Origin of the sequence: Streptosporangium sp. NPDC020145 (genome assembly GCF_040631275.1) — a bacterium.
Lineage (GTDB): Bacteria > Actinomycetota > Actinomycetes > Streptosporangiales > Streptosporangiaceae > Streptosporangium.
Map to the genome: position 1 here is coordinate 340,301 of NZ_JBEXZT010000004.1, position 53,408 is coordinate 393,708.

The window sequence follows — 53,408 nt, forward strand, 5'->3', positions numbered from 1 at the left end:
CGGCGAAGTCGGCCGGGATCGAGGTCTTGGGAGCCCTCGGCTGAGCCGATTTTTTCGTGTCGGGGGAGGCCCGCCGCGGAGCGGCGGCTTCTCTTAGAAAGAGACCGTCGTCGGCTGATTCATAAAGATCATCACCGACATCTCTACTCCCATATCTATTGGTGGCCGGGATAGGCGGACCCTTTCGGGCCTCTTGTGGTCCGCCTATCCGGACCTCATCGCCTTCGTTAGGTGCCTGCAGATCGGACCCAAAGATTGTTCTGGTCCGGCTGTCCGGACCCTTTCTTTCGGTCCGCTTGTCCGGACCCTTTCCGGGGTCGGGCTCCTCCTGGATAAGGTCCGGACAGGCGGACCCTTTCAGAGCGGCGGCGTAGACCGCCGTGCTCTTCTTCCTCCCGGCCGCCAGACGGACCAGGAACCCTTGGGCGACAGCTTCGGTGAGCCGTTCCGTGATGCGCGTCTTGCCCCGCCCGATCCGGACCGCCAGTTCTTCGCGAGGAACGGAGAACCGCCCAGCCGCGTCCATCTCCTCGATCGCGACGGAGAACAGGAGCACCTTGACGGACTCTGTGAGCTGGCTGCTTCGCAGAAGCTCACGGAGCCAGTGGGCGCGGAACGTGCCGTCGCTCAGCGCCCCGAGGGGTTCGTCGTTCACCTGGGCGGCTCTCCTTGTGCTGGTGGTGCTCTTACTTGGGCTGCGCAGTGGGGGCGGGGTGGCGCTTCAGCCACGTGGTGACCGCGCGCCGTACGGCCGGGCTGCAGTCGCCGTTCCGGAGCCGGGTGATCTGGGTGAACGAGACGTCCATCTGGACTGCGACCCGCCACCACGGCAGGCGGGGCGAGCACTCGCGGCGGCGGGTGTCGATCTCGGCCCACAGTCGCTCTGGCGTCACGACGATCTCCAGGACGGCGGCCAGCTCCTGCTCAGTCACAGCGCCACCACCCCGGGCACGTCGGTGGTGGCCATCTGCTGGACCGCCGCGGCGGAGGCGAGCAACTCCCGAGGCGGGCCGTACGCGAGGGTGATGGACCCCGCGAGGGCCAGGGCATCCTCGGTGGGGAGCAGCCACGTCCTGCGGTGCATGCTGCCGTCGGCGTGCCGCGTGGTGATGCTCAGGCGCGTCTGCTCAGCCACGGCTGCCTCCGAGGATCGTGCGGGCCACACCGACTCCGGCGGCAGCAGTGGGGCAGTCGGTCCAGTCCGCGGTGAGGAACTCCTTGCCAGCGGCCTCCAGCCACACGGCGAGCGGCTCACGCAGACGCTCGGGGATGTCGTGCGGCGCGTCAGCCCAGGGCACCCTGCAGTGGTTGCACGGGCCGGGCTCCCACAAGGTGCCGAGCGGCGGCTGGACGGGGAAGCTGTGGTCGCACCGCAGCAGCCGGGCGGCGGCGCGCATTTCCTCGACGGGGGTCATCGCGGCGCCACCCGGTCAACCTGCTCCGGCGTCGGAAGGAGCCCGGCGCGCTCCCACGCGATGTGGTGCTGGGCGGCCAGCACCTCGGCGGCCGAGGCGAGCGCCGCGGACTCCTCTGGGGTGACCAGGCTCAGGTCGATCCCGCAGATCCTCACCTCGGCGGTGGGCGGGCGGGAGTGGTGGTGGCGCACACCGAGGAACTCGGCGTCGCCGCGCAGGTTGAGTCGGGCCTCGACGCTGACCTTCACGGGGTCGGTGGTACGGCTGTACGGATCTTGCATGGGATCCTCCTAGGGGTGGCCCCGCCGGATACCAGCCGGCGGGGCTGCTCAGATGGCCAGGGGACGGGCAGAGGTTGCGTGACCGGTGACGAGGGCGACCGCGGCCACGTGTGCGCACTCCTCCGACCGGCAGGTGCACCACCAGGCGGGGGCGGTCGAGGTGTCGTCCCGCGTCACGCGCCAGGTGGAGCGGTGGCCCACCACGTCGGCGGTGAGTCGGTACGGACGTCGGGGGCCGGTCTCGAAGAAGTCGGCGGCGAGGATCGTCACCGCGCCGGAGCGCAGGTAGCCGAGGGCCTTGGAGCGGAGATCACGAGGCATTGGGCACCTCGACGGCCTCGGGCTGCTGAGCGGCGGCCTGCTCGATCCGCGCCCTGCAGGGCTCGCACACGTGGACGGTGCCGCAGGCGCGGATCGTGGTGGTGGCGCTGCGCGGGCATCGCGCCAGCGCGCACCGGCTCACGCCGCACCCGCCTGCACGCCCTGGCCGTTCATCTCCGCCTTCAGGGCCTGGACCCGGCGGCGCACCAGTTCCGCCTCGGGCAGCGTGATCTCGCCCGCCTGGCCGACCGCCGTGATCGCCGTCCAGACGAGGCCGAGCTGCTCGACGTTCGCCGCGTCCTCGGCCTCGGCGAGCAGGCGCCTCGCCGCAGGGGACAGGTCGTCCAGGTCCGGCGACTCGGCCCCAGCCTGGATGGCGGTCATCGCGCGAGCGCGGGTGCCCTGCGGGTCACACCGCAACGCCTCGAAGATGAGCCCCTCCAGGCTCCAGTTCTCCGGAAGCTCCTGGGGCTCGTCGATACCGGGCCGGACACCCGCGTGCACCGATCGGGCCGCGACCACGATGGGAGCCCGGTCACGGGACAGGCGAACCCACACGGAGGAGTCGTAGGCGAGGTTCTTGTGGCCCTCGACCTTGTACTCCCGACTGCCCTCGATGGGCTTGCCGGAGGCGTCGAGGGAAGCGACCTCCTTACCGCGGGCGGTCATGACGACGATGCCCGGGAAGGTCATAAGTAGCGTCATCAGGCGCCGGTGGCGGGTGTTGGCGTCGTTCCACAGGTTCACCGGCACCTTGACCTCGGCGCCGGGGTCCCGGGCCAGGCGCGCCTTGTTGGAGTCGGAGCGCGCGGCGCGGTTGGTGGCCCAGTCCTTGAGCAGCTCCCACTCGGCGGTCATGGAGTCGATGACCAGGACAATCGGCGGCTCCCCGGCCTGGGCGGCGCGCTCGGCCTCGGCGCGGATCTCGCGCACCTGGCCGAGGATCGACTCCCACGTGCCGTCGTGCTCGACGACGAGGTAGCGAGAGCCCTCGATGGCGCCGTACTCGTCGGCGGCACCCTCGCCCAAGTCCAGCCAGTAGGTCTGGCCGACGCGCCCGGAGGCGCTCAGGGTGGCGGCGGCCCAGGACTTGCCGGACTTCTCGCCGCCCTCGATGAGGATGAGCGGCCAGGGGGCGCGGCCGGTGGGCTGACGGGTGCGGATCATGCGCTCTCCCTAGGGATGGTGGTGAAGGTGGGGGCGCCCTGCTCGGGGCCGTTATGAACGGCAGGGGTGGCCTCGGGGTGCAGCAGGACGGTCAGCGGCGCGATCGCCACATCGGCCGCCGTCTCGTCGCCGTCGATCACAGCCCACAGTTCCTCGAGGTCCGACCTGTCGTCGCTGTGCCAGCGCCACTCGTCGGGTTCGGCCCCGAGGGACGCGACACCAAGCAGCTCGGCGAGGCGGCCCGCGGCGTCCGACGTGGGGCACGGCGCAAGGAGGGACCAACTGCTGACGAGGGGGCTCCACAGCGGTCGGCCCCGGTGCGTACCGATCTGCTCGTGGTGGCCGATGAGCACGACCCACGCCGTCTCAAGGGTGGAGCTGGCGGGGACCAGGGCGGCGAGCAGGAGGGGCGACAGGGTCGGGCTGACGCGCTCGATCACTGGGCCACCGCCGGAACGTAGGTCGCACCGTAGGAGTGGGCGTAGCTGCGCGCCATGTCCTCCAGGCCGAGGCCGGACCGGTTCTGAAGGTCGGTCGTGCACACCGTGCCGAACCGTCCCGCGGACCGCTCGACGACGGCCAGGCGAGCGTCGACGGGGATGGACGGGTCGGCCTGGCGGAGCTCGGCCGTGACGGGCTCGACGCCCACCGAGTGCCGGGGCGCGGGCGGCGCCGTGTAGGTCCCGTTCAGCAGGGCCTGAACGTCGCTCTCGCGGAACCGGTGGTGCCCGCCCGGGGTGAGGATGGACGCGAGCTTGCCCGTCTTCGCTCACCGGCTGACGGTCTTGGGGTCCACTCGGAAGGTGATGGCGACCTGTCCGGGGGTGAGCAACGGCTCGGATTGGTAGTGGGTGGTCATGGTCATCGGGGTCCTTTCCGATAGGAGAGAGGGGATCAGGCGCTGACGTTCTCGAAGGTGTCCTCGATCCACCGGCGGGCGGCGGACTTGCGGATCATGAGGCGCTGGCCGCGCTTGAAGAACTTCGGTCCGCGGCCGATGGCGCGGTAGTGCCGCAGGGTCTTGATCGGCATCCGCGCGAGCAGGGCGACGTCCTCGAACAGCAGGTACGGGTCCTCTTCGGTGAGCTGGGTGGCGGTCATGGGCCCTTCCTTCTCGATCTCGTTGTTGTTTGTTGAAACGAACATCACGGGCATGCTGAGAGCCGTGGAGAGCGCCTGGGCGGTGCTCGGGCTGCACCCGCGTTGCCCCTTGGTGAGCAGGGAGATGAACTGCCTGCTCACGCCAACCTTCTCGGCCAGGGCGGTGGAGTCCAGTCCGGCGCGGTACATGGCTGTGCGGAGGTGGTGGGGGTCCCGAACTCTCGGCATGAGGTGCCCGTTCCGTTGAGCTGTTGTTCGTTGAAACGAACAGTACCGAGCGGTGTCGAGCGATGTCTACAGGGACCGGCGGATTTTATGCAGGGTGGCCTGGGCGTTCTGCTTTACTCGCCCTACTGGTTGACTGGGGTGCCGGTCGGCTACAAGTAGACAAGAGTGTTGTTGGCTGTAACGGCCACGAGTCAAGAGGAGCGCGATGCCGTCGAGTGGTGGGACTCTCGGCAGCACCGGCACAGGTCAGGGTGATCACCTCAGCCGCTACATCAAGGACTACCTCGCTCGGGAGCAGACGAGCGAGAGAGCCCTGGCGGCACGATCACGCGACCCGGTGACGACGCTGACCCTGAAGCATGGCTGGATCAACCAGCTCGTGAACAACGGCGTGGAGCGGGCGCCGGAGTTGTGGAGGCTGCGTGCGTTGGCCGCCGGGATGGGTGTCCCCGTGCGAGTTCTGACCGAGCTGACCGCGGCTCAGTGGCTGGCCCTGTCGGTCGAGGAGCTGCCGGCCGGGGAAGACGCCGTCGTGTTGATCAATGTGCCTGAGGGATTGACGCCTGACCAAAAAGAGCGCTTCCGCCGCATGGCGGAAGGCCTGGCGCGGCAAATGTTTGATTGAACAATAGGTGAATCTACTGTGACTCAGGCGATACAGGGGCCTTACCAGCCGAAAAGTATGCGGCCATGAGCAGGCAGTAGGTTGAAATTTGGAGCAAAAATGGCCTCTCGGGTAACAAAGTTCCAGAGAGGCGTTCTCCATGCACCCCCCGCTCGTCTTCCGTCTCGTGCCTCCGGACCAGCTCGCAGCTGGTCCGGTCGCCACCTCGATCCGCTTATATCGGGCCACCCGGAAAGTGGCTCAGGTGGCCATCGCGATAGATGAGACCAGTGAGACGGATGTGGGGCTCATAGGCGTCTTGAACGACACCTCTGACCGGCTGCATAAGCGGCTCGCCAGCATCTACGACCCCCGCAAGCCTCCTACGATCCGGTTCTTTCTGAAAGATCTCAATCGGATGGTCGACACCGACTTCAGCCCCGAGCAGGTCGATATATACGTCCGATACGAACTGATGCCTCAGGCTGTCATTGACGGCCTGACCAGCCAGTTCACCTACCTCGTACATACCTATCCCTCGTTCCTGCTGAGGAGCACAGATGGCAGGTCACGTCACCAAGCGCTGTAACTGCCGTAACTCGGCTGGCAAGAAGCTCGGCAAGTCCTGTCCTTTGCTGGAAAAGCGAGACCATGGTTCCTGGTGGGTGCGGTACGAGGCTCCTCCAGGCGCTGATGGGCAGCGCCGCCGCCCGTGGGCAGGCCCGTACCCGAACAAGACGGTCGCTGACCGAGCGCTGCCCAAGCTTCAGTCCGAGGCCGACTCCGGCCGGCCGATCCCAGATCGGAAACTGAAGGTTGCCCTATACCTGCGGCAGTGGCTTGCCGGGAAGAAGTCCCTGAAGGATTCAACGCGGCAGTCCTACACCACACATATCGAGCTGTACCTCGAACCGGGGATTGGACACATCCTGCTCGGGGATCTGCGTGAGCATCACCTCGATGCTCTGTACGAAGCGATGCAGCAGATCAACCGCCCATCCGAAGAAGAACCGTCGGAGACCTTGCGGCGCCTGCTGAGAGCACGTGCACGGGCCACGTGGGGTGAGGACGCCGACGCATTGCACAACCGCCGCCCCCTGTCGCCGACGAGGGTTCGCCGCGTCCACGCCACGATTTCCAGCGCCCTGTCGACGGCCTACAAACAGAAGCGAATCGCTCACGATCCCTCCAAAAACGTTGAGCTGCCCACGGCCAAGCGGCGCCGGCCACTGCTATGGACGCCGGAACGGGTCGAGCGTTGGCAGGAGACGGGGGTCAAGCCAGGTCCTGTGATGGTGTGGACGCCCGCCCAAGCCGGCGCCTTCCTCGACTTCTTGGAGGAAAGCGAAGACCGGCTGTACGCGCTCTACCACGTCGTCATCACCCGCGGCCTGCGACGGGCGGAGGTATGCGGCCTCGACTGGGCGGACACCGTTCTGACGGGGACGACGCGAACCATCAGCGTTCTGGAAGAGCGCGAGGACGACGAAGAGCACCGCGGTCTGAAGACGGACGCGTCGCGACGGGTTGTCTCGCTCGACCCGGTCAACGCAGGGCTACTGAGGACATGGCGTCAGCAGCAGCGCCAGGATCGGCTACGGGTAGGGGAGCGGTGGGCAGACTCCGGGCGCGTGTTCACCGACGATCTGGGGCGGCCGATCGAGCTGGATTTCCTGACGAAGCGGTTCGCGCGGCTGGTGCGCAACTCAGGTCTGCCACCGATCCGGCTGCATGATGCGCGGCACTGCGCGGCCACGCTGATGCTGGCCGGCGGAGCCGACATGAAGGTGGTCAGCGCGACCTTGGGGCATACGCAGTACTGGTTCACGGCGGACACCTACGCGTCGGTGCTGCCGGAGCTGGCGGAGGCGGCTGCAGAGGCTGCGGTGGCGCTCATTCCGCGGGCGTCGCGCCGAGAATAGGGAATGCGGTCTGGTAGACCATTGCCGGACCCTAGCGGTAGGCAATGCTCGGCAATGACCGGTCTCCATAGGCATCGAACTTCGGCGGTGACCTGCGGATTCGGTAGCGACCGATAATCTCCAGTAGGCGCTTCAACTGGAATGAAAGGGACTCATAATCCCTGGGTCGCGGGTTCGAGTCCCGCCCGCCCTACCTCTTGCGACCATCAGGAAAGCGCCTCTGACGTGGTGTTTCCCGGCCAAGGTTCTCGGTCGTGCAATACGTGCCGGAGTTTCTAGGAGGCCGTCGGTTCACACGGTGGCCCGGTTTATGGCGTGAGGTTCTGCCGGTGCTGCCAGGCGAGGTCCAGTACGGCCGCGCCCGCGGCCTGCATCGGCTCGTGGTGGACGTATCGGCTCACCTGGTCGGCCTGGAACGGGATGCCGGCGACCTCGACGACCCGCCCCTCGTCGTTGTCGTTGACGATGTCCTCGAAGAGCTCGTCGAACACCTCCGCCTCGATCACGGTGACGGCCAGGATGTCCGCCGCGAACGTCAGCGGGTCGATCCCCAGGCCAAGGACGAAGGAGCGGAGGCGGCCGTCGGCCTTCGCCTGCTCCATCCGCCGGTAGAAGGGCCAGGACCCGTAGGAGAAGGCCTCGCCGTACACCTCGGAGCGTCTCAGGAACTCCTCGCTGTACTCCCGCGCCATGCCTTTCCAGAGGTCGAAGTCCTGGCTGGACGACGCGGCGCTGATCGGCTGGAAGACGCCCACCGGCATGACCTGGTAGAGGCCACCCGCGTGCGCGACCTTGGCGGGGTCGCGCCAGTGCAGGACGAATGTCATGTCTCCGGTCCGGTCCTGCCGCAAGGTCAGCATTGAGACGGCGGGGAGCACGACGCGTCTACTCAGGTCGGTGGGGTCTCCGACGAGGGACCGGAAAGGGAGCCGTTCTTCATGGAGAAGCCGGGCCGACGCCAGTTCGTGCGCCGTGGTCTCCCCGACGTTGACACCGTCGAAGTAGGAACCGCCGGTGAAGCTCAACGTCGGCCACGACACGTCAAGCAACCGGTAGCACGGCCGGTTCTCGAACAGGGCGGGTCTGTCGTGACGGGCGATGGCCTCGGAGTAGTTCGCGCTGTCCTCAGGAAGGGCCGGACGGGCTTCCGGCTCCTCGCCTGTCACCACCGGGGAAGGAGCCTGGTCGCTCCACTTCAGGGTGATCCGGTCGAGGGGGAGCGGCTCGTTCAGCAGCCAGTCCTCACGGGTCAGCAGGGGCGTCGCCCCCACCCGCCGGTAGCCGTCATGGAATCGGCCGGCGACGCGAGCGAGGTCGTGGCGGTGACCGTTCATGTAGCCACGTACGTCCCGCCAGGCCGGGCGGGAACCGGTCGGCCGCTCATTCACACTCATCGTGCCTCCGGGGCAGAGGTGGCGTCGGCCACCAACTCTAGGCAATGCCTGATAAATGATCATCTCGGACGCGGCTGGGTGATCGTCCGTGGCGCGACGAGTGAGCTGACCGACAGGGCCTGGCAACGGATCGAGCTCCCGCCGGCCGCGAGGGACTCCAGGGGAGACGCCCCCTGGCGTGACCTGCCGTGAGGTCGTCACGGGCTCCTGTGGCCGGAGCCCCTGGTTGAAGGTATCCCCGAGCGCTACGGTCCCTGGCAGATCCGTTACGAACGATTCAAGCGCTGGGACGAGGACGGCGCCTGGGCCAGGGGACTGGAAGAACCGCAGGTTAAGGGCGGCATCGGCTCGACCATCGCCTGCCTCACCAGCACGCCGTCGGAGCCAGAGAGGGGGAAGACGCGGAACAATCGCAAAGACGACAGGCCCTCGGACGCTCCCGCAGCGGACTGACCACCAGGCCCCACCTGACCGGCGGCGACATCGCCGGCGGCACCGTCTTCGACGCGGTCACGGTCGCCTTCCGGCTGCGCCGCCGCGTCGACCGGCCCCGCACCCGCCCGGATCGTGTGCCGGGCGGCAAGGGCCACTCCTTCAGGAAAACCCGGCGGCACGGTATCGAGGCGGTCGTCCTTGAGCGCGGGAAGCAGGTCGCCAACCGCAAACGCAAGGGCAGACGGCATGCCGTGTCACAGGGGCGCGGGTGTCTCATGGTCTCCGGACCGTGGGTTCGAGTCCGCCTCTCCTGCCTCTCACGACCACCGGGAAAGAGCCCCTGGCCTGGTGTTCCACGGCCAGGGGCTTCGTCGACCTTCCGGTTGTGCCGGTCCTCCGCAGAGATCTATGCCGTTCGGGGTCGCATCAGTCGTACAGGGTGGTGCTTCGGTACCACACCGTGCCCGGGAAGTTGACCGAGGACACCTCGCCCACCCCCACCCGGGGGCCGGTCATGGCGACCCATCCCACCGCGGGGTTCACGTGCACGCCGCTCACGTAAACCGCTTGTGTGCCTGTGCCGCCCGTGCACTTGCTGTGGACGACGTACCCCTCCTGCCAGGTGGTGCAGCCCGTCAGGGTGGCGTGGGCGGGGGACGCGGTGCCCACCAGCAGCGACGCGGTGAGCAAGGCGGTGGCGGACATGGCCGTAAATCGACTTCTCATGTGTGCTTCCTCCGGTTTCAACGGCAAAGCCACTTCCGGTATGAAATTGTCCTAAATGGACAATACGGACCAGGAGGAGCCAGGCAAGCGCTTTCTGTGCCTTCACCAGGCCGAGAACGCCCTGCGGTGACGCCTTGTCGTTTCTGACAATCCGTTTTGACTTCGCCGCCCACGAAATCGTCGGGATGGTCAAGGGCCGACTCGGATGACCCGGCCTGCTGAACGGTTTTCTCTGCGGGGCCGGACCGGCGATCCCTGACCTGGCCTTCCGGCTCTCTCGTGAGAACGGGAGCGGCGGGGTCCGAGACCGGACGGCCTCGGACGGTTCGCGTGGATGCCCGTGTCCTCGCCGTGGTGTGGGACGGCGATATGTGACGGATCAGGAGGGATGACTATTGGCAGTTGTCTTTGTGAAAATTACCGTCAGTTCATGATGCGACGGATATCTCTTCTGTTGATCTTCGGCCTTCTTCTGTCCACTCCTGGAGTGGCCTTCGCCGAGACGGGCACCCCCATCTACGTCGGCGACTCCTTCGGGACCAACGGCCGCTGCACGGTCGGAGCGGCCGTTCCCGGCGGGTTCGTCACCTCCGGGACCTGCGGCTCTCCGGGCGAGACCGTGCGCGCGGCGAACGGGGCGGTCGTGGGGACCGTCCGTGCCTCGACCCACCCCATCCCCTCCAGCGCCTGGGTCAGCGTGACCTCCGCCTGGGAACCGGTCGGCGTCCTCAGAGTCCCCGGCGGTCGTGACCTGCCGGTTCGTGGCAGCACCCCGGTTCCCGTCGGCTCCCAGGTCTGCGGCTTCGGCGGTACGACCGGGTGGCGGTGCGGCACCCTGCTCGGCAGGAACGCCTCGCTGAGCCTGCCCCAGGGAACGGTGACCGGCCTGCTCGTGACCAGCATCTGCTTCGAGCCCGGCACCCCGCCGGGATCTCCCCTCTACGCGAACGGCCAGCTGCAGGGAATCCTGCTCGGCTTCTCCGGCAACTGCAGCGCGGGAGGCCGTTCCTACTACGTGCCCATCAACGAGATCCTGCGGCGGTACGGACTGACCCTGCTCACCTCCCCCTGACCTCCGGACACCGGAGCACGCGTGACCGGCCATGATGAGGGGCCGTCCAACGGGAACCCGGGGGGCGGCCTCTCGTCATTGGGAGCGGGCGAGAACCCGGAGCCCGGGATCGGGTGAAGGAGGGTGACCAGTTCTCACGAACGGAGCCCACGTTTGATCGCCCAAACCGAACCGGACGACGCGGAGGTGATCGCCCGCGCCCGGCGTGATCCCGCAGTGTTCTCCGTGTTGTTCGACAGGCACGCTCCCGCGCTCCATCGATACGTGACCCGCAGGCTGGGCGAGTCGCTGGCCGACGACGTCGTGGCCGACACCTTCCTCGCGGCCTTCCGCAGGCTTGGGCGTTATGACACCGCCCACCGAGACGCCCGCCCGTGGCTGTACGGGATCGCCGCCAACCTCATCGGTAAACACCGCCGCGCCGAGGTCAGGGCGTACCGGGCGCTGGCCAGGACCGGGACGGACACGGTGGCGGAGAGCTACGCGGACCGGGTGGAGGCTCGCGTCTCGGCCTCGGCGGCACACCGGGAGCTGGCCGAGGCGCTCGCGGTGCTCTCACCGCAGGACCGTGAGGTGCTGCTGATGGTGGCCTGGGCCGACTTCAGCTACCAGGAGGTGGCGTTGGCGCTCGGCGTACCGGTCGGCACGGTGCGTTCGCGGCTGCACCGAGCCAGGAGGAAGACCCGTGCGGCGCTGGGTGCCGATCCGTCAGCCGTCGTTGAGGAGGACACCCGTGGATGACCTGAAGTTGCTGAACGGCATGCGAGCGGACGCGCCCGAGCCCGGCGCGGACCGGCTGGACGCCCTGCGCGCCCGCGTGCTGAGGCCTCGCCGCCGGTTCCGGCTCGTACCGTCCCTGCTCGTGACGGTCAGCGCGGCGGCCGGCGCGGTGGCCGTCACGGTGGTGGTCAACGGCGCCGTCCCGCCGCCTCAGGGAGCACGCCCCTCGGTCGCCGTCGAGACGAGGCCCATGAACGCGGCGGTCGTGCTGGTACGGGCCGCCCAGGTGTCCGAACGGCGCGCGCTCACCCCGGAACCACGCGCCGACCAGTGGCTGTACCGGAAGAACATGGTCAAACAGCCGAACGACGCGGCGCCCGAGACGCAGGAGTCCTGGACCCGTTACGACGGCACGCGGCGGGCCGTACGGTGGGGGCGGGGACCACTGGAGCAGTTCGGTTCCACGCCGGATCCGGACGACGACGACCTGACCCCGCGTGAGTACGCGGCCAGGCTGGCCGGACTGCCCACCGACCCCGACCGGCTGCTGGCACATGTCAGGGGCGACCGGCACTGGGAGACCAAGCCCAGGTGGGACACCGGAGAGCCCCCGGACGCGCGGGCCTTCCGGGTGCTGTCGGTCTACCTCGACCAGGAGGTGCCGGTGCCGCCCAGGCTGCGTGGGGCGATCTTCCGGGCCCTCGCCAGGATTCCGGGCGTGCGGGTGGACTCCGGCGTGCGCGACGCGGCGGGCAGGGCGGGCATCGGGATCGCCTACGAGCGGGGTGCCCCGGGAGTCGGCACCGAGCACGACACGGACGGTCAGGTGATCTCCAGGTCGTACCTCGTCCTTGACGCCACGACGTACGAGTTCCTCGGCACGCGGGTGGACTACGTACGGGACGAACTCATCAACGGTGAGATCGCCTTCCCGGCGGGCAGCTTCTACGCCACCGCCGAACTCGCCAAAGGCATTGTGGACAAACCAGGCGAACTTCCCGGTTCGTAGGTGTGAACGGACAACCTTGCCCGCCGAGGCCTGCTGGACGTGCTTTCGCGTCGTCTCGGCCATGGCCTCTGGCCGGAAAGCGGATGGCCGTGACATCCGAGCCGCGGGAGCCAGGCTGTGTCCCGGCGGGTGGTACGGCGGAGCCGGGTGGTCCGCGGGTACGGTGGGACGTCGACCAGATGCGGCGGTTCCATCCGAGCCGGCGAACCGGGAGGGTCGGCTACTCGGGAAAGCACATCGGGCCGACGCCGGGAGAGCCGGCGTTCCGGTATCCCGTGTTCAAGGCCCGAATCGACGACTATCTCGGCGCGATGGTCCCGGAGGCGCTGGGCGTGGACGAACGGCTCGTCGACAAGTACTCGGCCGTGGAACTCCGTACCCGGGACGCGGAGCGGCCGTTCGGGCCGGAGGCCATCTCCGTGGGGACCCTGCACGCGGCCGGTGTGCCGGCCGCGTTGTTCCAGCCGGCCGTACTCGACGGGCAGGCGGAACTGGTGGCCGTCGAGGAACCGGAGACCGCGCTCCACCCCGCTGCGGCGGGAGCGTTGTTCGACGCGTTGACGGAGGCGAGTGAGTTCGTCCAGGTCGTGATCACCACTCAGAGCGCCGAACTGCTCGACCGGGACGGCATCGATCCGGCCTCCGTCCGGGTCGTGGCGATGGAGAACGGGGTGACCGTGGTCGGCGAGACCGACGGGGTCAGCCGCGCCCTTCTCGAAGAGGGGTACGCCATCCTTGGCGAACTGTTGCGCGACGGTCAGCTCCGGCCGGAGACAGGCGCATGAGCGGCCCTGTCACGATCGCCTCCATTGTGGAGGGCGACGGTGAGGTGTCCGCGCTTCCTGTCCTGCTTCGCAGGATCGCCGGGGCGCTTTCGCGCTGGGACGTACGGATCTCTCCGCCCCGCCGTGTCCCCCGCAGCGGACTTGTCGCCCGTGGCGGGGTCGAGAACGCGGTCCTCCGGGCGTCCTACCAGCTCACCGGTGCGGGAGGAATCCTGCTGCTGATCGACTCAGACGACGACTGTCCGGCCGCTCTCGGTCCCAGGCTTCTTGAGACGTCGAACGGCTTCTGCTGGGAAGGCCGTGATCTCCCGGAAGCGTCGAACTCCGTGCCCTGTGCCGGAGTCTTAGCCGGTATGAGGTCCTGGGGTTCTCTTGGGCGGTTGGTCGTGGTGGCGGTGTTGCTCGGATTGCTGGTGGCGGGGGGTGTGTGGTGGGCGCTGACCGCGGTGGGGGAGGCGTTGTGGAGCGACATACCGATATTTCACCCCTTCCCTGATGGCGGCCTCTGACGTTCCCCGGGTGCGGCGCGTCCCAGGGGACGCGCCGCTCGGAGGTCAGGCGACCTTGGGGGAGGGAGCCTTCCAGGTGTTGCAGGCGCCGGGCTTCCCCGATCCGTAGCCGGTCTTGAACCAGGCGAGACGGTTGGCGGGCTTGCCGTACCACTTGGGGATGAACCTGCCGTACTCCTTGGGCGTTCCTGCGGAGAGCAGACGCCCCCAGTCGCGGGCCGTACGGCCGAGGCTCCTGACGGACACTCCGGCCAGGCAGTCGGCCTGCTGGTAGAAGCGGTGGGTCTGCTCGTTCATCTCGGCCTCCTCGCCGTCGTAGCGCAGTGCCCACCAGGCCTCGCTGATGCCCGTCTGCGTCTGGACGAACCCGGCGTAGGCGCGGGCGACCCCGACGAGGACGGGCAGTTCGGACTTGGCCTTGATCCAGTCGGAGCGCAGTTGCACCTCGACGGAGCGGTTGCAGCCGGCGGCGAGGGAGCCGGACACCTTGATGCCGGTGTAGCAGGGGCTGTGCTCGTAGGTGTCCTTGATCGTCACCTCGGCCGGGACGAAGTCCTTCACCCGCTTGCCCCAGGCGGTGTTCAGGCAGCCGACGACCTTCTTGAGGTAGGCCGTCGTTGAGGCCTTGGTGGTGCCCTTGACCGCCTTGCAGGAGATCGAGGGCAGGGCGGGCACCGTGTAGAGCGGGTTCTGGGTCAGCTCGGGCGCGCCGACGACGGGGTACGCGGACGCGGCGACCGGGGTGGAGAACAGCAGAGCCAGGACTCCGGCGAAGACCGTCAAAACACGGCGAGTTGTCATAGATCATGATCGTAGGGAGCGGTAATCCCGCACGGACACGTCGTGATCATGTCGTGCTCCAAGGACCCCAGGCCTCCGAGAACCCCAAGCATCCTAAGCACCCCAAGGACTCCAGGGCTCTCAAGGCCCCGGTCTCCAGACTTCGGTCTCCAGGCTTCGGGGTCCTCGGGGCTCCAAGATCCCAAAGCCCCGAGGACCCCGAGGCTTCAAGACCCCCGGGGTTCCCGCCGGTGGGATGTCACTGCCTGCGGCGGAGGTTGCCGTCGTCGAGGCGGGCGTTGACCAGTTTGCCGATAAGACCGATGAGCTGGTCGCGCTCGGCGCGGGTCAGCGTCTCCGCCCAGTAACGCTCCCTGGCGTTGTACACGGTGAACGCCTCGACGAAGGCGGTCCTGCCCTTCTCCGACAGGGTGACGACGTGGGTCCTGCGGTCGCGTTCCGACAGGCGGCGCTCGATCATCTCCTGGCCGACGATCTTGTCGAGCAGAGCGGAGGCCGCGGCCCTGCTCATCCCGGAGAGCCTGATCAGGTCCCGGGACTCCATCTCCCCGTACATGTAGAGGATCAGCAGCAGTTTGAGCGTGGGGGCGGCGACGGCGTCGGCGCGCCTGAGGGTGGCGGACAGGTCGTAGAACACGAGGCTCGTCGCGCAGTGCAGCGTCATGCACAGCCGCATGGCCTCGTCGTCGACCCCGGGGATCTGCGGGGGGACGGACTCGACCGCCTGGCCGATCAGGGACCACATGGTGGTGTCCTCCACGGCGTCGGGCGCGGTCTCGGCGTTCGGTGCGCGGTCACTGGGCAACGGCACGGCTCCGCTTGTCTGGGTGGTGGGAACGATCAGGACATTCAACCATCATGATGACTGCCAATGTATTGACGGTCAATCTATTGACAAATTTTGCGGCGCTGCCCACGCTGGTCGAACCCAACCGAGAGTATGGAGACACCGCCGCATGATGAGGTATCACTCCCTGGGCGTTAACGGTCCCAAGGTGTCCGCGCTGAGCATCGGCTCCTACCACACCTACGACCGGATGCGTCACGAGGACATCGTCGAGTTCCTGACGACCGCGAGGAACGCGGGGGTCACGTGGTTCGACGTGGGCCACTACACCTCGGCCGCCCGGCCGGACGATCCGGTCTCCGAGACCGACATGCGGTTCGCGGCGGCGCGGGACGCGGCGGGCATCGCCAGGGAGGACTACTTCCACACCGAGAAGCTCTGGTACGGCGGGCCGCGCCCCTCCTTCCGCGACCAGCTCGCGGAGTCCCTGCCCCGGGCCAGGGTGGACGCGGCCGACTGCGTCATCTACAACCCGGACACGGCCTACTACTTCCAGACCGTCGTGGACATGAAGGACATCGTCCGTCAGATGGCCGGGCTGGTGGAGGCCGGGCTGACCAGGTACTGGGGCATCAACCACGCGACCCCCGCCGAGATCGACGAGGCCTGCGCCTACGCGCACCAGGAGGGCATGCCGCTGCCCAGCGTGCTGCAGCTGCCGTACTCGGCCATCGCCAGGAAGATGGGCGAGGACAGTGAGCTGGCCGAGGTCATGGAGCGCTGGGATCTGGTCATCCAGACGACGAACGTGCTGGCCGTCGGTGTGCTGGCCGGGCGGCGCGCCGCCGGCAGCGAGCGCCCGCTCGGCCCCACGGGCATGACCAGGCACGCCGAGAAGGTCCGCGACGCGTTCGCCGCACGGGCGGAGGCGCTGGGCGCGACCGCCGCGCAGCTCGCGATCGCCTTCGCCCTCACCCACCCGCGTACGGCCTCGGTGCTCTTCGGAGCCAGCAGCGTCGGACAGCTCAAGGCCAACCTCGGCGCGCTCGACCTGGTGAACAGGCTGGGCACGGAGGGCGTGCGCGCCGCCGTCGCCGACCTGCCACAGAACCCGGACGAGCTGCGGGTCGGAGAGATCGACACCGAGCCCGCCGTGGGCTGACCCGCGCGCGAGCGCACCCGTCGGGGGACAAGCTCCAACCATCTGTTTTGAAGAAAGGCCGACCCGTGAGCCCAACCACCACGCGCATCCGACGCCTGATCGCAGTCGCCGGTGCCACCGGTCTCGCGCTGGCGATCACCTCCTGTTCCAGCGAACGCGGCACGCAGAAGACGGCCGCGGGCGGCGACAAGGCGGGGACGTTCGTCTTCGCCGCCGCCTCAGAGCCGGTCGCGCTGGACCCGGCGTTCGTCGCCGACAGCGAGAGCACACGGGTCGCCAACCAGATCTTCGAAGGTCTGGTGTCGATCAAGCCCGGCACGGCCGAGCCCGCGCCGGGCCTGGCGACCTCCTGGTCGCAGACCGACGACGGCCTGAACTACACCTTCCAGCTCCGCAAGGGTGTGAAGTTCTCCGACGGCACACCCTTCGACGCCGAGGCCGTCTGCTTCAACTTCGAGCGCTGGTACAACTGGAACGGTCCTTTGCAGGCCGAGAACATCAGCAACCTGTACCAACTGGTCTTCGCCGGCTTCAAGACCAGCGACAACCCGGCGCTCACCAAGAGCATCTACAAGAGCTGCGCCGCCGAGGGCGACGCGGTCACCATCACGCTGACCCGCCCCTACGGCAGCCTCATCCCCGCGCTGGCCATCTCGTCGTTCGCCATGCAGAGCCCGGCCGCCCTGAAGCAGTACAAGGCCGACGACCCCGGCGCCTCCGGCGACGTCCGGCGCAACGAGTACTCATCCGCCCACCCCACCGGCACGGGACCGTACCTGTTCGAGTCATGGGAGAAGGGACAGCGGCTGACGCTGCGCGCCAACCCCGGCTACTGGGGCGGGAAGCCGAAGATCGACAAGATCGTCGTACGGATCATCCCGGACGGCACCGCCCGGCTGCAGGCGCTGCAGAGCGGTGAGATCGACGGCTACGACCTGGTCGCGCCCGCGGACGTGCAGGGGCTGTCCGGCGCGGGCTTCCAGGTCCTGCCCAGGGAACCGCTCAACATCCTCTACCTCGGCATGAACCAGGCCGACCCGCTGCTGGCCGACATCAGGGTCCGCAAGGCGATCGCCCACGCCCTGGACAAGCAGGCGATCGTCTCCCAGACGCTGCCCGCGGGAACCAAGCCCGCCGAGCAGTTCATCCCGCCGCCGGTCAACGGCTACGCCGACAGCGTCGCCACCTACGACCACGACCCGGCCAAGGCGAAGAAGCTCCTCGAAGAGGCGGGCGCGGTCGGCAAGACGGTCACCTTCAACTACCCGACCGGTACGTCGAGGCCGTACATGCCGAGTCCGGAGGACACCTTCGTGGCGATCCGCACCCAGCTTGAGGCCGTCGGGCTGAAGGTCAACGCCGTACCGGAGAAGTGGAGTCCCGAGTACCTGGAGAGGATCAAGGCCAAGACCGACCACGGCCTGTACCTCCTCGGCGGGACGGGCATCATGAACAGCGCCGACACCTTCCTCGGCATCTTCTTCGGCCGCAAGACCGTCGAGTGGGGCTTCGAGGACAAGAAGCTGTTCGAGTCGGTCGCCGCGGCGCGCAGCGCGCGCAACCTCACCGAGCAGGGCGAGAAGTACGCCACGGTGAGCAAGGAGCTCATGGACCTGCTGCCGGGCATCCCGGTGGCCCACCCGGTCCCCTCGCTCGCGCTCTCGCCCAGGATCTCCGGTTACGTCACCAGCCCGCTCGCGGCCGAGGTGTGGAACAACCTCCAGATCAAGGGCTAGGGAACAGACGACATGATCGCCTTCGTCGCCCGGCGCCTGGCCCTGGTCGTGCCGGTGCTGTTGGGCCTCAGCCTGCTGCTGTTCGTGTGGCTGCGGCTGCTGCCCGGGGACCCGGCGCGGGCACTGCTCGGCGAGCGGGCCACCCAGGAGGGGATCGACCGGGTCAACCACCTGTACGGGTTCGACCGGTCGCTTCCCGAGCAGTTCCTGCTCTTCCTCGGGCGGCTCGCGCGGGGCGACCTCGGTTCCTCCATCAGGACGGGCCAGAGCGTGGTGGACAGCTTCCTTGAGCGTTTCCCGGCGACCGTCGAACTGGCGGTCGCCGGGCTCGGCCTCGCGGTCGTGGCCGGCATCCCGCTCGGCTACCTCGCCGCCCGCCGCAGGGGCGGTCCGCTGGACCACCTGTCCGTCGGGGCGTCCCTGCTGGGGGTCGTGGTCCCGGTGTTCTTCCTGGCCTACCTCCTGAAGTACGTCTTCGCGATCCGGCTCGGCTGGCTGCCGACGGCGGGACGCCAGGACGTCAGGCTCGACGCGACCCACCCGACCGGCCTGTACGTGCTGGACGGGGTGCTGACCGGGGAGTGGGACGCCGCCTGGGACGCCCTTCGCCACCTGATCCTGCCCGCGATGGCCCTCGGGGCGATCCCGCTGGCGATCATCGTGCGGATCACCAGGGCCTCGGTGCTGGAAGTGATGAACGAGGACTTCGTCCGCACCGCGCGCGCCAAGGGCCTGACCCGGGCCGTGATCCGGCGCAGGCACGTCATGCGCAACGCGCTGCTGCCCGTCTCCACCACGATCGGCCTGCAGGCCGGTGCCCTGCTGGCCGGGGCGGTGCTCACCGAGACGGTGTTCGCGCTCAACGGGGTCGGGGAGTTCCTGTTCACCGCCGTCAACCATCTGGACTATCCGGTGCTCCAAGGATTCGTGCTGTTCATCGCGGTCATCTATGCGATCGTCAACCTGCTGGTCGACGTGTCGTACGCGGTCATCGACCCCAGGGCGAGGCAGCGATGAGCGCCCCGACCGCCGCAGCCGTCCCGGCGCGGGCCGGCGGGACGTGGGGGGTCGCGCTGCGCCGCCTGCTCCGACGCAGGTCCGCGGTCGCCGGAGGCGTCATCGTGCTGTTGTTCACGGTGATCGCGCTCGCCGCGCCGCTGCTGACGCCGTACGAGCCGGGCAGCGCCGAGTGGGCGGGGAGGATCACCCCGTCGTCGGTGCCGGGGCCGGGCCCCGGCCACCTGCTCGGCCTCGACAGCTTCGGCTCCGACCTGTTCACCCAGCTCGTGTACGGCGCGCGGCAGTCGCTGGTGATCGGTGTCACCGCGACCGGGCTCGGCCTGCTCGTCGGGGCGCTGGTCGGCCTGCTCGCCGGAGGGCTCGGCGGCTGGGTCGACACGCTGGCGATGCGGGTGACCGACGTGATGCTGTCGATCCCCGCGCTGCTGCTGGCGGTGAGCGTCGCCGCCGTGATGGGCCGCAGTCCGGTCGCCGTGATGATCGCCATCGCGGCGGCGCAGGTGCCGGTCTTCGCCCGCCTGCTCAGAGGGTCGATGCTGGCCCAGCGAGGCCTGGACTACGTGGTCGCGGCCCGCTCGGTGGGCGTGCCGACGAGCCGGATCGTGTTCGGCCAGATGCTGCCCAACTCGGTCGGTCCGGTGATCGTGCAGGCCACCCTCGTCCTGGCGACGGCGACGATCGAGGTGGCCGCGCTGTCGTTCCTCGGCCTCGGGCAGGCCGACCCGACGGTCGCCGAGTGGGGCCGCATGCTGGTCAAGGCACAGGCCAGGCTGGAGAGCGCCCCCCATCTGGCGCTGCTGCCCGGCGCCTGCATCGCCGTCACGGCGCTCGGCTTCACCCTCGTCGGTGAGGCCCTGCGCGAAGTCCTCGACCCGAAGACCACGAGGTGACCATGTCCCTGCTCGACGTACGGAACCTCCGGGTACGGTTCGCCTCCGCCCAGCCCGCGATCGCCGCCGTGGACGGCGTCAGCCTCACCGTCGAGGCCGGGGAGGTCGTGGCGCTGGTCGGCGAGTCCGGCTGCGGCAAGTCCGCGACCGCGCTGGCGCTGCTCGGGCTGCTGCCCGCCTCGGCGCGGGTCGAGGGCGAGATCGTGTTCGACGGCGAGGACCTGACCACGCTGAACGACCGGCAGCTGTCGGCCAGGCGCGGCCGTGACCTGGCGATGGTCTTCCAGGACCCGATGACCTCGCTCAACCCGGTCGTGCCGATCGGCGTGCAGATCACCGAGGTCCTGCTGCGGCACACCGACCTGTCGAAGGCGGCGGCCGGGGCCCGCGCGGAGGAACTGCTGCGTGAGGTCGGCATCCCCGACCCGCGCCGCAGGATGCGGCAGTACCCGCACCAGCTCTCCGGCGGCATGCGCCAGCGTGTCATGATCGCCACAGCGATCGCGTGCGGCCCCAAGCTGCTCATCGCCGACGAGCCGACCACGGCGCTCGACGTCACGATCCAGGCCCAGGTCCTCGAACTGCTGGCCAGGCTGGCCCGGGACCACGGCGCGGCCCTGCTGATGATCACCCACGACCTGGGCGTCGTCGCGGGCCTGGCCGACCGGGTCAGCGTGATGTACGGCGGGCGGGTCGTCGAGACGGCCTCGGCGGAGGAGCTGTTCCGCAGGCCCATGCACCGCTACACCCGTGGCCTGCTCGCCTCGATCCCGGCTCTCGACTCCCCGCGGGACACGCCGCTCACCCCGATCCCCGGCTCGCCGTTCGACCGGCTGCCCTGGGAGTCTGGGTGCTCGTTCGCGTCCCGGTGCGCGGTGGCCGACGAGGCCTGCATGGTCCCCGGCCTGCCCATGACCGAAGACTCTCCCGGCCACCGGTTCCGGTGCGTCCACCCGGCGGGCGACGCCCCCGTCCCCGTCTCCGCCGCTGTCACGGCGCGGGAGTCCGCCGCCCCCGCCGAGGGGGAGAGCCCCGAGCCGCTGGTGCGGATCAGCGACCTGCGGGTGCGCTACCCGGCCAGGCGCGCCGCGGTCACCAACCGCCCCGTCGAGTACGTCCGCGCCGTGGACGGGGTCAGCCTGGACCTGCCGAAGGGGCGGACGTACGGGCTGGTCGGGGAGTCGGGCTGCGGCAAGTCAAGCCTCGGCCGCGCGCTGCTGCGTCTCGAACCGGTCGCCTCGGGCAGCGTGTTCTTCGACGGCGTCGACCTGGCCGGGATGCGGGAACGCGCGCTGCGCCCGATGCGCCGCCGGATGCAGATGGTCTTCCAGGATCCGATGGCCAGCCTCAACCCGCGCCAGAGCGTCGGCGACATCCTGGAGCTGTCGCTGCGTGTGCACGGCGTGCCCGGCGGGCGCGGGGAGCGGCGTGCCAAGGTGCTGAACACGCTGGACCAGGTCGGGCTGCCACGCACGGCCGAGCACCGCTACCCGCACGAGTTCTCCGGTGGCCAGCGCCAGCGGGTCGGCATCGCCAGGGCGATCATCCTCGAACCCGACCTGCTGATCGCCGACGAACCGGTCTCCGCGCTCGACGTCTCGGTCCAGGCGCAGATCGTCAACCTGCTCCAGGAGGTCAAGCGGACGCTGTCGCTGACGACGCTGCTGATCGCCCACGACCTGGCCGTGGTGCGGCACATGAGCGACACGGTCGGCGTGATGTACCTCGGCAGGCTGGTCGAGGAGGCGGACTCGGGGGAGCTGTTCGAACGCCCGCTGCACCCCTACACCGTGTCGCTGATGTCGGCGGTTCCGCTGCCCGACCCGGTGGCCGAGGCGCGGCGGGAGCGGATCATCCTCAGCGGGGACCTGCCGAGCCCGGCCGCCCCGCCGAGCGGCTGCCCCTTCCACACCCGCTGCCCCTTCCGCAGGCAGACCCGCTGCGCTGAGGAGGTCCCACAGGTCAGAGAGGTCGTTCCGGGGCACCGCGTGGCCTGCCACTGGGCGGAGGACATCGCGGGCCTGGCGTGAGGACCGCGCCGTACGGACGGCGTCCCCACCGCCCGACGGGGCTTCGGCCGGTGGGGGCGCCGCCCTCTCCCGTCACGGCCTCCGCCGGGCTCCGCGGGCGTAAACCATGTGCGAACTGTCGGTGGGGCAGGCAAGAATGCGGAGCATCATGGTTATCTCCCCAACGCTTCCGTTCACCGCCACGACGTCGCTCAACGGCGACATCGTGGTCTTCTACGTCGGCCCCGAGCCCCGCATGACGGCCGAGCAGGCGCTCGCCTTCGCCGACCTGCTCCGCGACCTGGCGACCGAGCCCGCCTGTCTCAGCTGACCGGGAGGGCGGGGACGGCCGGTCTTCCGGTCGTCCAGCCCGCCTCAAGGACCACCTCGACCTGGTCGTCCCCGTTGCCCGGCTTGCCGGTGACGGTCGAGGACAGCACCTGTGAGGAGACGGGGTCGATGACGAGGGTCCGCCGCACGGCCACCGGGAGCCGTGTGGCGCCTGCGGTCTGCAGGGTGAAGGAGAAGGCCGCCCCGGCCCTGCCCCTTTCGTCCTTCGTCTCACCGAGATAACGCACCTCGGGCAGGTCGGCGAGTGCCCGGTAGGCGGCGGCGCGCACCTTCGGCGGCGACGGCTTGCTCCACAGCAGGCCGCTGAGCGCGTCCGCGACGACGCCGTCGAGAGAGCCGCCCGGCGCGTCCCTGACCAGGTCGGCGACCTGTTCCCGCAGGGCGCCGGGGTCGGTGGGCAGCGCCCTGATCTGTTCGAGGGTCATCGGCTTGCCCGCCATGCTGAACGCCGTCCCGTCGGTCACGGCCCTGAGCCGGCCCCGGTCGGGTGCGGCGGACAACGTCCCACCGGGCACCGGCCACGTGGCGGGGGAGCCGTCACGACGCCAGGCCTCCTCGTCGGCCTCGCCCGCCGGGCGCGCGCCCAGGGAGCGGGTCCCGACCCAGATCCCGTCGCCGTCCTCGGCGACCCACTGCTCGGTGAGCCGTGACTCGACGACCCGGTAACGGTCGCCGTCGCGGCCGAACGACTCCGGGTAGGTCCGCCGGTTCAGCTTGCTGACGTGCCAGTACGGGCCGTCGGCGGCGACGTCCGCCTCGGCGGTCACCGCGGCGGCCAGCAGGATCGACCGCCCGGAGCCGGTCGCGCTCTCCGTGACGTACGGCGACGCCGCCGAGGAGGGCGCCCGCCCCGGCCCGGCGGTCGTGGCCCCCGTGACCACGACCGCCACCGCCACCGCCGTGGCCACCACCGTGCCCACCGTCGCCGTGGCGGCGAGCACCCCGGTGATCCCCTTGACGAACCTCAGGCGTGGCCGCCCGGCCTCGGCGTCCAGGGCCTGGCGCACTTTGGCCTTGAGGATCGGGTCGGGCCGTGGCTCGCCGTACAGCTCGCGGAGCGTCTCCAGCTCATCCACGGCGGGTCTCCTCGGGGTCGAGCATCGGATTGGTCTCACCCAGGACGGCGCGCAGCTTCCGCCTGGCCCGGTTCAGGCGTGATCCCACGGTTCCGTAGGGGATGCCCAGGGCCGCCGCGACCTCCTCGTGGCTGAGGTCGGCGAGGGCGACCAGGAGCAGCACGTCGCGGTCACGCTGGTGGAGTTCGGCGACGGCGGCGGCGAGACTCGGCCGCAGGCTCTCCGCGCTGACCCGCGCCGCGACGCGCTCCTCGTGCCCGGGGGCGTCGGGGGCGGGGCCGTGCCGGCCGAGCGCGCGCAGCGTGCGCACCTCGACGCGGCGCTGCCTGCCGATGAGGTTGGTCGCGATGCCGTACAGCCAGGCGCGGACCCCGGCGCGGGACGGGTCGTAACGCGACCGTTTGCGGAACGCCGTGAGGAAGGTCTCCGAGACGATGTCCTCCGCGACGTCGTCGCCCAGCCGCTGGGCGGCGTAGCGGTGGATCTCGGCGAAGTGGGCGTCGAAGATCGCGCCGAACCACTCGGCCTCGTCGAGGGAGTGAGGCACGGCCTCGGGGCTCCCCGCACGGACGGCCCATGAGATCGAGGTCACGAAGGTCTCCCGTTTCCAGCGCGGTCGGCGGTCACCCCTTCTCACCCGATCCACCGGATCGCTTTCACGGACTCGCCCTCAGCGGGTTCCCGCAAGGATGTCGCGGACGTCCATGAGGGCGAAGCCGAGCAGGTTCAGACCCCGCCAGGTGGCCGGGGAGGCGGCGCGTTCGTCGTCGGCGGTCAGTCCGATGCCCCAGATCGGGTCGACGGGACTGGCCTCGACCAGAACCCGGTCCCGGGTGCCGAGCAGGAAGTCCCCCAGCTCCGGGTGCGCGCCGAACTTGGCGGCGTTGCCGCGCACGACGGTCGCGTACCGGTGCTCCGCCCACACGGCCTCGTCGAAGCCGCGGACCTCGCGGCCGAGTCGTTTCGCCTCGCCGGGGTGCGTGGCCGTGAGGATCGCCGCCGCCGTCTCGTCGTCGCCGAACAGCCACGCCTTGTGCGCCATCATGTGGTGCTCCGCCGAGGGGAAGACGTGCTCGCCGCCGCCGAAGGCGTTCTCCGCAGGGAAGGGAGCCCGCCACCACTGGCTGAGGCATCCGGCACCGGCGCCGCCCCCGCGCGGCGGCCGGTGGCCCCAGAAGAACAGGTAGCGCAGCCGTCCGCCGTCACGCTCGGCGGCGACGGCCTCGGCGACGGAACGCGGCAGTCCGGTCAGGTCGGGCACCGTCACACCCTGCCACGCAGGGTCGGCACGCGGCCAGCGGTTATCCGCGCGGGGCGACCGGCCGGGTAGGGCGACGGCCTCCGCCCGTGCCGCGCCGTGTCACGGCCGCAGGCCCCGTACGCCGAGGGGCCGGCGCGGTGCCTCAGCGTACGGCGACGGCGTAGGCGAGCAGCCACTCGACGCACTCGGTGACGTGCCTGGCGTGCGTCAGGTCCCGGCCCCAGGCGTACAGGCCGTGCCGGGCCACGATCACCGCCGGGACGGCCGCGTCGTGGGCCTCCTCGAAACGGTCTCCGAGCTCGGCCATGTCCTGGCTGTTGGCGATCACCGGGACGACCACCTCGTCGTCGTGCGCCAGCCGTCCGATGCCCTTGAGCATCTCGATGTCGCGCAGCGGCACGCCTGCGGGCCAGTGGTGCCCGGCGACGACGGCGTTGACGGTGTGGACGTGCACGACCGCGCCCGCGCCGGTCAGCGCCGCGACCCGGGCGTGCAGGCCCGCCTCGGCCGAGGGCCTGCGCGGTTCGACGCCCTCGACCGGCACCGTCTCACCGGAGGGGCCGACGACCGAGACGTCGGCGGCGGTCAGCTCACCCTTGTCCAGGCCGCTGGCGGTGACCGCCAGCCGCAGCGGGTCACGGCTGACGACCTCGGAGAGGTTGCCCGAGGTGCCGCGCATCCAGCCGAGCCCGGCGAAACGCGCCGACTCGGCCGCCAGCCGGGCACCGGCCCCGAGGACCAGCTCCGCCGTACGGAAGTCCCGCCCGGCGCTCATCGCGGCCCCCCGAAGCCCGGCTCCCCGGAACTCAGCTCCCCGAAGGACGCCACGACCGGGTGCGGGCCGAAGTCGGCGTTCTCACTTGGCTCGCCAGGACGGCGCAGGCCCGTGGTCCGCCAGCCCGCGGCGGCGGCCGCGTCCAGTTCGGCGGGCACGTCGGACAGGAAGAGCAGGTCCGTCCCGCCGAGTTCGGCGGCGATGCGCCGGTAGGACGACGCCTCCCGTTTCGGCCCCGCGTTCACCGTGTCGAACCACCCCTCGACGAGGACGGACAGGTCCCCGTCCCCGGTGTGCGCGAACCACGGGCGCTGGGCGGAGACCGAGCCGGAGGAGAAGACCGCCAGACGCCTCCCCCCGGCGTGCCAGGCGCGCAGGGCCGGGGCCACGTCGGGGAAGAAGTGCGCGGTCAGCTCGCCCGCCGCGAACCCCTCCGCCCAGATCCGCCCCTGCAGCGTCTTCAACGGCGTCGCCTTGACGTCGTGGTCCATCCAGTCGTGCAGCACCTTCACGACCTCCTCGGTCGTGGCGCCGCCGATCTCCTCGACGGCGGCACGGACCTCGGGGTCGTCCCGGTTCGCCTCGATCCACGGCCCGAGCCTGGGCCTGGCGAAGGCGTAGAGCCCCACGTGTACGGACTCGGTGGAACTCGTCGTCCCCTCGATGTCGAGCACGGTCCATCCGGTCATCGGGCGAGCACCTCCACGAGGTCGGGGGCGTGCGACGGGGCGTCGGTTTCGATGCCGTGAACCATCAGCTCTCCTCGGTGTGGCCGGAAACGGCGAAGTGGTCGCGGACACGGGACGGCTCGTAGACGCCGTGCTCGGTCACGATTCTGGTCACCAGGCGCGGCGGGGTGGCGTCGAAGGCCGGGTAGTAGCCGACGACCCCCTCCGCTGCGGTGCGCCGCCCCAGCACGTGCAGCACCTCGTCGCCGTCACGCCGTTCGATCACGACGTCGTCGATCGTGCGCGCCTGCGGGTCCGGCGCGTCGATCAGCGCGTGGTACGGCACGCCGAAGGCGTTCGCGGCCAGGGCGACCCCCAGTGTGCCGACCTTGTTGACCACGTGACCGTCGAGCGTGACCCGGTCGGCCGCGGTCAGCGCCACGTCGGCGAGCCCGTCGGCCAGCGCGGCCGCGACCATCCCGTCGGTGATCAGGGTCGGCCGGTAGCCCATCTCGACGAGCGTGGCCGCGGTGAGCCTGGCCCCCTGCAGGTAGGGGCGGGTCTCGGTGCAGACGAACTCCAGGTGCTTGCCCGCGGACCGCGCCGCCCGCACGGTCGCGATGAGGAAGGCGTCGGCCCAGCAGTGGGTGAGCACCCGCGCGCCGTCACCGAGCAGGCTCGCCGCGTGACGGCCCAGGGCGGCGCTGCGCTCCCGGTAGGCGGCGTCGTGCGCGTGGGCGGCCCGGGTGACCGCCTCGACCAGCTCCGTGCCCGAGGCCGCCTCCGGCCCGTCGAGCACCACCCCGAGCACTCCCTGTACGGCGTCGCGGATGTGGTTGTTCGTCGGCCGCGTCGCGATGAGCCTGGCACCCGCCCGGCGTAGGTGGGCGACGGCCTCCTCGGGCGGTTCCCGCCGGGCCTCGCGGGCGGCCAGGACGAGTCCGGCGGTCGCCGCGAACAACGGTCCCGAGCTCTGCGTGACCATCCGTTCGATGGCCGTCGCGACCTCCTCGCTGGTCGTGCAGCGCACCCAGCGCACCTCGAACGGGTAGACGCGCCGGTCGAGGATCTCCACCGCGTCGTCGGTGATCCTGACGGAGTCGGCCAGGACGGGGGTGTCACTCATTGAGGCCTCCATGAGACGTCGCCGTCCACGGGCGGCCGGGTACCGCCCGGCGTCATCACGACGACGGCGACCCGGCCCCTGCCCGCGCTCATGCCCTCACTGAACAACGTCACGCCGCCCGGCGCCAGCCGTGCCCCGCCGGGCATCCGTGTGTTCCCGGCCTCCGGAAGGTCCGGCCGCACAGCGGTGCCGACGCACGGGTGAGCGTCCCGCGGGACGCGGGGTCAGGCCGCCGCGGGCGCCCGCATCAGCTCGGCGCGGTAGCGGGCCAGGGCCGAGGGCAGGCCGATCATGACCACACCGACGAGTCCGCCGCCGTCGTGGTAACCGACCGCGACCTCCCCGCCGAGATCGCCTTCCAGCACCCGGATGTCGTCGCCGCCGAGCCCCGGGGCGCCGAAGGACTGGATGCGCAGGTCGTACTGGTCGCTCCAGAAGGTCGGCAGCGGCGTGAACGGGGCCGGATCGTGCCCGGCCTGCCCGAGGTCGGCCAGCAGGGTCGGCACCGCGCGCTTGGCCGTGTCCGTAGGAACGCTCCAGTGCTCGACCCGCCGGGCGACGTCGTCGTAGCGGGGGTTGGGGAAGCGCGCCACGTCGCCGACCGCGACCACGCCGGGACGGCCCTCGACCCGCAGCGCGTTGTCACAGAGCACACCGTCGGACAGGTCCAGGCCGTTGCCCCCGAGCCACTCGGTGTTGGCCGCGGAGCCGACCGCCTCGACGACCACGTCGGCCTCGGCCACGGTCCCGTCGGACAACTCGGCCCCCGCGGGGGAACCCTCCCCGAGGAAGCGCCTGACCGTACGGCCCAGCAGGAACCGCACCCCCTCCTCCTCGTGACGGCGCCGGAGCGCGGCCCCCAACCCGGCGCCGAGCGGGCGGAGCATCGGCTCGGCCTCGGGGGCGACCACGGTGACCCGGCAGCCGAGCACGCGGGCGGTCGCCGCGACCTCACAGCCGATGAACCCGGCTCCGACGACCAGCACCCTGGTCCCCGGCAGCAGCCGCGCGCGCAGCGCCGCCGCGTCCTCAAGCGTCCGCACCACGTGCCGCCCCTCGGGGCCGGGCACGGGCAGCCGCCTCGGACGCATCCCGGTCGCCACCACCAGCCCGTCGTAGCCGATCTCGGTGCCGTCGGCGAGCCGTACGGCGCGCGCGGCCAGGTCGGCCGAGGCGATCGGGACGCCGAGCCGCCATATCACGTCGGCCACCGCTGGGCGGAGCCTGAAGGCGACCGCCTCGTGCGTGACCTCCGAGGCCAGCGCCTCCTTCGACAGCGGCGGCCGGTTGTACGGCAGGTGCCGCTCGTCGCCGACCGCGACGATCTCCCCGGTGAAACCGCCCGCCCGCAGTCGTTCCGCCGCTCGCAGGCCGCCCATGGAGGCGCCCGCGATCACGATCCGGCTCGCTGCCACCGTCACCCCTCGACCGTGATGGCCTGCAGCGGGCACACGTCGGCGGCCTCCTCGACGGCGTCGCGCAGCGCCTCGTCCACGTCGGGCTCGTAGGCCAGCCGGCCGTTCTCGTCGAGCCGGAAGACCTCGGGCGCGGAGAAGACGCACTGACCGTGGTCCTTGCAGACGCCCATGTCGACGATGACCTTCATTTCACTACTCCTGGTGATACGGGGAGGGACAGGGGTCGGTGCGGCGCCGGGAAACCGCCCGCACGGCAGGCCCCGGGCTCCGGCGATCCGCCGATCGGCGCCTTGAGACCCCGCACGGAGAGGTGGTCCACCCGCACCGTCCCCGCCGTCGGGCGGGCACCGACCCGCTCGCCGCCGATCCGGTGGTCGTTGCGGACGGGGATACCGGCGACAGTGGCCATCCGCTTCTCCTAACCGTTTGACTCCAAACAAACTAGGACCTGCCAATGGCGACGGTCAAGGCCGGTGATAGTTCGTTTGGAGTCAAACGAACTGCTCGAACAATGTCGCGACTTTTCGTGGTATGTCGGTGAACTCGCAGGTCGGCGGGAGGGGTAGAGGGAGGTTCCGCCGTTCGCCCTGGTTTCACCGGCGGCATGCGGGCCAGATTTTCGATCCGTGGGAATGGGCTCTTGCGTCAACTTCATTTGAGCACATACGATCCCGGCCACGTGGTTCGTACGGGTACGAACGAAACATGTCTCCGTGCCGCCCCATGCTTCTGTTCTGTCCCAATGGAGGGTCGCCATGGCCGTCAACGAATCGGCAGCCACCCCGGCCACGCTGTCACGCCGACGGATCGGCGTGCCGGACATCGTGTTCTTCGTGGTCGCCGCGTCCTCCCCGCTGACCGTCGCGGCGGGTGGAACCCCACAGAACTTCGCGACCACCGGTGTGCTCGGCGTGCCGTTGATGTTCCTCATCCTGGCCGCCGTGCTCGCCCTCTTCTCGGCGGGATACGCCGCGATGAGCCGTCACATCTCCAACGCGGGCGCCTTCTACGCCTACATCACCCACGGTCTCGGCCGTGTCCCCGGTGTCGGCGCCGCCTTCGTGGCGCTGGTGGCCTACAACGCCATGCAGGTCGGGCTGTACGGCCTGCTCGGCTTCAGCACCTCGGGATTCCTCTCCGGCACCCTGGGTGTCGAGGTGCCCTGGTGGATCGTCTCGCTCGTCTTCCTGGCGGTCATCGCCCTCCTCGGCTACCGCAGGATCGACCTCAACGCCAGGGTGCTCGCCGTCCTGCTGGTGTGCGAGGGCCTGCTCGTCCTGGTCTTCGACATCTCCCAGATCTCCACCGCCCCACAGGGGCTGTCGCTGGAGCCGTTCGGCTGGAGCGCGCTGACCACGGGAGCGGTCGGCGCCGCGTTCCTGTGGACGATGGCGGCCTTCATGGGTTTCGAGTCCGGGGCGATCTACAGCGAGGAGTGCCGGGACCCGCGCAGGACCGTCAGCCGGGCCACCTACATCGCCGTCGCCGTGATCGGTGTCTTCTACGCCTTCACCGCCTGGGCGACCGCGATGGGAGCCGGGCCGGGCGACGTCATCGCCGCCTCCCGCGAACACGGCCCCGAACTGGTCTTCGTGCTCGGTGAACGGGCGCTCGGCCCGGCCTTCTCCACCCTCGGCCAGGTCTTCCTGATCACGGCGGTGTTCGCCGCCACGCTCTCCTTCCACAACGCGGTCGCGCGGTACTTCTTCGCGCTCGGCCGTGAGGGCGTGCTGCCGCAGAAGCTGGGACTGTCGCACCCCAGGCACGGCTCGCCGTACATGGGGTCGGTCAGCCAGACCGTCTTCGCGGCGGTCGTCGTGATCGCCTTCGGCCTGTTCGGCGGGGACCCGATGGGCACGCTGTTCAACTGGTTCACCAACCTCGGCGCGCTGGGCGTGATCCTGCTGCTGGTCGCCACCTCGGTCGCGGTCGTCGGCTTCTTCCGCAGGGAACGACGGGGGGAGAGCGCCTGGAACGTGGCGATCGCCCCGGTGCTGGCCGGGCTGGCGCTGTTCGCCGTCCTGTACGTCGCGTTCACCAACTTCTCCGCCCTGCTCGGCACCCCGCCGGACTCGGCGCTCAACTGGGCGCTGCCCGCCGTCGTGGTGCTGGTCGGCGTCGTCGGCCTGGTCTACGGCGCCTACCTGCGGTCCGCCGATCCGCGGGCCTACGCGCGGATCGGGCAGGGGGCGCCCGTGCGGGACTGACGGCCGTGTGCGGCGGCGCCGATCGGGGGATCGGGGCTCCGGCAAGGGTGACCTATACTTGTTCGGACCCATACGATCCATCCTGAGCTGCGAAAAGTCCGCTCAGAGGTGGTTTTTTCCTGGCCTTTGCGTCCTTTTCGGGACTGACGTCGAACGTATGGTTCGAGGCCAAATGAGGCGAGTCGAGGGAGACACCGTGAGCATGGATTCCGTGGAAGGCGCCGCCGGCCATCCGGGGGAGCGGGACGCCGCCGTCCTCAACAGCTTCCCGACCGGCGCCGAGCTCGACAGCTACCTGCTCGGCGCGGGTCCCTACTACCTGCTCGAAACCGACCCCGTCCAGGAGTGACGGGACGTCATCCGAACACCATCCGGAGGAGATCCATGCGCCTCGACGAGGTCGACCTGGCGGACAACGACAAGTTCCTGGACGGCGACACCCCCTGGCGCATGTTCGACGTGCTCAGGGCCGAGGCGCCGGTGCACTGGCAGGACGAGGGCGAGTACGGCAGCGGCTTCTGGTCGGTGACCCGGCACGCCGACATCGTGGCCGTCGACCGCGACGCCGAGACCTTCACCTCGACGAAGTTCACCAACCTCGAAGAGGTGGACGAGCGCCAGGCGACCATCCGGCGCTCCCTGCTGGAGACCGACGGCCCCCGGCACGGCGTGCTCCGCCGGATCCTGCAGCGCCAGTTCACGCCCCGCGCGATCGCCGGATACGAGGTGTTCCTGCGCGGCCTGACCGCCAGGACCCTGGACGCCGCCCTGGCCAAGGGCACCTTCGACTTCGTGAAGGAGGTCTCGGCGGACTTCCCGATCAACGTGCTCGCCAAGATGCTCGACGTCCCCGAGGACGACACCCAGCAGCTCATCGACTGGGGCAACCGCATCATCGGCAACACCGACCCCGACTACGCCGACGTGCTGCTGCACAGCCAGGAGAGCGAGAAGTACCGCGACCTGCCCTTCCGCAGCCCCGCCTCCCTTGAGGTCTTCGAGTACGGCCGGGAGCTGGCCCGCAAGCGCCGGGGCGGCGACGGCACCGACCTGGTCAGCAAGCTCGTCAACGAGCCGACCGCGGACGGGGTCCCCCTGTCGGAGCGCGACTTCGACAACTACTTCCTGCTGCTGGTGGTCGCGGGCAACGAGACCACCAGGCACGCGATCACGCACTCCATGCGCGCGCTGATCGACAACCCGGGCGAGGCCGAGCGGCTCCGCCGGGACCCGTCGCTGATGCCGGGCGCCGTCGAGGAGTTCCTGCGCTGGGCCTCCCCGGTCTACCACTTCCGCCGTACGGCCACGCGTGAGGTGGAGATGCACGGCAGGCGGATTCGCGAGGGGGACAAGGTCGTCATGTGGTTCGCCTCGGGCAACCGGGACGAGCGGGTCTTCGACGACCCCTACCGGTTCGACGTCACCCGCGCCGACAACGACCACATCACCTTCGGCAAGGGCAGCCCGCACTTCTGCCTGGGCAACGCGCTCGCCAGGCTGGAGATGCGGGTCATGTTCGAGGAACTGCTGCCCCGGATCTCCGACATCAGGCCGGCCGGCGAGTCGCGCCGCGTCCGCTCGAACTTCGTCAACGGCATCAAGACCCTGCCGGTCACGGTCACCCTGGCCTGACGACCACTCCGTGAGGCCCGGATCCACCGGGCCTCACGGAGGGGGTCCTGCAGCGGACCCTTCAGCGGACCTTCAGCGGACAGGGTCGAAGTCCCGCAGGGCGGCGGGCTGCCTGCCCGTGACGATCTGCTCGGCGAGCAGGCGCCCGGTGACCGGGCCGTGGGTGAGCCCCCACATGCCGTGCCCGCCCGCGACGAACCTGCCGGGCGCGTTCGTCGCCCCGACGAGGGGACGGCCGTCGGGGGTGACGGGACGCGGGCCGACCCACGCGTCGGTGAGCCCGTCCCACGAGACGCCGGACAGCAGCGGCTTGGCCGAGGCGATGATCGCGTCGATGCGTGCCCGGTCGAGCGGGGCGTCCGCGTCACGGAACTCCATCGTCCCCGCGACCCGCAGCTTGTCCTGGTACGGCGTGCACGCCACCCGGACGGCGGGCAGGTAGACCGGCCCGGGGACGGGCTTGTCGGTGGGGACGGTGAAGGAGTAGCCGCGTCCCGCGCGCACCGGGACCCGGACCCCCCAGGCGGCGCCGAGATCGTTCAGCCAGGCGCCGGTCGCCAGGACAACGGCGTCCGCGACGACCGTCTCCCCGGCCCCCGACCGTACGGCCAGGCCGCCCGCCTCCTCGTGCACCCCGGTCACCCGGAAGCCGGAGCGGATGACGGCGCCCTTGGCGACGACCGACTCGGCCAGCGAGTGGGTGAACCGTCCCGGGTCGACGTAACGCTGGTCGTCGAGCCGGATGCCCGCCCGCACCTTGGAGGACAGCTGCGGCATCTGCTCGCGCAGGGCGTCGCCGTCGAGCGCGGTGTAGTCGATCTTCAGGCCGGAGCCGTCGATACGCCTGAGCTCGTGCAGCAGGCCGGTGGCCTGCCGTACGTTCTCGAAGGCCGCGGTGATGGGGGCCTTGATGGTCGGGGCCTCGACACCGTTGGAGGTCAGGGTGTCGAACGCCGCGAGGCACTCCTCGTTGAAGGCGAGGTTGGCGCGAACGGCGCGGTTCCACGACCTCCAGGTGCAGTTCGCCGCGAACCGGGTGAGGAAGGTCCACAGCCTGACGTCGGGGGTGGCGGGCACGTGCAGCGGCGCGCCGGGGTCGAGCAGGGAGCGCAGGCCGTACTTCAGGACGCCGGGCTCGTTCAACGGGATCGCCAGGCCGGGGGAGAGCCAGCCCGCGTTGCCCCACGAGGCGCCCGCCGCGACGCCGTCGCGGTCGACCACGGTGACCTCGACCCCGTGCTCCCGCAGGAACCACGCGGTGGACAGGCCCACCACACCGGCACCGATCACCACGACCGAGCGCGGCCCACCGTCGACACCCATGACCACTTCTTTCGCTTCTTGAGGGGTTCCTACCATTCGAGCATCGTCGGAACAGAGGGGAAATGAACTGTATGCCGCGGACAAGTGGATCGGGGAGGTTTGACGGACAACGACAAAGACCGAAGATCAGGGGCGGCCGACGGCCAGGGCGATGATCATCGCCAGCCGCTTCTCCGGCACGTCGAGCCGCAGATCGGTGATCTCGGCCATCCTCCTGAGCCGGTATCTCACGGTGTTCGGGTGCACGCCGAGACGTTCGGCGGCGGCGGCCAGGTCCCCCTGCGCCTCAAGCCAGGCGCGCAGCGTCGCGATGTGGCGGGTGCCGTGCTCGGCGTCGTGCCTGGTCAGGTCGGCGACGGGGCCCCGGGAGGGGACGCGCCCCGCAGAGGCCGCGGCCCGTAGCCGCTGCAGCAGGATCTCATCCCACGACTCGTCGTAGACGACCGCGACGCCGCCGCCGGGCCGGGCCGCCCGCAGGGCGAGGCTCTCGTCGGCCTCCTGCCTGCAGGAGGGCAGCTGCGCCGGGTCCGCGGTGCCGCCGACGCCCGCGAGCACGGTGACCTGCCGGGGCAGCACCCGCACCATCGCGGCCAGCCAGTCCAGGGCGGGGGTCACGTCGTTGCCGCAGGGCAGCAGCGTGTACAGGGTGTTGCCGAACAGCGTGCTGCGCCCGGGCCGTGACCAGCCGAAACCGGTGGTGGCCCGCTCGAACGCCAGCAGCACCGCGGCGTGCCGCTCCTCGGCGATGTGCGCCTGGAGCGCGATCACCCGGAACCGTCCCCTCGGCAGGCCGAGCCTGGTGATCACCGCGTGGGCGTCGGCCGTACCCTCCAGCAGGCGGATGACCAGGTCGGACTCTACCTGGCGCTCCAGGTCGGCGCTGACCCGGGAGCGCAGCAGGTGCAGCGCCACCGCCCGGGCCCCGTCACCGAGGACCGTCCTGTGCCGTTCCGGCAGGGGCCGTTCACACTCGACCCAGATCGACCCCAGCAGCTCACGCCCCGCCCGCACGGCGACCACCATGCGGCCCCTGAGGCCGTGCTCGGGGGAGGGGCCGACGAACAGGGGCTCGTCGGAGGTCGCCAGGTGCGCGAAGACCCCCTTGCCCTCGAACAGCCGTCGTACGGCATCCGGCACCCGCCTGCCCAGGATGGTCTCAAGCCGGGCCGGGTCCGCGGTCTGCTGCGAGCCCGAGTAGGCCAGGACACGGGACATCTGGTCCTCGATCGTCACCGCGGAGCCGACCTCGTCGGCGAGGGTGTCGGCGAAGGCGAACAGGTCGGTTGGCCCCCGCCCGGCGTCGGTCTCGCGCCCTTCGAGCACCAGGCCGTAGACCACCCCGGACAGCTGGCTCCAGGAGACCTCGGGCTCGACCAGCAGCACGGCGATGCCGGCGCCCACGGCCTCGGCGAGCACGGCCTCGTCGAGCGGCGGGCTCACCCGCACCAGCATGGCGACGGCGCGCGCCGCCCGCGCCAGGCGGACCGCCTCGGCCGCCGAGCCCACGCCGACGGCCAGGAACACCTCACCCGTCGCGGGACGGGCGTCGGTCGGGTCGTGCACGACCACACTGCGCAGCTCGACGTCCCGGGAGGCCGGGGCGCAGCACAGCCGGGCGCCGTACCCGCCGAGCACGTTGACCAGCCGGTCCAGCCTCAGCATCCGGTGCGTCCGGGAATGCGGCCTCTGGTGCGTTCCACACCCCGATTCTCCCCCGTCCCCGCCGTTCCCCGGTCGTGTCCGGGGAACGGGTCCGCAGGCCTCCCGAAGGCCTACGGTGAGGACATGCGCCTGACCGCCTTCACCGACATATCACTTCGTATCGTGATGCGGTTGGCCGTGGCACGGGAAGAGGACCTGCTCACCACCCGTACGGTCGCGCTGGGGCTGGCGGTGCCGTACTCACACGCGGCGAAGGCGGTGGCGCGCCTGGTCGAGCTCGGCCTGGTCGAGACCAGGCGGGGACGCGGAGGCGGGCTCCGGCTCACCGGCGCTGGCCGGGACGCCTCGATCGGCGGCATCGCCCGCGCGCTGGAGAGCGGGGGAGACCTGGCCGGATGCGAGGACGACCCGCCGTGCCCGCTGCGGGCGGCGTGCAGGCTCCGTACGGCGCTGGCCGAGGCCAGGGAGGCGTTCTTCGCCTCGCTCGACCGGATCACCGTCGAGTCCCTGGTGGCCTCCCCGACCGGCCCCGCGCTCGTCCTGCTCGGACGGGGTTCGGGGCAGGAAGGGCGGGAGGGGGACCTTCGTCCCTAGAGGAGATGGCTTTCGGCCCCAGTGGCCGGTGGAGATCACGGGCTTTAATTTGCATGTCAGATGAATATTTAACTTCCTCCCGTTCTCTCCCATCCCCTCCCCTGGAGGCCACGTGCTTTCCCCGGAGTCCGCCGAGACCGTCCGCGCCACGCTTCCCGTCATCGGAGCCTCGCTCGACGCGATCACCACGCGGTTCTACGCCACGATGTTCGCCGACCGTCCCGAGTTGCTCGACGACCTGTTCAACCGCGGCAACCAGGCCAGCGGTGAGCAGCGAAGGGCACTGGCCGGGTCCATCGCCTCCTTCGCGACCGCGCTGCTCGACCACCCCGACGAGCGCCCCGACCGGCTGCTCGCCAGGATCGCGCACAAGCACGCCGCGGTCGGGGTGACCCAGGACCAGTACGTCATCGTGCACAAATACCTCTTCGGGGCGATCGCCGACGTGCTCGGCGACGCGGTGACCCCCGAGGTCGCGCAGGCGTGGGACGAGGTCTACTGGTTGATGGCGGGCGCGTTGATCGCCATGGAGGCCCGCCTGTACGCCGAGGCCGGAGCCGGCGAGGGGGAGAGGACCTGGCGGCGCTGGAGCGTCGTCGAACGCCGCGAGGAGACACCCGACGTGGCCTCCTTCCTGCTGAGGCCGCTCGACGGGGAACCGGTGCCGCCCGCGCGGCCGGGACAGTACGTCAGCGTCCGGGTGCTGATGCCGGACGGCGTCCATCAGCTCCGTCAGTACACCCTGTCCGGTGGGCGGGACGGCCTGCGGCGGATCACGGTCAAGCGGGTGCGCGGTGACGGCTCGCCCGCGGGCGAGGTGTCCGGTCTGCTGCACGAGACGGTGCGAGCCGGTGACGAGCTGACGCTGTCCGCGCCGTTCGGGGAGGTCACGCTTGAGGACGGCGACCGCCCGCTCGTGCTCGCCTCGGCGGGCATCGGGTGCACCCCGATCGCCGCGATGCTGGGGCACCTGGCCGAGACCGGTTCCGAGCGTCAGGTCATGCTGCTGCACGCCGACCGCTCCCCGGCCGACCACGCGCTGCGCGAGGAGACGGCCGAGCACCTCGGGTCGCTGTCCCGCGCCGAGAGCCTCCTGTGGTACGAGGACGGGGCACCGGAGGGGGCCAGGACCGGGCTGATGGACCTGGCCGGAGTCGAGGTGCCCGAGGGCGCGGTCGCCTACCTGTGCGGGCCGCTGCCCTTCATGCGCCGGGCGCGTACCCAGCTCATCCACGCCGGGGTGGCGGCGCGTGACGTCCACTACGAGGTCTTCGGTCCCGACCTCTGGCTGGCGGACGAGGACGCCTAGGACGACAGAACGGCCACCCGGTGGCCGTCCGGCGGGTGCCGGGCGGCCGCGGGTGGCCGTCCCTTTCTCTATGTGGTGTCCCGGCTGGCGGGATCGTGATGGTCCAGGGGGTGCGTCAGCCGTGTGGACAGCGGGTCAGCGCTTCTCGGTCCTAAGGGAGACGATGGTCCCCGGCGGGAGGTAGGCCGTCGAGGTGGCGCCCGCGGAGACCCACGGCCCCACGCTGTAGACGTAACCGACGGAGGGGTTGGCGTGCAGGATGGTGACGCCGACCCGGTGCTGACCGGTGCCCGAGGCGCAGTAGCTGGAGGCGTAGGACCCCGAGGTGGAGACGTTGCAGCTCTCGGGGGCCGCGCTGGCGCCGGAGGCCCCGCCGATCAGGAGCGCGCCGGTGAGCAGGGTCGCCGCGGACAGGGACAGTGCCCGGATACGGGGTTTCAAGAGCGTTTCCTCCGGGGGGTGGAGAGGTGGGGGGGTGATTCGCGGGTACGGCGGAGCCGCCCGCGTGGCGGCCGGAGCGTGTGCTCCGGTGTCCGCTCTCCTGGGGTGGCGCACACCAGAAGAGCGGAGGCTGGAGGGTCAGCGCGCGGGCGCGCCGACGAAGACGGCCGTGCTGGAGTTCGTGGTGGAGGAGATCCGCCCGGCGGGCTTCAGGGGAGCGATCGCCCATGTTCTGGCTTTCACGTCTTCTTCCTCCGCGGGGGGACTTGGAGTGTCGGAAGCGCCGATCGGGCCTTTCCTTTAGGAAAGTTTCCTAAATAGGAAGATACTTGCCTGGGAAGATGAGTCAAGGGCCGACGGCACAGTAGTTTCGGCCGACCGTGAATCCCCCCGGAACCGGCTATCGGACGTGTTCCCTCGGCCGCTGCCCGGAGAGCGTGGGAAGCGGTGAGGCGGAGTCCAGCGGGACCTGCTGCCCGCGTACCAGGTCGAGCTGGACGGTCTGGCGCGGCAGCAGCGCGTCCAGCAGCCAGTCGCCCGCGATGCGCGTCCTGCCCCCGGGGATCGCCAGCAGGTGATACCCCCTGGCGACCACCTTTGCGGGCAGCCCGGAAAGGGGCACCCCCAGTGGGTCGGCGGCGGCCTTGACCCCGCCGAGATCGACGACGAACCCGAGGTCGTGGTGCCGGTACGGCTCCCGCTCCGCCCTGCCGTAGGAGGCGGCCAGGTTGAGCGCGGCCCGCGCGCCCTGCCGTACGGCGTGCTGGGCGGTCATCGCGGTGTACTCGCCCGGCCTGGTCAGATCGGGTACGGCCGCCGCGTCCCCGCAGGCGAGGATCTCGGGATGGCCGGGGACGCCGAGATACTCGTCGACCAGCAGCCTGCCCCGCTCCGTCGGCAGCCCGAGCGACTCGACCAGCGGGTCCGGCCGTACGCCGACGCACCAGATCAGCGAGCGGGTCGGCACGAACTCCCCGTCGGAGAGCCTGACCCCGTCCGAGGTCGCCTCGGCCACGCTGGTGCCGGTGCGGATCTCGACGCCGCGTTCGGCCAGGGTGCGGTGGGCGACCCGGGAGAGCCGCTCGTCCAGGTCGGGCAGGATGCGCGGGGCGAGGTCGGCCAGAATCCAGCGGACCGGCTGTTCGCGCAGCCCGGGGCGGCGCCGCCAGGTGTCCAGCGCCAGCAGCTGCCCCTGGGCGGTGACCTCGGTCCCGGTGTATCCGGCGCCGACGACGACGAACGTGCACCGCGCCCGGCGCTCCTCCCGGTCGTCGGAGGCGTCGGCGAGCTCGATCTGCCGGATGAGATGGTCACGCAGGTAGAGGGCCTCGGCGAGGCTGCGGAAACCGTGGGCGTGCTCGGCCACCCCGGGAACGGGCAGCAGCTTGTTGACGCTGCCGACCGATAGCACCAGGCGGTCGTAGCCGATCTCACGGCTTCGCCCCTCGGGGTCGACGCACCGCACCCGCCTGCCCGCCACGTCGATCGCCTCGACCGAGGCGAGCAGGTGCCGTACCCCGGGGCAGACGCTCGTCAGGGGAATCGCGATCTTGCGTGGGTCGAGGATCCCGGCCGCGACCTCCGGCAGCAGCGGGAGATAGAGGAAGTAGTCGGTCGGGTTGATCAGGACGATCTCGATCGCGCCGCGCGCCATCCGGGAGAGGGTCCGGGCCGCGCTGAAGCCCGCGAAGCCCCCTCCCACCACGACGATCCGTTGCCGCTTGCCCATGTCCGGCCTCCTCCGGTGGTGAATCCCGCCCTATCGGCCCTGCCCGCCACACGCGGCGTCAAGCGTCGGAGGGGCGTAACGCCCGTGTGAAAAACGGTGAACGTCGTCCGGCAAGGCTCACCTCGGATCGGGCTTTACCCGTGAACGACATGCCATCCCTTGTTCATGAAACTTATGCCTGATAGAACGGACGGGCCGTGGCCAGGAAGGCCCGGCGACGGAAAGGACGGCCGATGGGCGACCTCGTCATCGTCAACTGCACCGTGGTCGACAGCAGGGCGGACGGCACGACCGCCGAGGGCGCGCGAGTGCTCACCGACGCGGCCGTGCTGGTCAGGGGAGAGCGCATCGTGCTCACCGGCCCCCGGGAGGAGGTCCTGCCCCACGCCGAGGGGGCGAGGGTGATCGACCTGGACGGCGCCCACCTCACGCCGGGCCTGGTCAACATGCACACCCACTTCTCGCTGTCGCTGCCCGGCGGCGCCGGGGAGGGCGTCAAGAACCTCAACCCCCACGAACTGGCCCTGCACATGGCCGACGGGGCCCGGCGCACCCTGCGCTGCGGCGTCACCACCGTGCGGTGCGTGGCGGAGAAGGACCACGCCGACTTCGCCCTGCGCCGCGCCATCGAGGCGGGCACCGCGACGGGACCGCGCATCTTCACCGCGGGGCAGGCGTTGGTCTGCACCGGCGGACACGGCCACGAGGGCTCGGACACCCTGGAGTGCGACGGCGCCGACGGGTTCAGGCGTGGCGTCCGCACGCAGCTCAGGGCGGGCGCCGACCTGATCAAGGTGATGATCTCCGGCGGGATCGCCGGGGAGCACGAGCGCATCGACACCCCGCAGCTGTTCTCCGACGAGATGGCCGCGGTGCTCGCCACCGCCCACGCCTGGGGGCGCAAGGTCACCGCGCACGCCGGCCCCGCCCCGGTGATCGCCGAGGCCGTGGAACTCGGCCTCGACTGCGTCGAACACGGCTACCAGCTCACTCCGGAGGTCGCGGCGGCGATGGCGGCGCGCGGCACCGCCCTGGTGCCGACCCTCATCGTCACCAGGTGCAAGGAGTTCTTCGACGAACTCGGCGTGCCCGAGTGGATGCAGTGCCGCTCCCTGGGGGCCGGCCCGCGCCACCTGGAGAGCTACGCCATGGCCCTGGAGGCGGGTGTCGAGATGCTGCTGGGCAGCGACATGCCGCCCTTCTGGGACTTCGAGGGCACCAACGCGACGGTGCGGGAGCTTGAGCACATGTCGGAGGGCGGCCTCGGCCCGGCCCGCGCGCTGTACGCGGCCACGCTGGGCCCCGCCCGCTGGCTCGGCGCCGCGCAGGACATCGGCACCGTCGAGGAGGGCCGCTACGCCGACCTCGTCGCCATGGACGCCGACCCGCTGGGCTCGGCGTCGGCCTTCCGCACGATCCGCTGGGTGATGAAGGGAGGCCGGGTCGTCCGCGACGACCGGGCCGGAGAGGCGAACCATGTCTGAGAGCGCGTCCGGGACCGCGAGCGCCGACGTCGAGGCGATCTCGACGGGCATCGACGACATGTACGAGGCGTTCCTGCGGGGTGACCGGGCGCGCTTCGACGCCCACCTGCACGCCGAGGTCACCGTCTGGGAGACCCATCTGCCGGGGCCGCTGCGCACCCGCGCCGAGCTGGATGCATATCGTGAAGAAAGGGACCAATCGGGCGCCCGGCCCGTCCTCGACGGGCTGCGCGCGCAGGACAGACGGATCGACGTGTGGGGGGACACCGGCGTCGCCCGCTACGTGCTCGTCGCCGAACCGCCGGGCGCCCCCGCCGAGTACAGCAGGGTGACCGACGTGCTGCGCCGTACCGGTGACACGTGGCTCATCGTCCACCACCACGCCGAACTGCTCGGACCCTGAGGCCCTGAAAGGAGACGTCACCGTGGAGAACCCCGTGGAGAACACGGAAGACGGCGACATGGAGCTCTACGACCTGCGGGTCGTGGTCGACCGCATCGAGGGCAGGTCCGTCTGCGGGATGGAGGTCGGCGACTGTTTCACCCTGGAGAACAGCGCGCACCTGCGGCTGCCCGACGGAGGGCACTTCTGCGTGTACGCGCTCGCCTCGGTGCTGCCCTTCCTCGCGGCCAAGCAGCGTGACCTCGCCTCGGGGGACTGGCTGGCCCAGGACTCCCTGTTCGCCTGTCCCGACCCCGAGGAACGGCTGGTGATGCGGGTCGAGCGCACCGGCCGCCGCAGGATGAACTCCGCCGACCTGACCTGAAGGAGCCCCCATGACCGTCGCCGAGATCGGCCTCGGCCTGCAGAGCGACAAGAGGGCGGGCGACTACGCCAGGCTCGCCCGCCGCGCGGAGGAGCACGGCTTCGACGTGCTGAGCGTGTTCGGCGACCTGATGTACCAGCCCCCGATCTTCCCGCTGCTTGAGATGGCCGCCGCCACCCGCCGGGTACGGCTCGGCCCGGCCTGCCTCAACCCCTACTCGGCGGCGCCGTACGAGATCGCGGGGCAGGTGGCGGCGCTCGACCTGGCCTCGCACGGCCGGGCCTACCTGGGACTGGCCAGGGGCACCTGGCTCGGTGCCGTCGGCATCGCCCAGCCCAGACCGCTGACCGCGCTCGACGAGGCGGTGAAGGTGGTCCACCTGCTGCTCGCGGGCGACCGGGAGGGGTTCGAGGGGGAGATGTTCCGCCTGGCCCCGGGCACCGCGCTGCGCTACGCCGTGCACAGGCCGCGCCCGCCCCTGCTGCTGGGCGCGTGGGGGCCGAAGGGGGCCGCCCTGGCCGGGCGGATCGCCGACGAGCTGAAGGTCGGCGGCAGCGCCAACCCGGCGATGGTCCCGGTGATGCGCGAGCGGGTCGCGCGCGGCGCGGCGGAGGCGGGGCGCGACCCCGCCGACGTCGGGCTGGTGTTCGGCGCGGTGACCGTCGTCGACCGGGACGGGGCGGCGGCCAGGGCCAGGGCCCGCACCGAGGTCGCCATGTACCTCGCGGTCGTCGCGGACCTCGACCCGACCGCGAACGTCCCCGCCGACCTGCTGGCCCGGGTCAAGGAGCTGGTCGACGCCGGGCGGCACGAGGAGGCCGGGCGGCTGATCCCCGGCGACCTGCTCGACCTGTTCGCCTTCTCCGGCGATCCCGAGCACGTCGCCGCGCAGGCGCAGGCGCTCATCGACGCCGGGGTGCGGCGCGTGGAGTTCGGCACCCCGCACGGCCTCACCGACGACGGCGGCGTCGATCTGCTCGGCGGCGCGGTGCTTCCGCTGCTCGACCGTTCCCCGCGTGTCGTGGCCGGTTGAGCACGAGGGGGTCACGTTCCGTCATGTCGAAACCCGATCCGCCGATAACCTTCGGTGCATAAGGCGAAAGGCGCTAATCACCTCACAGTCCTGATTTCAGGAACGTTCAGCAAGCGTGAACATATAGCTGAACGAAGGAGGCCACATGACGACGAGGCGCACCAGAGGCCCGGGGGCAGGCCGGGTCGGGGTGATGGACAAACGCGGGCGCGCCGACCGGGCGGCGGCCAACGCGGGCGCGCCCACACTGGAGTTCACGGCGCGGACCCCCTACGACGAGTACGTCGGCACCGAGGTCCTGCACGGTCTGCAGCGGACGGTCACCGACGTGCCCGAGGAACTGGCGTTCCTGGTGACCACCCAGGTCATGGAGCTCTACTTCGGCCTGCTGCGCGCGGAGTGGACCCTGGCCAGGGGGCTGCTCGACGAGGACGACGTGACCGGGGCCACCACGGTGATCGTCAGGAGCGTGCGCCACTTCGAGGCGCTCAACGCGGCCTGGACGGCGCTCGGCTGGATGACCCCCGCCCAGTTCAACTCCTTCCGCGACGAGCTTGGCGAGGCCTCCGGATTCCAGTCGGCGATGTACCGGCACCTGGAGTTCCTGCTGGGCAACAAGTCGGAGTCGCTGATCCGCCCACACCGCCGGGACCCGAAGGTCCACCAGGAGCTGCTCGACGCCCTGCGGGCCCCGAGCCTCTACGACAGCACGCTGGCCCTGCTGGCCAGGAGGGGCTTCGACATCCCCGTGCGGCACGACCTCACCGCGGAGTACGTCCCCAGCCCGCTGGTCGAGGCGGCCTGGGTCAGGGTCTACGCCGAGCGGGGGCCGGGCGATGAGCTGTGGGCCCTGGGCGAGGCACTCACCGACCTGTCCGAGCGCTTCTCCGACTGGCGTTACCGTCACCTCATGGCGGTGCGCAGGTCCATGGGGGCCAAGCCGGGCTCGGGCGGTTCGAGCGGGCTGAGCTGGCTTGAGCGCAGCCTGCGCCGGGAGGTCTTCCCCGAGCTGTGGTCGGCCAGGACGGCGATGTAGCGGTTCAGAAGAGCCGGGGGGTGACCACCGAGACCACGGTGGTGACCCGGTCGGTGTCGTTGTACATGCTGTGCGGGACCGCGGACCTCAGGTGCACGCTGTCACCCGGGTACAGGCGGTGCTCGACGCCGTCGACCTCGTAGATCAGCTCGCCCTCCAGCACGAAGGCGAACTCCTCACCCGGGTGGCCGTAGGCGTCCTCGCGCCGCCCGCCGGGGGCGATGCGCACCAGCAGCGGTTCGAGGACGAGGTTCCGGCCACGGGCGGAGAGCATGCGGTAGGTCTGCTGTCCCGAGATGTACTCGGTGGCCCCGGCCTGCGCCCGGGTCAGGGTGAAGTGGCCGGGCGGCTGCGGGGCCTGCGGCTCCTCCTGCCGGGGCTCCTCGCCGAAGAAGTCCCCGACGCTGCGGCCGAGCGCCGCCGCGACGCCGTTCAGGGCGGTCAGGCCGATGGCGGAGATGCCCCGTTCGACCTGGGACAGGAACCCGATCGAGAGACCGGAGGCGGCGGCGAGCCCGCGCAGCGTCAGGCCGCGCTCCTTGCGGAAGCGCCGCATCCTGGCGCCGACGTCGCCGTGGACCCCCGCTCTCGCGTCGCCCTGGTGCTCCGGCACGGCCACCGGCTCTCCTCCTCCGCCTTGTTCGCTCCCGCCAAACATAGTTCACGGAGCACGGCGGTACGGCCCGCGGGCTCAGACCCGCAGCATCGCCGCCATCGGCGGTTCCTTGCCGGTGAGGTACCAGTCGCCGATCCAGACCTCCTTGGCGTCGGTCGGGTCGTGGGTGGCGAAGGTGCGGGCGTTACGCCAGAAACGGTCGAAGCGGTACTTGTTGGCCGTGCTGCGCGCGCCCGTGAGATCGAAGATCTCCTGGGTCACGCTCAGCGCCGCCCGGATGCAGGCGACCTTGACGCCGAACGCCTCCACGAACAGCTCCGTCGGATCCTCGTCGAGGTCGCACCGCTCGATCCTGCGGGCGGTGTCCAGGAGGAAGGCGCGGGCGGCGCGCAGGTCGACCGCGCAACCGCCGATACGGCGGCGGACGAGGACGTCCTCCGTCGCGCTCTCGAACTCGGGGAAGCTCGGACGGTCCAGTTTGCGCACGTAGTCGAGGGCGGCGTCGAACGCGCCGAGACCGGGCCCGAGCATGATCGCCGCGTGCATCAGGAAGACGTAGGACAGGAAGGACGGGGAGGCGCCGTTGCCGTTGAAGTGGTAGCCGTCGGGGACGAACACCTCGTCGTAGACGATGGTCTGGCTGTGGGTGCCCCGCTGGCCCATGGTGTCCCAGTCGTGCTTCATGGTCACGCCCGGCTGGTCGAGGGGGAGCAGCGCGTTGTAGCGGCCCCTCCTTCCCTCAAGGGTGAGGCCGACGGAGGCCCACCCGCCCCCGCCGCTGTTGGTGTTGAACGCCTTCGTGCCGTTGACGACGAGACCGCCCTCGACGCGCCTGGCCGTCACGGGTCCCGGCGCCCCCGCCTCGGAGTTCGAGGCGCAGAACCTGACGCCCTCGTCGCGGATCAGGCGGGCCATCTCCACCTTCGTCGACTCGGGCAGCGTGTTGCCCTCCCGGAAGATCTCGAAGGTCACGAGCGCCTGGACCACGAAGTTCATCCCGGCCGAGGAGTCGCCCGCCATGATGTCCAGGGCGATCCTGAAGAAGTCCTCGGTGTACAGCTCGGGCCTGGCGTCGTTGATCCCGCCGAACCTGTGGGGCAGGCAGAAGGCGAACAGGCCCTCCTCCCAGATCCGCCGCATTGCGAACGTGGTGTCGACGTTGGCCGCGTCCACCTCGGCGGCGCTCTCCGGCAGTTCCTTGCGCAGGAGCGCGGCTCTGCGGGTGAGGTCGGTTATCCGTTGTCTGACGGTGTCCTCACCATTCATAGCGGAAGTCGCCCCGTTTTCCTGAAAAGTCATGACCTCTCCCGTCTTGCGGTCGTGTACCCGACGAGCAGCTGGAACCCGGGCCTTCGACCTGCGCGCACCGCCGCGCCGGGACGTCCGTCAACCGGCCGGGCCGCGCCGCCCGGTGGGGTCCGGACCGGACGTCGAGGCGACCGTCCGCCGGACCTGCCGCGCGAGAGCCGTACCCGCGCTTCGAATTAAGTAAAATCCGTATTCGGATTCTAAGTCAAGGCTTGACCGAAGTGCCCGGCTGTCGGTTGCGCGGTATTGACGGAGCGAGGAGAGCGCCGGATACTCGAAAAAGAATACTGATTCGGATTGACCGATGTCGTCGGTCCGGGTCCCCGCCCGCACGACCGGCCGAACCCCCTCCCCACAGAGGAGACAGTGGAATGCAGCCCTTCGTCGTCGGACTCGGGGGCACGACACGCGCCTCCTCAAGCAGCGAGAACGCCCTGCGCCTCGCCCTCGACGCCGCGGCCTCCGCCGGGGCCAGGACCGAGCTGTTCGGCGCCGACTACCTGTCCGGCCTGCCGATGTACGACCCGGCGCGCCCACCGGGAGGCCCGGGGAGGCGCCTGGTCGAGGCGCTGCGCTCGGCGGACGGTGTGATCGTCTGCTCTCCCGGCTACCACGGGTCGGTCTCCGGTCTGGTCAAGAACGCCCTCGACTACGCCGAGGACCTCAGGGACGACGCCCGCCCCTACCTGACGGGCCGCGCGGTCGGCTGCGTCACCACCGCGTACGGCTGGCAGGCGGCCGTCACGACGCTGCAGGCACTGCGCACCATCGTGCACGCGCTGCGGGGCTGGCCCACCCCCCTCGGCGCGGCCCTCAACGTCGCCGAGGGTCGTGACGGGCGCGGCTGGAGGCCCGACGAGCGGGTGCTCACCCAGCTGCGCACCGTGGGACTCGAGGTCTGCGGGCGCGGCGTCGTCCCCCCGCCGCGGGGGGTACGCGGCGCACATCAGAACGGATCTTCGGATACTGCTACGGTGGGAACGCGCTGACAACCGGACCGAGGGGCGACGGCACCGCTGACGGCGACACCGTCGGCAGCACCGACGGCAACACTGTCGGCAGCACCGACGGGGCCCCTCGCGCGTCCACGCTGGGCGGAGGGAATGGCATGTCGGGAGGTCCGGCGACCGCCCCCGGGAAGGGCGGCCCCGAGGACCACGCGGGGGGCAGCTGGCTGCCCGGCCTGCACGAGGGTCTGCTTGAGGAGCCCCAGCAGCGCCGCAGCCGCCGCTCCGCCCTGCAGATCCTCGACGCCGCCAGAACGGTGCTGGCGCGCGACGGCGTCGACGGCTTCACGATGGCCGCGGTCTCCGAGGCCTCGGGCATCTCCATCGGCGGGATCTACGGCCGCTTCGACGGCAAGCAGGGCCTGATGCGGGCGGTCGGGGACATGATCCTCACCCGCCTTGAGGACGACCTCACCGAACGGCTGGGGCGGGCCGAGACGACCCTGGCGGACGTGGTGCTCGCGTTCGTCACCTGCCTGTCCGAGGACGTCGCCTCCCAGGCCGTGCACCCCCTCGCCGAGCACTCGACGGACGACGAGCCGCTCAGGGCGCGCAAACTCCGCGCCCGTGAGCGCATGTTCGCCTCCTTCAGGCTGGCGGTGCTGCGCCACGAGGACGAGATCAGGCACGAAGACCCGGAGGCGGCTCTGCTGACGGTCTTCCACATGTGCCTGAGCAGCTTCCTGACCGCCTACGACCTCGGTGGCGGGCCGGGGCTGCCGAAGTCGGCGGCGCACCTGCGCGACGAACTGGCCAGAGCCGGTCTCGCCCACCTCACCTCCCCGGCTCCCCGGTCGTAGACCACGTCATCGGGCCCGCGACCGGAGCGCCGGCGAGCCGGGCCGTGTCACCGCCGAGGACCGGATCGGGGAGCGTCCGGCTGAGGGCGCCGAACCCCACGGGCCCGGCGGCGCGGTCCGGGTCGCGACGGGGTCCCAAGCCCTGGCACGGAACCGGGCACCCGGCCGTGAGTGGCGTGGCCACAGGCATCACCACAGGTGCTGACCTGCGGTGATGCCGCCTGTTGCCCCTCGCGCCGGGCGGGGTATCGCTCATGACATGAGCTCATCACCCAAGGATCCCCTGCCGGATCTCGACCCCTTCGACATCTTCGACACCGAGGCGGCCCGCCTCGACCGGTACTTCTCCGGACTCGACGAGGAGGGCTGGAACCGCCCCTCCCGCGCGGCGGGCTGGTCGGTGCGCGATGTCCTCGGGCACCTGGCGGGGGAGGAGCTGTACAACCACGCCTGCCTCGACGACGACCTCGACGGGTTCTCGGCGATGCTCAGACGCGAGGGGGTCGAGGGCGGGTTCAACGCCTTCAACGACTGGTGCGTGCGCCGCCGCAGGGACCTGCCCGTCGAGGAGGTGCTCCAGGAGTGGCGCGAGGCCAACGGCGAGACCCGCGCGCGCATGCGGGCACTCGGCCGGGAGGCGACGCTGCCGACCCTGGCCGGGCCGTACCCCGTCGGGCTGCAGACCTTCCACTACGACTCCGAGTACGCCACCCACGCCGACGACGTCGGGGTGCCCGTCTCGGAGGAGGAGGCCGACGACCGGGCCTGGTGGCGGGCCAGGGTCGCGGTCTTCGTGCTCGCCGAGCAGGGCTCGCAGGCCCAGGTCGAGCCGACCGCGGAACGGATCTGGGTGTACGCCTACGACACGGCCACCCAGCTGCCCGTACCGATCTTCGTCGAGGCGACCGTCGGCAGGCTCCCCGACGACTACCCGATCGACCGCAAGGTCAGAGCCGCCCTGCGCTGCCTGGCCTGACCCCGCGGCCCCTCCGGCAGGCCGTACGGCTCGCCCGTCCTCAGGACGCCAGGAGGTGCGCGTTCGGCCTGCGCGCGGCCTCGGCCAGCCCCGGGATCTCCAGCACCGTGACGCCCGCCGCGGTGAGTTCCTCGGCGCCGCGGCAGTCGACGAACAGCAGGGGCTCCCGCCAGGCCAGCACGACCCGCCGCACCCCGCTGCCGATGATCAGTGTGCTGCAGGGCACCGGGCGGGAGTGGCGCACGCTGCACGGCTCCAGGCTGCTGTAGACGGTCGCGCCGGGCAGCCGGGGGTCACCGGGGGAGACCCTGGAGAGCGCGACCTCCTCGGCGTGCAGGTGGGGGCCGGTCTCCCGGGAGTGCCCCCTGGCGATCTCCACGCCGTCCGCGCCGACCACCACGGCGCCGACCGAGAAGGCGGTCGAGGAGGGCGGGCAGAGCCCGGCCAGGTCACACGCGAGCCGCAGCCACTCGTGGTCGTCCAACTCTCCCCCTCCGGTGGAACCCGTCCCCGCAACGCTACCGGCCCTGTCCGTGGTGCTCAGGTTCCCGGGTGGTCCTCCTGGCTCCTGAGGTAGGCCAGCACCGCGAGGACCCTGCGGTTGGTCCCCTCGTCCGGCGGGAGCGAGAGCTTGGCGAGGATGTTGCCGACGTGTTTGCCCACGCCCGTCTCCGAGATGGACATCATCCTGGCGATCGCGGTGTTCGAGTGGCCCTCCGCGACGAGCGCCAGGACCTCGCGCTCACGCTCGGACAGTGCCGAGAGCGGGTCGTGGTGGCGGCGCAACAGCCTGCGCACGACGTACGGATCGACCACGGTGCCGCCGTCGGCCACCTGGCGCAGTACGGCGGCGAACTCCTCGACGTCGACGATCCGGTCCTTCAGCAGGTAGCCGATCCCCCTGCCCTCCCCGGAGTCGATGAGCTCGTAGGCGTAACTCTGCTCGACGTACTGGCTGAGCGCGACCACCGCCAGCCCGGGGCGGGCGCGGCGCAGCTCGACGGCGGCGCGCAGCCCCTCGTCGGTGAAGCCGGGAGGCATCCGGATGTCGGTCACCACCAGGTCGGGGGAGTGCTCGGCGACGGCGGCCACGAGCGCCTCGGCGTCGCCGACCCCGGCGACGACCTCGAAGCCGAACCTGGCGAGCAGCCCGGCGAGCCCCTCCCGCAGGAGCACGGCGTCCTCGGCGACGACTACTCGGACGGGTCGTTCTGACCGCAAGGGATCTCCACACGTAGCAGGGTCGGTCCGCCGGGCGGGCTGGACATCAGCATTCTGCCGCCGGCGACGGAGACCCGGTCCGCCAGGCCGGTCAGACCGGTTCCCTCCTGCGGGTCCGCCCCGCCCCGGCCGTCGTCGGAGATCTCGACCACGAGGAGGCCGCCCGGCGCGCTCGCGGTGAGGGCGGCGCGCGTGGCGCCGCTGTGCCTGGCGATGTTGGTCAGCGCCTCCGCCGCCACGAAGTAGGCCGTCCCCTCGACGTGGGCGGGCAGCCGTTCCGGCAGGTCGGCGCGGACGGTCACCGGCACCGGGCAGCGGTCGGCGAGTTCGTCGAAGGCGGCGGCGAGCCCCTGGTCGGACAGCACCCGGGGGTGGATGCCGTGGATGAGCTCCCTCAGCTCCGCCATGAACTGTTTCGCCTGGCCGTGGGCCTGCGCCATGGCCTCGGCGGCGGGGGAGCCGGGCGGGACGTCGAGCCTGGCCATGCCGATCTGCAGGGTGAGGCCGACGAGCCGTTGCTGGGCGCCGTCGTGCAGGTCGCGCTCGATGCGCCGCCGTTCGGCCTCGAAGGCGTCGACCAGCCGTGCGCGGGAGCGCGAGACCTGCACCAGCTGGGCGCGCAGCCGTTCGCCGGGGCCGCCCTGGAGCAGCGCCCGCGCGAGCGCCGCCTGCGCGCCCGCGAGCACCGCGATCGGGTAGGGCAGCAGCGGCAGCAGCACCAGGCCGGCCAACGCGTACGGCAGCGCCTCACCGAGGCCGCCGACCTCGGTGAAGCCCAGGGAGACCGGGTCCATCTCCCCGGCCACCAGGAAGGGGGCGGTCAGGAACGAGACCGTCAGCAGCGCCAGCAGCAGCACGACGGCGTAGACCACGGGCCCGGCCGTGGCGAGCAGGAGGGCGTAACCCAGCTCGCGCCAGGTCGCCGCCTCGGTGTAGCGGGTCCGCAGCCACGGCCACGCCCCCGGCGCGGGCGGCGCGCGGTGCCCGGAGACCAGCGGCGGGGAGCCGACCATGCGTGTGCGCAGCCGTTCGACCCTGGCCAGGGCGGTCGCCACGACCGGCCAGAGGGCCACGAGCCCGGCGCCGAGCAGGATGAGCGCGACGGCGGAGCCGGGGGACAGCGGCCGCCCGCGTGCCTGCCGCAGCAGCACCAGGCCCCACGGCCACGCGAGCGCCCCCAGCGCCAGCACGGCCCCCGCCGTCAGTGGGATCCCGGTCAGCAGGTAGCCCGCGCAGCGCCACGGCCAGCCCGTGGCCAGGAAACGGCGGTCGGTGACCGCCTCAAGCGGGGTTCTCGGTTCTCGGGACGGCACGCGCCCCACGCTAGCCCGCTGGCTCGTCCCGTCCCATCCGTCTGGCGGTAGTTCCCGGGTACGGCCGGCCACCCCCGGATCGGGTGTTCCGGCGTAGTGACCGTGGCCCGGGGCGGGTGATGTGCTGACGCGGCGTCCGGGACGGTCCCGGATGTGAACGGAAACGAGAGAAAGGCGGAACGGCGGTGGCGTGGAAGGACAGGGGCGTGCTCGCCTACCTGCTCATCACCTTCGGGGTCTCCTGGGCGGGGATGTTCGCCGTACGGCTGCTGCTGGGGATGTCCCTGGCAGACCCGCTGGCGCAGTTGTCGATGGCCTTCGTCCCGGCGATCGCGGCGTTCGTCGTACGCCGCTGGGTGACAGGGGAGGGGTTCGGCGACGCGGGCCTGGCGCTCCGGCTGCGAAGTGCCTGGCCCTACTACCTGGCCGCCTGGTTCGGCCCGCCCGCGCTGGTGGTCATGTCCGCCGGGATCGCCGCGGCCACGGGACTGGCCGACCCGAGCCTGGCGTCGTTCGACGACGTGCTTCCCGGCCTGCCGGGGTGGGCCTTCCTGCTGCTGCTGGTCGGCCTGATCCCCCTGCTGTCCCCCCTCTACTGGGGGGAGGAGTTCGGCTGGACCGGCTACCTGCGGCTGCGCCTTTTTCCCGGCCGCCCGGTGCTGGCCTCCGTCGTGACCGGCCTCATCTGGGGCGCCTGGCACTACCCCCTGGCCTTCCTCGGGTACGTCGAGTACGCCGACGTCGTGGCCGGGCTGCTGATCTGGACCGTCTCCTTCCAGTTCCAGGAGATCCTTCTCGGCTGGCTCCGCCAGCGCAGCGGCAGCATCTGGCCGTCGAGCCTGGCGCACGCGGGCAACAACATGGTCCTGTTCCTGCTGGTCGGCATGTTGCTGGGGAAGGAGGGCGCGCGGTTCGGCGGTTCGGCGACCGACCTGATCGTGATGGGCCCGCTCGTCCTGGCCTCGATCCTGGTCGTCGTCGGCGGGCGGGGGAGGCGCTCCCCGAGGAACGCCGTCACCGGGAGCGGCAGGGCCGCAGGAGCCGTCGGGGCCGGCTGACCGGACGGCGGTTCACGGCGGCCCCAGCCGGTGTCTCACGCCCCGGAAGTGTTCTTTGCCATGCGCCCGTTACTGTGGATTGAGAGCTGGTCACAGAGGGATGTCATGACTGGTCACAGGGGGGCGCCATGAAACGCATCATCGCCGTCACGGCTCTTGTCATGGTCACCACGGTCGGGCTCGTCGTCACCGGGACCGGCACCGGGACCGCGGCGCGGGCGCTGCCGAAGGACAACGGCAGGACACCGGTGAGCCGGTCACAGTACGAGACGCTCCTCAACCAGTGCTCCTACGCCGCGACGGCGCGGCGCAGGGCCGAGTGCCGGGACACGGTCAGGCAGGACTACCGGGCGGGCGGCGAGGAGAACCCGGACCTGGACTGCCGTGAGTACTCCGGGGTCTCCGTGTGCGGCAGGCTGCGGCTGAGCCCCGCCGAGCGGGCGTGCGTGCGGGACTCGGTCGCCAAGGGGTTGACCTACCGCCGCGCCGAGGTCGAGTGCTACGCGTTCACCTGACGGGCGGCCGGGGCCCCGGTCAGGGCTTCCACTCCTCCTTCCAGCCGGGACGCAGGCGGTAGCCGTACGCCGTCTCGGTGAGCGCCTCGGTGAGCACCTCGTCGCGGATGGCGGCGACGGCCAGGGCGTGCGCCTCACCCGCGGTGAGGCTCTCGCCCTCGCGGATGCGGCCTTCGAGCCCGTCGAGGACGGCCCGGTTCCTGGTGAACATCTCGACGATCCTGATCTTCGCCTCGCTGTTCGAGCGGATGTGGTCGATGAACCCTCGGCCGCTTCCCGGGCCGAGGGTCCTCTCCCCGAGGGTGGCGACGAGGTCGGTCTCCGCGGCGAGGGCTTCGGCTCCGGCGACCTCGCGCCTGATGGTGTGGAACAGCCAGCCCGCGATCTCGGCGGTCACGTCATCTCCTTGGACATGCGCTGCCCCGGCGGCAGTCGCGATTATTTACGATCATTAATCGCAATTCCGGTCCTGTCGACAGGGGGCGGGTCGCCCACCGTCACGGCAGGACGGGCCCGGCGGGACGGGCCGATGGCCGGTCTTCGCCACCCGCCCGTCCGGACTCGCTCACGAGGCGGTAGCGTAACGACCAGATGTAGTGATTTTTCGG

63 protein-coding genes, 1 tRNA gene and 1 pseudogene (1 of these 65 cut by a window edge) are annotated in these 53,408 nt (G+C 70.8%); 30 read left to right on the plus strand and 35 right to left on the minus strand.

All coding sequences use genetic code 11. The features are described 5' to 3' along the window. The 12 genes and pseudogenes from ABZ463_RS09810 to ABZ463_RS09865 form a co-directional block, all read right to left on the minus strand. On the minus strand, positions 1–655 hold the 5' portion of the coding sequence (locus ABZ463_RS09810) for a hypothetical protein (protein WP_362774960.1). Its footprint begins 272 nt before the window's first position; the window shows 655 of its 927 coding nt (coding positions 1–655); the start codon lies at positions 653–655; the stop codon falls past the left edge of the window. Positions 656–686: 31 nt separating this feature from the next. Then, a complete protein-coding gene (locus tag ABZ463_RS09815; protein ID WP_362774963.1) occupies positions 687–932 on the minus strand; it encodes a hypothetical protein in 246 nt (81 codons plus the stop codon). Beyond that, positions 929–1,135, minus strand: a complete 207-nt coding sequence (locus ABZ463_RS09820) for a hypothetical protein (RefSeq protein WP_362774966.1) — start codon at positions 1,133–1,135, stop codon at positions 929–931. Before ABZ463_RS09820 ends, ABZ463_RS09815 begins: the two co-directional genes overlap by 4 nt. After that, positions 1,128–1,415 carry a hypothetical protein gene (locus ABZ463_RS09825; protein ID WP_362774969.1) on the minus strand — a complete coding sequence of 96 codons (288 nt, stop codon included), beginning with the start codon at positions 1,413–1,415 and terminating at the stop codon, positions 1,128–1,130. The genes ABZ463_RS09820 and ABZ463_RS09825 overlap by 8 nt, the downstream gene beginning before the upstream one ends. Further along, the gene (locus ABZ463_RS09830) at positions 1,412–1,696 is read right to left on the minus strand and encodes a hypothetical protein (protein ID WP_362774972.1); all 285 of its coding nucleotides are present in this window, start codon (positions 1,694–1,696) and stop codon (positions 1,412–1,414) included. Before ABZ463_RS09830 ends, ABZ463_RS09825 begins: the two co-directional genes overlap by 4 nt. A 48-nt stretch (positions 1,697–1,744) precedes the next feature. Next, positions 1,745–2,017 carry a hypothetical protein gene (locus ABZ463_RS09835; RefSeq protein ID WP_362774975.1) on the minus strand — a complete coding sequence of 91 codons (273 nt, stop codon included), beginning with the start codon at positions 2,015–2,017 and terminating at the stop codon, positions 1,745–1,747. Continuing rightward, entirely contained in the window at positions 2,007–2,159 is a 153-nt protein-coding gene (locus ABZ463_RS09840; protein ID WP_362774978.1) for a hypothetical protein, read from the minus strand. Before ABZ463_RS09840 ends, ABZ463_RS09835 begins: the two co-directional genes overlap by 11 nt. Next, entirely contained in the window at positions 2,156–3,184 is a 1,029-nt protein-coding gene (locus tag ABZ463_RS09845) for an AAA family ATPase (RefSeq protein WP_362774981.1), read from the minus strand. The genes ABZ463_RS09840 and ABZ463_RS09845 overlap by 4 nt, the downstream gene beginning before the upstream one ends. Beyond that, a complete protein-coding gene (locus tag ABZ463_RS09850) occupies positions 3,181–3,624 on the minus strand; it encodes a hypothetical protein (protein WP_362774984.1) in 444 nt (147 codons plus the stop codon). The genes ABZ463_RS09845 and ABZ463_RS09850 overlap by 4 nt, the downstream gene beginning before the upstream one ends. Continuing rightward, entirely contained in the window at positions 3,621–3,833 is a 213-nt protein-coding gene (locus tag ABZ463_RS09855; protein WP_362775345.1) for a hypothetical protein, read from the minus strand. Before ABZ463_RS09855 ends, ABZ463_RS09850 begins: the two co-directional genes overlap by 4 nt. 33 nt (positions 3,834–3,866) lie before the next feature. Further along, positions 3,867–4,043 (minus strand): annotated as a pseudogene (locus ABZ463_RS09860) (BldC family transcriptional regulator); the annotation flags it as partial. A gap of 35 nt (positions 4,044–4,078) precedes the next feature. Continuing rightward, positions 4,079–4,513 carry a helix-turn-helix domain-containing protein gene (locus ABZ463_RS09865; RefSeq protein WP_362774987.1) on the minus strand — a complete coding sequence of 145 codons (435 nt, stop codon included), beginning with the start codon at positions 4,511–4,513 and terminating at the stop codon, positions 4,079–4,081. Between the two features lie 205 nt (positions 4,514–4,718). Here ABZ463_RS09865 and ABZ463_RS09870 point away from each other — a divergent pair, with 205 nt between their 5' ends. The 4 genes from ABZ463_RS09870 to ABZ463_RS09885 all read left to right on the plus strand — a co-directional run bounded on the left by ABZ463_RS09870 (position 4,719) and on the right by ABZ463_RS09885 (position 7,232). Continuing rightward, positions 4,719–5,138, plus strand: a complete 420-nt coding sequence (locus ABZ463_RS09870) for a hypothetical protein (protein WP_362774990.1) — start codon at positions 4,719–4,721, stop codon at positions 5,136–5,138. 139 nt (positions 5,139–5,277) lie between these two features. Further along, positions 5,278–5,706 (plus strand): hypothetical protein, encoded by a 429-nt coding sequence (locus ABZ463_RS09875; RefSeq protein WP_362774993.1) that lies wholly within the window; start codon positions 5,278–5,280, stop codon positions 5,704–5,706. Beyond that, entirely contained in the window at positions 5,678–7,039 is a 1,362-nt protein-coding gene (locus ABZ463_RS09880) for a site-specific integrase (protein WP_362774996.1), read from the plus strand. Before ABZ463_RS09875 ends, ABZ463_RS09880 begins: the two co-directional genes overlap by 29 nt. A gap of 125 nt (positions 7,040–7,164) precedes the next feature. Beyond that, positions 7,165–7,232, plus strand: a tRNA-Ser gene (locus ABZ463_RS09885). Between the two features lie 115 nt (positions 7,233–7,347). On the opposite strand, the gene ABZ463_RS09890 is transcribed toward ABZ463_RS09885, so the two are convergent. The 3 genes from ABZ463_RS09890 to ABZ463_RS09900 all read right to left on the minus strand — a co-directional run bounded on the left by ABZ463_RS09890 (position 7,348) and on the right by ABZ463_RS09900 (position 9,594). Then, positions 7,348–8,433: a hypothetical protein gene (locus ABZ463_RS09890; RefSeq protein ID WP_362774999.1), complete on the minus strand. Its 1,086-nt coding sequence runs from the start codon at positions 8,431–8,433 to the stop codon at positions 7,348–7,350. A 266-nt stretch (positions 8,434–8,699) separates the two neighbouring features. Beyond that, positions 8,700–9,116, minus strand: coding sequence for a hypothetical protein (locus tag ABZ463_RS09895; protein WP_362775001.1), 417 nt, complete (start codon positions 9,114–9,116; stop codon positions 8,700–8,702). A 178-nt stretch (positions 9,117–9,294) separates the two neighbouring features. Further along, positions 9,295–9,594 carry a hypothetical protein gene (locus tag ABZ463_RS09900; RefSeq protein WP_352008679.1) on the minus strand — a complete coding sequence of 100 codons (300 nt, stop codon included), beginning with the start codon at positions 9,592–9,594 and terminating at the stop codon, positions 9,295–9,297. Positions 9,595–10,024: 430 nt separating this feature from the next. Here ABZ463_RS09900 and ABZ463_RS09905 point away from each other — a divergent pair, with 430 nt between their 5' ends. The 5 genes from ABZ463_RS09905 to ABZ463_RS09925 all read left to right on the plus strand — a co-directional run bounded on the left by ABZ463_RS09905 (position 10,025) and on the right by ABZ463_RS09925 (position 13,689). Next, positions 10,025–10,666 carry a S1 family peptidase gene (locus tag ABZ463_RS09905; RefSeq protein ID WP_352008680.1) on the plus strand — a complete coding sequence of 214 codons (642 nt, stop codon included), beginning with the start codon at positions 10,025–10,027 and terminating at the stop codon, positions 10,664–10,666. A gap of 153 nt (positions 10,667–10,819) precedes the next feature. Then, the gene (locus ABZ463_RS09910) at positions 10,820–11,407 is read left to right on the plus strand and encodes an RNA polymerase sigma factor (RefSeq protein ID WP_352008681.1); all 588 of its coding nucleotides are present in this window, start codon (positions 10,820–10,822) and stop codon (positions 11,405–11,407) included. Next, positions 11,400–12,395 (plus strand): CU044_5270 family protein, encoded by a 996-nt coding sequence (locus ABZ463_RS09915; protein WP_362775006.1) that lies wholly within the window; start codon positions 11,400–11,402, stop codon positions 12,393–12,395. The genes ABZ463_RS09910 and ABZ463_RS09915 overlap by 8 nt, the downstream gene beginning before the upstream one ends. A gap of 275 nt (positions 12,396–12,670) precedes the next feature. Continuing rightward, positions 12,671–13,180, plus strand: coding sequence for an AAA family ATPase (locus ABZ463_RS09920; protein WP_362775009.1), 510 nt, complete (start codon positions 12,671–12,673; stop codon positions 13,178–13,180). Then, on the plus strand, positions 13,177–13,689 hold the full coding sequence (locus ABZ463_RS09925) for a hypothetical protein (RefSeq protein WP_362775012.1): 513 nt from the start codon (positions 13,177–13,179) through the stop codon (positions 13,687–13,689). Before ABZ463_RS09920 ends, ABZ463_RS09925 begins: the two co-directional genes overlap by 4 nt. 45 nt (positions 13,690–13,734) lie before the next feature. On the opposite strand, the gene ABZ463_RS09930 is transcribed toward ABZ463_RS09925, so the two are convergent. Together ABZ463_RS09930 and ABZ463_RS09935 are read right to left on the minus strand one after the other, a co-directional pair. After that, positions 13,735–14,490 carry a hypothetical protein gene (locus ABZ463_RS09930; RefSeq protein WP_362775015.1) on the minus strand — a complete coding sequence of 252 codons (756 nt, stop codon included), beginning with the start codon at positions 14,488–14,490 and terminating at the stop codon, positions 13,735–13,737. Between the two features lie 238 nt (positions 14,491–14,728). Then, entirely contained in the window at positions 14,729–15,301 is a 573-nt protein-coding gene (locus ABZ463_RS09935) for a MarR family winged helix-turn-helix transcriptional regulator (RefSeq protein ID WP_352008686.1), read from the minus strand. A 145-nt stretch (positions 15,302–15,446) separates the two neighbouring features. On the opposite strand from ABZ463_RS09935, the gene ABZ463_RS09940 reads away from it, so the two are divergent. The 6 genes from ABZ463_RS09940 (at position 15,447) to ABZ463_RS09965 (ending at position 22,425) form a co-directional block, all read left to right on the plus strand. Then, the gene (locus ABZ463_RS09940; protein ID WP_362775018.1) at positions 15,447–16,439 is read left to right on the plus strand and encodes an aldo/keto reductase; all 993 of its coding nucleotides are present in this window, start codon (positions 15,447–15,449) and stop codon (positions 16,437–16,439) included. 65 nt (positions 16,440–16,504) lie between these two features. Next, positions 16,505–18,175: an ABC transporter substrate-binding protein gene (locus tag ABZ463_RS09945; RefSeq protein WP_352008688.1), complete on the plus strand. Its 1,671-nt coding sequence runs from the start codon at positions 16,505–16,507 to the stop codon at positions 18,173–18,175. Between the two features lie 12 nt (positions 18,176–18,187). Further along, entirely contained in the window at positions 18,188–19,192 is a 1,005-nt protein-coding gene (locus ABZ463_RS09950; protein ID WP_352008689.1) for an ABC transporter permease, read from the plus strand. Beyond that, entirely contained in the window at positions 19,189–20,085 is an 897-nt protein-coding gene (locus tag ABZ463_RS09955) for an ABC transporter permease (RefSeq protein WP_352008690.1), read from the plus strand. The genes ABZ463_RS09950 and ABZ463_RS09955 overlap by 4 nt, the downstream gene beginning before the upstream one ends. 2 nt (positions 20,086–20,087) lie before the next feature. Then, positions 20,088–22,115 carry an ABC transporter ATP-binding protein gene (locus ABZ463_RS09960; protein WP_362775023.1) on the plus strand — a complete coding sequence of 676 codons (2,028 nt, stop codon included), beginning with the start codon at positions 20,088–20,090 and terminating at the stop codon, positions 22,113–22,115. Between the two features lie 148 nt (positions 22,116–22,263). Further along, the gene (locus ABZ463_RS09965) at positions 22,264–22,425 is read left to right on the plus strand and encodes a hypothetical protein (protein ID WP_352008692.1); all 162 of its coding nucleotides are present in this window, start codon (positions 22,264–22,266) and stop codon (positions 22,423–22,425) included. Here ABZ463_RS09965 and ABZ463_RS09970 read toward each other — a convergent pair. The 8 genes from ABZ463_RS09970 to ABZ463_RS10005 all read right to left on the minus strand — a co-directional run bounded on the left by ABZ463_RS09970 (position 22,418) and on the right by ABZ463_RS10005 (position 28,957). After that, a complete protein-coding gene (locus ABZ463_RS09970; protein ID WP_362775026.1) occupies positions 22,418–23,521 on the minus strand; it encodes a CU044_5270 family protein in 1,104 nt (367 codons plus the stop codon). The genes ABZ463_RS09965 and ABZ463_RS09970 overlap by 8 nt on opposite strands. After that, on the minus strand, positions 23,514–24,113 hold the full coding sequence (locus ABZ463_RS09975; protein ID WP_362775029.1) for an RNA polymerase sigma factor: 600 nt from the start codon (positions 24,111–24,113) through the stop codon (positions 23,514–23,516). The genes ABZ463_RS09970 and ABZ463_RS09975 overlap by 8 nt, the downstream gene beginning before the upstream one ends. A gap of 78 nt (positions 24,114–24,191) precedes the next feature. Next, positions 24,192–24,788 carry an NADAR family protein gene (locus ABZ463_RS09980; RefSeq protein WP_362775032.1) on the minus strand — a complete coding sequence of 199 codons (597 nt, stop codon included), beginning with the start codon at positions 24,786–24,788 and terminating at the stop codon, positions 24,192–24,194. Positions 24,789–24,924: 136 nt separating this feature from the next. Continuing rightward, positions 24,925–25,557 (minus strand): methylthioribulose 1-phosphate dehydratase, encoded by a 633-nt coding sequence (mtnB, locus tag ABZ463_RS09985; RefSeq protein WP_362775035.1) that lies wholly within the window; start codon positions 25,555–25,557, stop codon positions 24,925–24,927. Next, a complete protein-coding gene (mtnC, locus tag ABZ463_RS09990; protein ID WP_362775038.1) occupies positions 25,554–26,246 on the minus strand; it encodes an acireductone synthase in 693 nt (230 codons plus the stop codon). The genes mtnB and mtnC overlap by 4 nt, the downstream gene beginning before the upstream one ends. A gap of 64 nt (positions 26,247–26,310) precedes the next feature. Continuing rightward, on the minus strand, positions 26,311–27,351 hold the full coding sequence (locus ABZ463_RS09995) for a s-methyl-5-thioribose-1-phosphate isomerase (protein ID WP_362775041.1): 1,041 nt from the start codon (positions 27,349–27,351) through the stop codon (positions 26,311–26,313). 224 nt (positions 27,352–27,575) lie between these two features. After that, a complete protein-coding gene (locus ABZ463_RS10000) occupies positions 27,576–28,772 on the minus strand; it encodes an FAD-dependent oxidoreductase (RefSeq protein WP_362775043.1) in 1,197 nt (398 codons plus the stop codon). Next, positions 28,769–28,957: a ferredoxin gene (locus ABZ463_RS10005; protein ID WP_352008700.1), complete on the minus strand. Its 189-nt coding sequence runs from the start codon at positions 28,955–28,957 to the stop codon at positions 28,769–28,771. Before ABZ463_RS10005 ends, ABZ463_RS10000 begins: the two co-directional genes overlap by 4 nt. Positions 28,958–29,524: 567 nt before the next feature. Between ABZ463_RS10005 and ABZ463_RS10010 the strand changes: the two genes are divergently transcribed. From ABZ463_RS10010 to ABZ463_RS10020, 3 genes are all read left to right on the plus strand, one after another. Then, positions 29,525–30,976: an APC family permease gene (locus tag ABZ463_RS10010; RefSeq protein ID WP_352008701.1), complete on the plus strand. Its 1,452-nt coding sequence runs from the start codon at positions 29,525–29,527 to the stop codon at positions 30,974–30,976. A 202-nt stretch (positions 30,977–31,178) separates the two neighbouring features. Continuing rightward, entirely contained in the window at positions 31,179–31,325 is a 147-nt protein-coding gene (locus ABZ463_RS10015) for a hypothetical protein (RefSeq protein WP_352008702.1), read from the plus strand. Positions 31,326–31,360: 35 nt separating this feature from the next. Further along, a complete protein-coding gene (locus ABZ463_RS10020) occupies positions 31,361–32,608 on the plus strand; it encodes a cytochrome P450 (protein ID WP_352008703.1) in 1,248 nt (415 codons plus the stop codon). A 72-nt stretch (positions 32,609–32,680) separates the two neighbouring features. Here ABZ463_RS10020 and ABZ463_RS10025 read toward each other — a convergent pair whose 3' ends face one another. Together ABZ463_RS10025 and ABZ463_RS10030 are read right to left on the minus strand one after the other, a co-directional pair. Continuing rightward, entirely contained in the window at positions 32,681–33,931 is a 1,251-nt protein-coding gene (locus ABZ463_RS10025) for an FAD-dependent oxidoreductase (protein WP_352008704.1), read from the minus strand. A gap of 126 nt (positions 33,932–34,057) precedes the next feature. After that, on the minus strand, positions 34,058–35,593 hold the full coding sequence (locus tag ABZ463_RS10030) for a helix-turn-helix domain-containing protein (protein WP_362775049.1): 1,536 nt from the start codon (positions 35,591–35,593) through the stop codon (positions 34,058–34,060). A 123-nt stretch (positions 35,594–35,716) separates the two neighbouring features. Between ABZ463_RS10030 and ABZ463_RS10035 the strand changes: the two genes are divergently transcribed. Next, complete coding sequence (locus ABZ463_RS10035; RefSeq protein ID WP_362775052.1) at positions 35,717–36,187, plus strand: Rrf2 family transcriptional regulator; 471 nt, start codon at positions 35,717–35,719, stop codon at positions 36,185–36,187. Positions 36,188–36,299: 112 nt separating this feature from the next. Further along, positions 36,300–37,496 (plus strand): globin domain-containing protein, encoded by a 1,197-nt coding sequence (locus tag ABZ463_RS10040; protein ID WP_362775055.1) that lies wholly within the window; start codon positions 36,300–36,302, stop codon positions 37,494–37,496. A gap of 135 nt (positions 37,497–37,631) precedes the next feature. On the opposite strand, the gene ABZ463_RS10045 is transcribed toward ABZ463_RS10040, so the two are convergent. Next, a complete protein-coding gene (locus tag ABZ463_RS10045) occupies positions 37,632–37,937 on the minus strand; it encodes a hypothetical protein (protein WP_352008708.1) in 306 nt (101 codons plus the stop codon). A 400-nt stretch (positions 37,938–38,337) separates the two neighbouring features. Further along, positions 38,338–39,666, minus strand: coding sequence for an NAD(P)/FAD-dependent oxidoreductase (locus ABZ463_RS10050; protein WP_362775058.1), 1,329 nt, complete (start codon positions 39,664–39,666; stop codon positions 38,338–38,340). Between the two features lie 233 nt (positions 39,667–39,899). Between ABZ463_RS10050 and ABZ463_RS10055 the strand changes: the two genes are divergently transcribed. From ABZ463_RS10055 to ABZ463_RS10075, 5 genes are all read left to right on the plus strand, one after another. Beyond that, positions 39,900–41,150: an amidohydrolase family protein gene (locus ABZ463_RS10055; protein WP_362775061.1), complete on the plus strand. Its 1,251-nt coding sequence runs from the start codon at positions 39,900–39,902 to the stop codon at positions 41,148–41,150. Beyond that, a complete protein-coding gene (locus tag ABZ463_RS10060; protein ID WP_352008711.1) occupies positions 41,143–41,553 on the plus strand; it encodes a DUF4440 domain-containing protein in 411 nt (136 codons plus the stop codon). The genes ABZ463_RS10055 and ABZ463_RS10060 overlap by 8 nt, the downstream gene beginning before the upstream one ends. A 34-nt stretch (positions 41,554–41,587) precedes the next feature. After that, positions 41,588–41,917 (plus strand): TIGR04076 family protein, encoded by a 330-nt coding sequence (locus tag ABZ463_RS10065; RefSeq protein ID WP_352008712.1) that lies wholly within the window; start codon positions 41,588–41,590, stop codon positions 41,915–41,917. Positions 41,918–41,927: 10 nt separating this feature from the next. Further along, a complete protein-coding gene (locus ABZ463_RS10070; RefSeq protein WP_362775065.1) occupies positions 41,928–42,950 on the plus strand; it encodes an LLM class flavin-dependent oxidoreductase in 1,023 nt (340 codons plus the stop codon). A gap of 145 nt (positions 42,951–43,095) precedes the next feature. Continuing rightward, positions 43,096–43,986 carry a tryptophan 2,3-dioxygenase family protein gene (locus tag ABZ463_RS10075; RefSeq protein WP_362775068.1) on the plus strand — a complete coding sequence of 297 codons (891 nt, stop codon included), beginning with the start codon at positions 43,096–43,098 and terminating at the stop codon, positions 43,984–43,986. A 4-nt stretch (positions 43,987–43,990) separates the two neighbouring features. On the opposite strand, the gene ABZ463_RS10080 is transcribed toward ABZ463_RS10075, so the two are convergent. Both ABZ463_RS10080 and ABZ463_RS10085 read right to left on the minus strand, forming a co-directional pair. Then, the gene (locus tag ABZ463_RS10080; protein ID WP_352008715.1) at positions 43,991–44,605 is read right to left on the minus strand and encodes a cupin domain-containing protein; all 615 of its coding nucleotides are present in this window, start codon (positions 44,603–44,605) and stop codon (positions 43,991–43,993) included. Positions 44,606–44,677: 72 nt separating this feature from the next. Further along, complete coding sequence (locus tag ABZ463_RS10085; RefSeq protein WP_362775072.1) at positions 44,678–45,868, minus strand: acyl-CoA dehydrogenase family protein; 1,191 nt, start codon at positions 45,866–45,868, stop codon at positions 44,678–44,680. Positions 45,869–46,281: 413 nt separating this feature from the next. Here ABZ463_RS10085 and ABZ463_RS10090 point away from each other — a divergent pair, with 413 nt between their 5' ends. From ABZ463_RS10090 to ABZ463_RS10100, 3 genes are all read left to right on the plus strand, one after another. Continuing rightward, the gene (locus tag ABZ463_RS10090; protein WP_352008717.1) at positions 46,282–46,899 is read left to right on the plus strand and encodes an NADPH-dependent FMN reductase; all 618 of its coding nucleotides are present in this window, start codon (positions 46,282–46,284) and stop codon (positions 46,897–46,899) included. Positions 46,900–47,018: 119 nt separating this feature from the next. Next, positions 47,019–47,717 (plus strand): TetR/AcrR family transcriptional regulator, encoded by a 699-nt coding sequence (locus tag ABZ463_RS10095; RefSeq protein WP_352008718.1) that lies wholly within the window; start codon positions 47,019–47,021, stop codon positions 47,715–47,717. Between the two features lie 259 nt (positions 47,718–47,976). Further along, positions 47,977–48,693 carry a maleylpyruvate isomerase family mycothiol-dependent enzyme gene (locus ABZ463_RS10100; protein ID WP_362775077.1) on the plus strand — a complete coding sequence of 239 codons (717 nt, stop codon included), beginning with the start codon at positions 47,977–47,979 and terminating at the stop codon, positions 48,691–48,693. A gap of 40 nt (positions 48,694–48,733) precedes the next feature. Here the strand turns inward: ABZ463_RS10100 and ABZ463_RS10105 are convergent, their stop codons facing one another. From ABZ463_RS10105 to ABZ463_RS10115, 3 genes are read right to left on the minus strand one after another with little or no spacing between them, the layout of a single operon-like run. Continuing rightward, positions 48,734–49,177 carry a dCMP deaminase gene (locus tag ABZ463_RS10105; protein WP_352008720.1) on the minus strand — a complete coding sequence of 148 codons (444 nt, stop codon included), beginning with the start codon at positions 49,175–49,177 and terminating at the stop codon, positions 48,734–48,736. Positions 49,178–49,233: 56 nt separating this feature from the next. After that, positions 49,234–49,914 carry a response regulator transcription factor gene (locus ABZ463_RS10110; protein WP_352008721.1) on the minus strand — a complete coding sequence of 227 codons (681 nt, stop codon included), beginning with the start codon at positions 49,912–49,914 and terminating at the stop codon, positions 49,234–49,236. Next, positions 49,887–51,227 carry a sensor domain-containing protein gene (locus tag ABZ463_RS10115; RefSeq protein WP_362775082.1) on the minus strand — a complete coding sequence of 447 codons (1,341 nt, stop codon included), beginning with the start codon at positions 51,225–51,227 and terminating at the stop codon, positions 49,887–49,889. Before ABZ463_RS10115 ends, ABZ463_RS10110 begins: the two co-directional genes overlap by 28 nt. Positions 51,228–51,412: 185 nt before the next feature. On the opposite strand from ABZ463_RS10115, the gene ABZ463_RS10120 reads away from it, so the two are divergent. Continuing rightward, positions 51,413–52,285: a CPBP family intramembrane glutamic endopeptidase gene (locus ABZ463_RS10120; protein ID WP_352008723.1), complete on the plus strand. Its 873-nt coding sequence runs from the start codon at positions 51,413–51,415 to the stop codon at positions 52,283–52,285. A gap of 128 nt (positions 52,286–52,413) precedes the next feature. Continuing rightward, a complete protein-coding gene (locus ABZ463_RS10125; protein WP_352008724.1) occupies positions 52,414–52,800 on the plus strand; it encodes a hypothetical protein in 387 nt (128 codons plus the stop codon). Positions 52,801–52,819: 19 nt separating this feature from the next. Here the strand turns inward: ABZ463_RS10125 and ABZ463_RS10130 are convergent, their stop codons facing one another. Further along, the gene (locus tag ABZ463_RS10130; protein WP_352008725.1) at positions 52,820–53,197 is read right to left on the minus strand and encodes a hypothetical protein; all 378 of its coding nucleotides are present in this window, start codon (positions 53,195–53,197) and stop codon (positions 52,820–52,822) included. Positions 53,198–53,408: the final 211 nt, after the last annotated feature.

What these genes read in the sequence shown, in the direction of transcription:
- ABZ463_RS10090 (WP_352008717.1), top strand. Translation starts at nt 46,282, where the DNA reads ATGCAGCCCTTCGTCGTCGGACTCGGGGGCACGACACGCGCCTCCTCA.
- ABZ463_RS09825 (WP_362774969.1), bottom strand. Translation starts at nt 1,415, where the DNA reads ATGACCCCCGTCGAGGAAATGCGCGCCGCCGCCCGGCTGCTGCGGTGC.
- ABZ463_RS10035 (WP_362775052.1), top strand. Translation starts at nt 35,717, where the DNA reads ATGCGCCTGACCGCCTTCACCGACATATCACTTCGTATCGTGATGCGG.
- ABZ463_RS09870 (WP_362774990.1), top strand. Translation starts at nt 4,719, where the DNA reads ATGCCGTCGAGTGGTGGGACTCTCGGCAGCACCGGCACAGGTCAGGGT.
- ABZ463_RS10075 (WP_362775068.1), top strand. Translation starts at nt 43,096, where the DNA reads ATGACGACGAGGCGCACCAGAGGCCCGGGGGCAGGCCGGGTCGGGGTG.
- ABZ463_RS09895 (WP_362775001.1), bottom strand. Translation starts at nt 9,116, where the DNA reads ATGCCGTCTGCCCTTGCGTTTGCGGTTGGCGACCTGCTTCCCGCGCTC.
- ABZ463_RS10015 (WP_352008702.1), top strand. Translation starts at nt 31,179, where the DNA reads ATGGATTCCGTGGAAGGCGCCGCCGGCCATCCGGGGGAGCGGGACGCC.
- ABZ463_RS09925 (WP_362775012.1), top strand. Translation starts at nt 13,177, where the DNA reads ATGAGCGGCCCTGTCACGATCGCCTCCATTGTGGAGGGCGACGGTGAG.
- ABZ463_RS09835 (WP_362774975.1), bottom strand. Translation starts at nt 2,017, where the DNA reads ATGCCTCGTGATCTCCGCTCCAAGGCCCTCGGCTACCTGCGCTCCGGC.
- ABZ463_RS09960 (WP_362775023.1), top strand. Translation starts at nt 20,088, where the DNA reads ATGTCCCTGCTCGACGTACGGAACCTCCGGGTACGGTTCGCCTCCGCC.
- ABZ463_RS09900 (WP_352008679.1), bottom strand. Translation starts at nt 9,594, where the DNA reads ATGAGAAGTCGATTTACGGCCATGTCCGCCACCGCCTTGCTCACCGCG.
- ABZ463_RS10055 (WP_362775061.1), top strand. Translation starts at nt 39,900, where the DNA reads ATGGGCGACCTCGTCATCGTCAACTGCACCGTGGTCGACAGCAGGGCG.
- ABZ463_RS10020 (WP_352008703.1), top strand. Translation starts at nt 31,361, where the DNA reads ATGCGCCTCGACGAGGTCGACCTGGCGGACAACGACAAGTTCCTGGAC.
- ABZ463_RS10005 (WP_352008700.1), bottom strand. Translation starts at nt 28,957, where the DNA reads ATGAAGGTCATCGTCGACATGGGCGTCTGCAAGGACCACGGTCAGTGC.
- ABZ463_RS10025 (WP_352008704.1), bottom strand. Translation starts at nt 33,931, where the DNA reads ATGGGTGTCGACGGTGGGCCGCGCTCGGTCGTGGTGATCGGTGCCGGT.
- ABZ463_RS09940 (WP_362775018.1), top strand. Translation starts at nt 15,447, where the DNA reads ATGATGAGGTATCACTCCCTGGGCGTTAACGGTCCCAAGGTGTCCGCG.
- ABZ463_RS09865 (WP_362774987.1), bottom strand. Translation starts at nt 4,513, where the DNA reads ATGCCGAGAGTTCGGGACCCCCACCACCTCCGCACAGCCATGTACCGC.
- ABZ463_RS09845 (WP_362774981.1), bottom strand. Translation starts at nt 3,184, where the DNA reads ATGATCCGCACCCGTCAGCCCACCGGCCGCGCCCCCTGGCCGCTCATC.
- ABZ463_RS10010 (WP_352008701.1), top strand. Translation starts at nt 29,525, where the DNA reads ATGGCCGTCAACGAATCGGCAGCCACCCCGGCCACGCTGTCACGCCGA.
- ABZ463_RS10030 (WP_362775049.1), bottom strand. Translation starts at nt 35,593, where the DNA reads ATGCTGAGGCTGGACCGGCTGGTCAACGTGCTCGGCGGGTACGGCGCC.
- ABZ463_RS09930 (WP_362775015.1), bottom strand. Translation starts at nt 14,490, where the DNA reads ATGACAACTCGCCGTGTTTTGACGGTCTTCGCCGGAGTCCTGGCTCTG.
- ABZ463_RS09830 (WP_362774972.1), bottom strand. Translation starts at nt 1,696, where the DNA reads ATGCAAGATCCGTACAGCCGTACCACCGACCCCGTGAAGGTCAGCGTC.
- ABZ463_RS10070 (WP_362775065.1), top strand. Translation starts at nt 41,928, where the DNA reads ATGACCGTCGCCGAGATCGGCCTCGGCCTGCAGAGCGACAAGAGGGCG.
- ABZ463_RS10050 (WP_362775058.1), bottom strand. Translation starts at nt 39,666, where the DNA reads ATGGGCAAGCGGCAACGGATCGTCGTGGTGGGAGGGGGCTTCGCGGGC.
- ABZ463_RS10125 (WP_352008724.1), top strand. Translation starts at nt 52,414, where the DNA reads ATGAAACGCATCATCGCCGTCACGGCTCTTGTCATGGTCACCACGGTC.
- ABZ463_RS09995 (WP_362775041.1), bottom strand. Translation starts at nt 27,351, where the DNA reads ATGAGTGACACCCCCGTCCTGGCCGACTCCGTCAGGATCACCGACGAC.
- ABZ463_RS09950 (WP_352008689.1), top strand. Translation starts at nt 18,188, where the DNA reads ATGATCGCCTTCGTCGCCCGGCGCCTGGCCCTGGTCGTGCCGGTGCTG.
- mtnC (WP_362775038.1), bottom strand. Translation starts at nt 26,246, where the DNA reads ATGACCGGATGGACCGTGCTCGACATCGAGGGGACGACGAGTTCCACC.
- ABZ463_RS10060 (WP_352008711.1), top strand. Translation starts at nt 41,143, where the DNA reads ATGTCTGAGAGCGCGTCCGGGACCGCGAGCGCCGACGTCGAGGCGATC.
- ABZ463_RS09905 (WP_352008680.1), top strand. Translation starts at nt 10,025, where the DNA reads ATGATGCGACGGATATCTCTTCTGTTGATCTTCGGCCTTCTTCTGTCC.
- ABZ463_RS09875 (WP_362774993.1), top strand. Translation starts at nt 5,278, where the DNA reads ATGCACCCCCCGCTCGTCTTCCGTCTCGTGCCTCCGGACCAGCTCGCA.
- mtnB (WP_362775035.1), bottom strand. Translation starts at nt 25,557, where the DNA reads ATGAGCGCCGGGCGGGACTTCCGTACGGCGGAGCTGGTCCTCGGGGCC.
- ABZ463_RS09955 (WP_352008690.1), top strand. Translation starts at nt 19,189, where the DNA reads ATGAGCGCCCCGACCGCCGCAGCCGTCCCGGCGCGGGCCGGCGGGACG.
- ABZ463_RS09890 (WP_362774999.1), bottom strand. Translation starts at nt 8,433, where the DNA reads ATGAGTGTGAATGAGCGGCCGACCGGTTCCCGCCCGGCCTGGCGGGAC.
- ABZ463_RS10100 (WP_362775077.1), top strand. Translation starts at nt 47,977, where the DNA reads ATGAGCTCATCACCCAAGGATCCCCTGCCGGATCTCGACCCCTTCGAC.
- ABZ463_RS10085 (WP_362775072.1), bottom strand. Translation starts at nt 45,868, where the DNA reads ATGAATGGTGAGGACACCGTCAGACAACGGATAACCGACCTCACCCGC.
- ABZ463_RS10095 (WP_352008718.1), top strand. Translation starts at nt 47,019, where the DNA reads ATGTCGGGAGGTCCGGCGACCGCCCCCGGGAAGGGCGGCCCCGAGGAC.
- ABZ463_RS09965 (WP_352008692.1), top strand. Translation starts at nt 22,264, where the DNA reads ATGGTTATCTCCCCAACGCTTCCGTTCACCGCCACGACGTCGCTCAAC.
- ABZ463_RS09880 (WP_362774996.1), top strand. Translation starts at nt 5,678, where the DNA reads ATGGCAGGTCACGTCACCAAGCGCTGTAACTGCCGTAACTCGGCTGGC.